Raw genomic sequence first — 57,671 nt, 5'->3', positions numbered from 1 at the left:
GTTTGCGCAATTAGTAGCTCTTTATCAGCAAGGAATTTAGTGAACGCTTCAGTTACTTGAGAAAACTCAATAAATGATACTAGCGCTTCTTTACGACGTTTTAGGTAATCTGTTTCTTCGCCGTTTTCAAATAATGCATTACCTTCGTCTTCACCAACAAGCGCACTTGCTTCGTCAATTACGATACCGTATTGATCTTGATCTGGGTGTTTAACTAAACCAAGTGGGTAACGAGTAGATGCCATAGGTGCAAATGCTGCAGTCCATTTACCATCTTCTACAAAAAGGTTTTCGCCTGGCTCTAAGCCAAACATAGCAACTGCTTGAAAAGTGCCGGTTTCGTTATTTTTAACGAATGACATTGGAAACTCGTTTGCTACACGTGCAAACTCATGTGCAACTACTGGCACTAAGTGTTGAGTTTTCATGAATTCTACATTGATGCCGTTTTGAATTTTAGTGTTGGCATGTTTTTCGTTGTGTAAAGGCTGTACTTGTTGCTCCGCCATGTTACTGCTCCGTTTATTTTAATTTATATGTTTCATTGTTAATGCCTTTAGGCTAATGCTTTTGAGCTAAAAAAGGAAGGGAAACTTTTATGACAACAACCATGAAAAAATAAAATTTAACTAAATCTGAACGTTGCTAAAAAACATACAGCTCAAACTCATAAATTTTGTTCAAAAACAACACACTTCGTGGTTAATTTTAATACAAACCAAAGTTATTCATTAACATTGGTTAACAGTTCAAAGCTATTTTTTTGCAGTGTTTAGGCTTAAATTTAAGCAAATAAAAAAGGCCGCTTATATAAGCGGCCTTTAAAAGTTAAATTGGCATCTAAATTAAGGCGCCCAATATACTTCAATATTTATACTTGGGTGATTAAGCACAGCGCGAAGTGGCATGTCATTAACATCGCCGCCCGCTTTTGCTTGCTTATAAACAGCGAGTTTTTCTTCACCGCTAATTAAAAGCTTAACCACTTTAGATTGCGCAATGGCATTTAAAGTTAATGTCATTCGCTCAGTAATACTACCCGTCACATCACTTTGTATCGCATTAATCGCACATACTGTTTGCTCAGTTGTTAAACCATGCTCTAAACCGTCTGCATTTGGGAATAACGACGCTGTATGGCCATCTGGGCCCATACCTAAAATAGTTACATCATATGGGCTTTTTAGCTCGCTATAAGCCGCTTCACACTCTTGTGCGCCCTGTTGAGCCGTTGCTGCAGCGTTCTTCATAGTAATAAAGTTGGCAGCACTACCATGATTTTGTAATAAAGTACTTTTAATAAATGCTTCATTACTTTTTTCATGGTTTGGATCTACCCAACGCTCATCAACCATAGCAACATCAACATGTTGCCAATCTAAATCAAGCGTTGATAAATGCTTATAAGCGGGCGCAGGAGACGAGCCGCCCGACACCATTAATACAGCACGGCCATCGTTTTTAATGCCATCACGTAATGATTGCTCAAGCGTTGCAGAAAGCTCAGCTGTTAACGCGTCTTTATCGTCAAAAAACTTTTCAACTAATGTTGCCATGCTTATACCTTATCGCCTGTGTTAAACCATACGTGGTTGTTTTCTGCTAATAATTCATCAGCATCATCAGGTCCCCAACTACCAGAACGGTAAAGCGCAGGTTTGCCTTTGCCTTGCCATCTATCAATAATTGGATCAATCCACTTCCACGCTTGGCGCACTTCATCACGGTGAATAAATAACGATGGGTTATTTGCAGCAGCATCAAGCATTAAACGCTTGTACGCATCTGAATGGAAACCATTGCTGTAAGCTTGTGAAAGCTCAATATTCATTGTTACTGGCTCAAGTTGCATTTGAAGATTATCAAGGCGCTTAGACATAAGCGTTAGTTGAATTGTTTCCTCTGGCTGCAAACGAATAACAAGGCGATTCGGCTCGATATTGCCCACGTTATCTTCGTAGATATTGTGAGATACTTTTTTGTATTCAACCACAATTTCTGCACAGCGCTTAGCCATACGTTTACCCGTACGAAGGTAAAATGGAACACCTGCCCAGCGCCAGTTATCAATATGCGCGCGAATAGCTACAAACGTTTCTGTTTTACTAGAACCTTCATTTAGCTCTTCTAAGTAACCCGGTACAATTTTACCGTTTAAGTCACCTGGTACGTATTGACCACGAACAATATTTTCATCAACATCACCATCTACAAGCGGGCGAAGTGCTTCTAATACTTTTAGTTTTTCGTTACGAATGCTGTTAGCGTTTAGCTTATTAGGCGACTCCATTGCAACTAAGCAAAGTAGTTGTAATAAGTGGTTTTGAACCATGTCACGAAGTGCACCGGCTTTATCATAAAAACCAGCGCGGCTTTCAAGACCAACCGTTTCTGACAAGCTAATTTGAATATTATCAATAGATTTAGCATCCCACATATTTTCAAACAATGAGTTTGAAAAACGCAGCGCCATTAAGTTTTGTACTGTTTCTTTACCTAAGTAATGGTCAATACGGAAAATTTGTTCTTCATTAAAAAACTCTGCAATTTTTCCATTAATTGCTTCAGCAGAATCACCGCAATAACCAATTGGCTTTTCAACAACAACGCGTGATGTAGGTGTAATTAAACCTTTAGTCGATAATATTTCACAACATGTGCCGTAAACAGCAGGCGGAAGCGATAAGTAAAACACGCGAGACTTAGTGCTTTCGTGCTCATCTAAAATGCCTTTTAGCACATCCCAGTTGTCGTCTGCTTCTGTAACATTACTTACCACTGGCACTAAAAAAGTAGAAAACGCTTTCCAATCTTTAGCGTTAAACTCACCTTTGCTTAAAAATTCTTGTAATGCTTTATGCGCTGTTTCTATGTATTCAGCACGTTTCGATTCTTCGCGCACTGTTGGTAGGATACGTGAGCCTTCAGGTAAGTTACCTTCTTGATATGCTCTGTACATTGCAGGTAGCAATTTGCGTAACGCAAGATCACCACCGCCCCCAAAAATTATAATATCAAAAGGATTAAGCATAGTTACTCTCTACGTTGTGATACCCAGTACATTTTGTAAATGCGCGGGTATGCCTATTTATTGCTAGATTAGATGGCTTTTATAGCTGTATTTAAATAAAAGCCTGCTGAATTGTTCTGTATCGATGATTTATTATTATTGTTTATCATTGCGCTTATTAAATGAGCCTTAGGGGCCCTGTATCTCCTCTCACAAAAATACAGACCCTAAGCACTCCAGCGCTACCCGTTCAAAGGTACTCGGTTTACTTACTTGCGTAAGCGAATTTTTTACTGCGTACGGTTTTGTTTGTAGTACGCCATTAAGCCGTTTGTAGAACTATCATGAGCGTGTTTCACGCTATCATCAGTGAGTTCACTCTCAATTTTAGATGCTAAACCTTTACCCAGCTCTACACCCCATTGGTCAAACGAGCATATTTCTAAAATAATGCCTTGGCAAAATATCTTATGCTCATACAGTGCAATTAAACGGCCCACTGTTTTAGCATCTACTGTATCTAATAGCATAGACGTTGTAGGACGATTACCTTGATGAATTTTATGATTTAATAACTCATCAATCTCTGCTTGCGATTTACCCTTAGCGGTTAAATCAGCTGTAACTTGCGCTGCATCTACACCACTCATCATCGCTTCTGTTTGTGCAAAGAAGTTCGATAATAAAATATCGTGATGCTTATCAACATTCACTTGTGGCTTAACTGATGCAATAAAATCTGCAGGTACAATTACATTACCTTGGTGTAAACACTGATAAAAGGCATGCTGACCATTAATACCCGTCATGCCCCAAATAATTGGAACTGTAGTATAAGGTACCGTTTCGCCTGCAAAGTTAACGTGTTTACCGTTACTTTCCATTTCGCCTTGCTGTAAATACGCAGGCAACATATGAAGTGCTTGATCGTACGGTAATATAGCTTGCGCTGTATAACCTAAAAAGCTCGTATTCCATACACTAAGCAATGCCATAATTAATGGTATATTTTGCTCAAACGGCGCTGATTTAAAGTGCTCGTCTATTTCAAACGCACCTTCTAAAATTGCTTCAAAGGCGTCGTAGCCTAAATATAAAGCAATTGGTAAGCCTATCGCACTCCAAAGTGAAAAGCGACCACCAACCCAATCCCACATAGTGAATACGTTTTCGTCGCTGATACCAAAGGCTGCCGTTTTTTCTAAATTTGTACTTACTGCAACAAAATGCTTTGCAATTGTACTTTCATCTTTTGTTGTTTGTAAAAACCAGTCAACCGCCGTCTTTGCGTTTGTCATGGTTTCTGACGTAGTAAATGTTTTTGACGAAATAACAAATAATGTTGTTTCAGGGTCAATGGCTTTTAATATAGACGAAATTTGTACACCGTCAGCATTAGATACGTAGTGAACATTTAACGTATCATCAGCAAGTGCTTTTAATGCCTCAGTTGCCATTTGTGGACCAAGGTTAGAGCCACCAACACCAATACTTACAACATCTTTTACCGCTTTGCCGGTATAGCCTAACCATTTACCGCTACGAACTTTTTCTACAAACACTTTAATTTTAGCTAACTCGTTGTCTACGGCTTGTGTCACGTTTTCGCCATCAACAATTAATGGAGTGTGAGCACGATTACGAAGTGCCGTATGCAAAACTGAGCGGTCCTCAGTGATATTTATTTTTTCACCGCTAAACATTTTATCGCGCCACGATGCAATATCGCATTCTTTAGCAAGCGACATTAAGTTAGCAAAAACATCGTTATCAATAAGTTGCTTAGAATAGTCGAATAATACGCCTGGTACTTGAGTAGAAAACTGAGAAAAGCGCGTGTCATCTTGTGCAAATAACGTTTTTAGATGTGTTTGTTTCATCTTAGCTGCACTTTGTTCTAGTGCTTGCCAACTTGCTAGTTGCGTTCGGTTAGACATGGAAATATCCTCTATTTTTTTCAATCAATTGATTTAAAAATGTTTTTTATAAAAGCAAAACTCTTAATACTACTTATTCACACTAAATTAAAGCGCAAATAGTATAACTAAAAATGCAAAAAAAGTGCTGTTTTTATAATTTTATGTGCAGATGATAACGCAATTTTTAGCTTTTGACACCGGTATCATAAAAATTTTATAAATTAATTTACCTGTAATTTTAAAGGCAACGGCATAGCTTAATCAATCAAAATGAAATATTAATGAATTTTTATAAGCGCTGCTAATTACTTTTCATAGTTATTCACTAATTACTGTAATTGTTTGCCTTGCAAACAAATAAACCTTAAAAACAAAAAATCGGCTCTAAAGCCGATTTTGTATAAATTACAATCTTTGCTTAATTACTAAGCGCTAGCCCACCACTTAGGTTATAAACAGTTTTGTACCCTAGCTGCATTAAATTGCTCGCAGCAATCTTTGAGCGGTTACCACTGCGGCATAATAAAATATAGTTGTTATTTTTACTTAACTGCCCTTCAAATACCGCATTTGCCATTCTGCTAAGCGGTATATTTAATGTTTTTTCATCAAGTGTATTAAATAACTGAGCAACATTATTTGCTCCATGTTCATACGGCTCCCGAGTATCTATTAAATACACATCGCTGGTGTTTAACATTGCTTTAGCGTCATCAAAATTTAATTGCTGTGTATCAATCTCAGGCAATGCATTTACATAACCACACAATTGCGTGTTATTTACTTGCTTTGAAGCGTCGTACTGCTGCTTTTGTATTGTAAATTCATCAGCTGAAATACTGCCGCTTACTAACGCATTAAGTAATGGCGTTTGGTTTTGTTGTACAGCCCAGTTCATGGCAAAACATTGTTGGTAGTCGTGCCCTGAGCAAATAATGCTGGTGCTATTAAGTTTCTCGCTTATTGCTAAAATAGAGCGTGCCATTGCTTTTGCATCCCCACCCATAAGCGATGTATTGCCAAGTCCTGCAGGCAAAATTAAATCACCACAAAAACAATAACGCGTTTCGCCATTACTATTTTTTAATAAATAACTTACGCTATCTTTGCTGTGCCCAGGTGTCGCTACTTTTTCAAGTACGTCATTTGCTAAGCTAATACTTTCTGCATTTAGTGGCCAACCTAAAGCATCAACCTCACCTTTTACAACTCTTGATGCCAGAACACTGGTTAATAAATTAGTCGCTGACTCTCGCTCTTGATGCAGATGTGTATTAAGCACCGCTGATATAGTTAAGTTTTGTGTATTAGCTATTTTTTCAAAGCGCGGAATAAGCTCAACAATCGGGTCTATTATAACTGCGTATTTATCATCGCTTACATAAAGCCAACTACATGCTCCTTGGTGCCTAAACTGAGTAAGGCCAAGTGCGCACACTTCTTGTTGTGGTGTAGTGCTATCAGATACAATTAAACAGTTAGCCTGTAGTATTGCTTTAAGAGCGCGAATACGCACACAAGCATCATCAATATCGTGTTGTGTTGCCGCAGGTCCAAACGATAGCCTAATCGCATTTTCACTTTGCCACTTACTTGCACCCATTGCATCTAAAACAAAACTTGTTGATGCGCCCGTACTACAAGCCGAGCCACCACTTACGCGAATGCCCGCAGCATCAAATAAATCAATCACTTCTTTGCTCGTTAAATCGTTTACCGCAAAGTTAAGTGTGGTAGGCACGCTATAAGCAAAATCATGATTGAATGTAATATCGCCAAAGGTGTCTTTTATCGCGCTTTGTAACTGGCTTCGATAAGAGTTTAGTGTGCTAATTGGTTTAAATGTATCGTCTGATTTATCAAGCAACATACTAAATAGTTTGTTTAACCCTGCAATACCGGGTAGATTTTCGGTGCCTGAACGCATTCCACTTTCTTGACCGCCACCCGCTATAAAAGGTGTATACGCACTGCCACTACGAATATATAAAAAGCCAATACCTTTAGGTGCGTAAAGCTTATGCCCCGAAAAAGGAGCGTAATCAATAGTCGTATTACTCAGTGCGAGCGCTTGTTTACCGAGTGCCTGTACGCAATCCACCATCCACGATACATTTTTGTTACGGCTACGGATCACCTGCTCTATAGCGTGTAAATCTTGATATACACCGGTTTCGTTATTAACGGCCATGGTGCAAATCATCAAAGCGTTATTAATATGCTCTGCGATAAAATCTAAATCTAAAATACCGTTACTATCAACCGGAATAGCAAGCACCTCAGCATTAACGTCAAGTACGCTATTCCAATGTTTAAGTGTATTTGGCACCGCTTTATGCTCAGTTGCGCCATATAATAATACAGGGTTTTTAATAGACTGCTTTTTAGCATTAATTAATGTAGAAACCACCGCAGTTTGAATACCCTCCGTTGCACCAGAGGTAAATAGGATATCGCCATTAGTTGCGCCAATAACCGTGCGTGCCTTTTGACGTGTTTGTTCTAATAAATGCTTGGCTTGAATACCTGTGATATGCGGGCTTGAAGGATTACCAAAACATATTTGCATGGTATGAGAAACAACATCAGCAATACAAGGCAACACAGGGGTCGTTGCATTTGCATCAAGGTAAACTTGTTTTACTGGCTCATCGTGCAATAAAAACTCAGACATTAAAAAACGCACCTTATTACTAAAAAATATATCTTATTACCAATAGTACATAAATTTACAGGTAATGAGTAATAATCAATTAGCACTAGAGGTGCGTTTACTATGCTTTTTTAAACTAAAAGTCTGTTTGCTTAACTATTCACTGAGCTCTTTGCTGATCTCTTCGTGCGTTGACGACCAAGCTGTTATTAGCGCTTTTACTAATGAGGCCAACGGGATGGCAAAAAATACACCCCAAAATCCCCATAAGCCACCAAAAAATAATACCGCGACAATTATAAATACCGGATTTAAATCAACTGCCTCAGAAAACAACAGCGGTACAAGTACATTGCCATCAAGCGCTTGAATAATTCCATAAATGATTAAAATGGTCCAAAACTGCGTTTCTAATCCAAACTGAAACAGTGCAACTGCCGCTACCGGAATAGTGACGAGTGCCGCGCCAATAAATGGAATTAATACCGAAAAGCCAACAAGCACACCAAGTAAAGCTGCATAGCGCAAATCTAAAACAGTAAATGCAATGAAAGACACACCACCAACAATTAAAATTTCGAATACTTTACCGCGAATGTAATTCATAATTTGTTGGTTCATTTCGTTCCACACTTGTAAAATCAAGCGTCGTTGCTGCGGGATCAGTTTAGCTATACTCCCTGTCAGCTCCAGCTTATCTTTAAGCATAAAAAACACCAGTAACGGCACAAGTACCAAATATATAAGCCAAGCAACAACATCTTTTAAAGACGTAAGTGAAAACGATAACACCGCTTGACCAAACTCAATAATTTTAGCTTCTACGGTTGCAACAATAGCTTGTACTTGTTCTATATTAATTAAACTTGGGTATTGTTCAGGTAAAGCCATTAAATAAGACTTCCCCTGCTCTAGCATATGCGGTGTTTCTTGCACTAAGTTACTGGTTTGCTTCCAAAGCACTGGGCCAATAACTAAAATAAGAGTGAGCATAATGCTAATAAATATCAACATTACAATAATTGTTGCAGTAAAACGTTTTAAGCCAACACGCTCTAAATGAACAACCGGCCAATCTAGTAAATAAGCGATAACCAGTGCAACAAGCACAGGAACAATTAACGCGCCAAAAAAGTAAAGTAAGGCAACTGATACCAATAATAAAAATAATAAGGTAGACGAATGAGGATCAGAGAACTTCCTTTCGTACCATGTTTTTACGTATTCAAACATGTAATGGCTCCACTAATAACAACCCACGTTGTTTATCAAAATTGTAACTATAAGCATTTTTTTGCAAAAAACGTTCAATGTCGTTCGCACTTTCACCTTTATTAAGACTAAAAGTGATGCATTGTTTTGATGACTGTGCACTTCGAAGCGCAAGCTTGAACTGCACAAATTGCTGAGGACACTTAAACTCTTTTAAATCGCGCTCTACCATAACTACTTTATCCGTATAGTAAATGAATAATAAGTCGCATATTTACGGTCTACGTATTTATATACTCAAACCGTTGTAACTTTTTGTTAAAACAATTCCTGCAATAGTTTATCCTTATAACATAACTAGCAGTAAGGATAAGTTAATGCCTGGCACGCATAATAAAGCGCAACTACCAAGTAATCCAACACTCAAAGAGATTAATTGGTTTAAAAAGCAGATTAATTGGGGCGAACTACCTCCTTTTTATCACCTTGTTGCCTCATCAATAAGCGAATCAGAAGGAATTTTAGATCATGGGTTCGACAATGCAGTTAAACAACTTTTAGATAAACGCAATTGGAACTTAGATTTATTAGAAGGCTATGAAGATAACTTAGGTGAAATACATACCAAACATAAGCCACGTATTGCGCTGCACCAAGTATTTACCGACAGAGGCTTTGAGCTATGGGCACAGCCTTATGCTAAAGATGTTATTGTTGATCAATACATAAAAAACAATCGCTTTATGGAGTTTAGAGTGTGGGACCCACATTCAATGAAAAACTTGATCAGAATAAGTCAGTTACATAAGTTTATTGGCTTTTATTTTGAACGAGGCGACAAAGCAGATAAAGCCATTATTTTACATGCACACAAAGTAGTACATAAAATTATTACTTTTTTGCAGCGAGAATTGAACGTTGTAAAGCTTGATGGAGTCACAATAAAAGAACTGTACCAATTGTGCGAAAAAGACAGCCGTGCAAGCAGTGACGAAATAGACATAGCCAAAATTGCAATTGGCGAACAAATTAACAAGGAATAAAATGCAGCTAAAATCAGCATTTATCACTTTATGCAGTGCTGCGCTTACGTTTAGCTTATTAATAAGCGAACCTTTAAAAGCGCAAACTAACTTTACGCTTCCTGATTTAGGAACATCTGCATTACAAGCACTGCCACTCGAAAAAGAACAAGCCATTGGCGAAGTAATGATGATGCAAATACGAGGCTCATCACCAGTAATAAATGACCCAGTGCTTGATGAATACCTCACAACTATTGGCCGTAAACTCGTTGCTAATGCTAATGACGTGCGCTTTCCGTTTTCGTTTTTTTGGATAAATAACTCAGAAATAAATGCCTTTGCCTTTTATGGCGGCCATGTAGGCGTGCATACAGGGTTAATAGCTCAAGCCGATAACGAGAGCCAGTTTGCCTCAGTGCTTGGCCACGAAATAGCTCACGTAACACAGCGCCACTTAGCGCGAAGAATACAGCAACAACAAGATAACAGCGCGCTGACTATTGCCGGTATGATAGCCGGAATATTAGCAACCGTTGTTGCACCAGATGCGGGTATTGCGATTATATCTGCCAGCCAAACACAATCTGCTTTTAGTCAGTTAACGCATAGTCGCTCAGCCGAGCAAGAAGCTGACCGCATAGGCATGCAAACGCTTAACAATGCAGGCTTTGATGCACGTGCATCGAGCGAATTTTTAACTAAACTTGCCGCGCAAATTCGTTATAAATATAAACCACCTGCGTTTTTACTTACTCACCCATTACCAGAGAGCCGAGTATCAGATGTGCGTTTGCGTGCAGAGCAATTTCCTGTGCGTCATATGAGTGCCAGTCTTGAGTTTAATTTAGCTAAAAGCCGCGTGCTTGCGCGCTACGACAACAAACCAGAAAACGCCGAAGACCTATTTAGAAAACGACTACGCGAAAATAGCTACGATAACACCGCTTTAAAGTACGGTTTAGCTATTAGCTTACTTGATCAAAAAAAGCTTGATGAAGCAGCCCCAATACTAGACGAGCTTTTAAAAAACGATCCTAAAAACCTATTTTATATAGATACCCATACCGATTTACTCATCGCGCAAAAAAAGGCAGATGAAGCCGTAAAATTTTTAGCCGATTTAAATCAGTATCGCCCTAATAATCAGGTAATTACGCTCAACTATGCCAACGCAGCACTTGAAGCTGAGCAATATGAACTAGCCGAAAATATTTTGAAGAGTTTTTTACTCGAAAAGCCAGATCATAACCTAGGCAAGCAACTTCTTGCTGATGCGTATAAAAAACAAGATAAATTAGCCTCATATCACGAAGCGAACGCCGATGTATTGGCTCAATACGGTGCTTATTTAAAAGCCGCAGACGAAGTACAAAAAGCACTTAACTTCGTAGAGCCAACCGAACTTGTAAAGCAACAACGTTTAAAAGCACTACTTACCCAGTATCGACTTTTACAAAAAGAGCTTGCAAGACTTTAAGTCTGCAAGCGCTTACCCTAAAATAGACGCAATTCACACTTTGGAATCATTTTATGTCTGTTACTATTTACCACAACCCACGTTGTTCTAAATCACGCGAAACGCTAGCGCTACTGCAAAGTAAAGCGATAGAGCCAAGTGTTGTAGAGTATTTAAAAACCCCTCTTACTCACGAGCAAATTTCAACGCTTGTAATCCAACTTGGTTTTTCATCCGTACGTGAAATGATGCGCACAAAAGAAGATGACTACAAAGCGCTTAATTTGAAAGATGAAACAAATGAGGACGCACTTATTAACGCTATGGTTAAATACCCAAAATTGATTGAACGCCCTATCGTAGTTAATAACAATAAAGCAGCGATTGGTCGTCCACCAGAAAACGTACTAAGCGTTTTATAATGAGTGCAACCATAGTGGTGCTTTATCACTCAAGCCATGGCTCAGTTGAAGCGATGGCTCACGAGATAGCAGAGTCGATAGAGCAACAAGGTGCTAGTGCACTACTTCGCACCTTTGTGGCTAAAAATGCGCACGATATTGTGATCACCAAAGATGATTTAATAAATTGCGATGGTTTAGCATTTGGTACACCAACTCGATTTGGCATGATGGCCTCTCAAGCAAAAAGCTTTTGGGAAACCACCAGCGACTTGTGGCTAAAAGGCCAATTAATCGATAAGCCAGCGTGTGTATTTTCGTCATCAAGTAGTATGCATGGTGGAAATGAAGCAACCTTACTTAACTTATCTTTGCCACTATTACACCACGGCATGGTGCTTATGGGTGTGCCATACGATGTGCCCGAACTACTTGCAACACAAACTGGCGGAACACCATACGGTGCAACACACGTCGCTGGCAGCGCTAATAGTGCACAGCTAAGCAAAGACGAAATTAAAATATGCCAAAGCGTTGGTAAACGCCTTACTCACATTGCGAGAAAACTTAAATGACTACAGCTGACAGTCCAGCTAAAAAGCCGATTACGGTAAAATTTCAACGTGCAGCACTATTTGGCTATGTTGGTTTACTTATTCTGATTCCTTTGTGGATGTATTTTGTACCCCCTCTAGACGGTAATACTAGTTGGGTGTCATTGTTTTTTCCTATCATTCCTTTACTGCTGCCGCTAAGAGGCATAATTCAAGACAACACATACACCTATGCGTGGGCTAACTTTATTGTAATGCTTTATTTTATCCACGGTCTTACCATGCTGTGGGCAGCACCAGATGAATTAATTTGGGTGTTGTTAGAGCTTGTGTTTGCCTCTTCAATGTTTATTGGTTGTACTTACTACGCAAGACACCGCGGGCAAGAACAAGGTTTAAAAATCCGTAAGCTTAAAGAAGAATTAGCTGAAGAAAAAGCAGCAAATGAGCACGGTAAATAAGGCTTAACCATAAACGCTATATACAAAAAAACGCGCTTAAATTACTTTAAGCGCGTTTTTTATTAATTGTTTAAAACTAGCTAAACTAAATCGCTCAAGGCAGCTAGCACCACAATACTCGCCAACCCTATTTGAGCAATTAAGCTAATAAACGAAAAGCCTCTAAGCACAAACAAACCCCAAGGGTGTTTAATATGTGGATATAGCGCACAGCGTTTTAAAGTGGTCGCAAAGAAAAAACAAATCACTGCAGTCATAGTTAAACCCAGCGTCAGCTCACTTTTAATTGAGAGGGTTTCATCAAAAAAGAAAAACAACTGTAAAGGCAGCAATATAGTCACAATAGCATGTAGCACATGCACTTTTTTAATGCGATCGAACTGCCCTTCTGGCGAAAGTTCTTTAATACCAAAGTCACGCTCTAAACATTTAACTAAGTTATTAGCTTTAATACTCACCGCTAAACGGTAACAGCTTAAACCTTCTTTATTACGTGCCCTAAAATCGTATCCGGCTTTAATAAGCAGCACCATTAACGACTCATTTTTAGCAAACACAGCATAATGAAGTGCAGTATTACCAAAGTTATCTGTCGCTTTTTTGTCTTGCTTTGCAAGTAGTGTTTCGATCACATTTACAAAGCCTTTTTCGGCGGCCCACATAAAGGCTGTTTTATTGTTTTCATCAGCAAGTACACCAGTAGCGCCTTGCTCAATAAAACGCATTGCCATTGTTTGCTTGGCTGTTTTTTTACGTAAATGAGTAAGCAAAGCTTTTTCTAGCAGTACAACAGAGTCAACATCAGGAGAAACCTGCGTAAGCAGCGTAAAATAGTCTTTACCCGCAGCTACTTTTTCGCTGGCAAGTTCACAAAGGGTATCCAAGTCAGCAATAGACTCTGGAATAAACGCACTTAGGCGCTCTCTAAAATCAACTTCCTTCCAAAGCGCTAATGTGTCCTTTGCCGAGAGTTTACTTTTATTATTTAACGCATGCTCAATTAAGGTGAAGTAGCGTTTACTAAAAAATAAATCGACTAAAGACAGTGGCGTATCTATGGTATTTTGTGCAGCCACGCTTGCGTATTTTTCAAGGCGCTGGCACAGCATAAGCACTAAGCTTTCAGAGGTGTATTCATTATCGTAGTAATGGCTTTTAACCGCACTAATATACGCTTGTGCGTCTTCGTCATATTCAGAGATATGTTGAAAGTAACATTCTTCAAATGGCTCCAGCGGGGTTAGCCATGCCAAATAATAAATAGGTGGCAGCACGGTGGTGCATACACCATCGTCTTCATTTGTAGAACGACAAGCAGGCCAAGCTTCCAAAGCATCTAAAATAAAGGCACCGTTTTGTTCTACCAGTCCTTTAATAAGTAATGGGTATTCCTTTGGCCAAATCAGTACATTTTCCATTAAAACAACACAACTCCAGTGTGGCTTGGGGGTGGTAAGTTATATCAGTTTTAAGCTGACACCACGCTTAATCAAAGTGCCGATATTCTAGCACACCTTTGTTTTGCTGCTAGCGCAAAATTACGCAATAACAACAATCCTTTAGGATTATACCAATTCGCTTAATTAAGTGATTTATTTTGAGGTAAAAAACCGTGTGATAGCAAGGCAAAAATTTCGTTATTTAGTTGTTCTAAATGATTAAGTATTACTGTGGATTGGTATTGTCCTTAGCAAAAATATAAAAACGGCCAAGTACATAAGTAATTGGCCGTTTTTGAGGTTGGAGTTGGGCTTAATCAGATCCAGACAAATAGTCTATTTACTTTTTAACTCGCTAATAACTTGCTCTAAACCCACATCAGAAATGCGTTGAATAATCTCTTTTTGTTTAGCACTTAATAGTGAAATGCCTTCAGCAACAATATCGTATACTTTCCACTCATTGTTTTTACCTAAACGAAGCTTAAAGCTTAAGTCGATAGTAGGCGCATTTGGCTCAATAATTTGCGTATTAACTGTTGCGTATTCAGAGTCACTTTTTGCGTTATTACGCTCAAATACTACTTTTTGACCCGTGTACTTCATTAGTGCACCGGCGTAAGTGCCTGTTAAGTAATGCTCTACTGCATCTATAAATTGAACAGCTTGCTCGCGCTCAATACCTTTAATGTGTTTACCTAATAATTTAAACGACACAAACTTAACGTCAATATGTGGCATTAAACGTTTTTCAACAATGGCAGCCATCGCGTCTTTGCTGGCTGTACCTTTTGAGTTTACTTGGCCAATATCTGCAAAAAGCTTGTCGGCTACCGATTCAAGTAACTGATCTGGTGATTGCTGAGCTTGTGCAAATAACGAACTGCTAAAAAAAGCAGTGGCTAAAACGAATAGTTTAAAGAGTTTCATAATTGTATATGTCTGTGTGATTAAGATGGCTGTAATTTACGCGAACCATACGCAATAAAAAAGGCACAAATAAGCAACTTATTAATGCCCAATTAGCACCAATCAAATAAATAAAATAAATTCAAGCAGTTAGAAAACTCCATTAACAGCTCATATACAACCGGCATTTTGTCCTCATTGTAATTGTTAACAGGCCGCCCTTATCATTTAGTTATCAACTTAAATCAAACGAACATTTGGCACCTATGAAAACGTCACTTAAAACACTTATTATCTCTTTTGTATTAGTAGTTTCACTTTTTGGCAAGCTTGCTTTTGCTCAATCGGACCACGGTTATGCCGTTGACTTTCTCAAAGGCGAAGGTAACGTAAACGGCGTTAAGCTTGCGTATCAGTATCATGCACCTGGTATGCAAAACCTTATTGGTGATGCACGCTTTTACTTTGAAACCAGCGTAAACATGTGGGAATACCGCCACGGCGATGAAACACAATCAAACCTAGTACTTGCTATGTCACCTGTACTGCAATTTCCTGCTTTTAGTTTTAACAACACCCCATTTTATGTAGAAGCAGGTATTGGTGTATCACTGATTGATGAAACGCAGTTTGCCGGTAAAAACATAAGTACTCACTACCAGTTTGAAGACCGCATAGGGCTTGTAGCCGATTTTGGCCACACCAATGTTGCCCTTCGCGTTATTCACTATTCAAACGCAGGCTTTAAAGAGCCAAACCCTGGTCTTAACTTTTTAACGCTTTCGGTAGCGAGACGTTTTTAACGTTATTGATTGTATTTTTGAGTAAATCAATTGCTGTTATAGTGCAAAGCGGTCACACTTAAACGTACTAAAGTTTAGGTGATACTGCGATGCAAACTTGGCATATTGTAATTATTGTCGCTGTTGTTCTTGCCATTATCATTGGTAATATTGCGCTGATTAGACTCTCTGCAAAACAGGAGTTTATAAAGCCCAACGCCAATATAAAAAATACAACAGACACAAAAAAGCCCTGATCAATCAGGGCTTTTTCAATAATACCAACTCGCTAAATATATTTTTGCTAATTTAGCCTACTAGCCAATGCGCCATTAGCGCAATAACAGGTAAAGTAATTAGCGTTCGCAAAATAAATATAATAAATAGCTCTAAAATATTTACCGGTATTTTACTGCCAAGTAAAAGTGCACCTACCTCAGACATATAAATAAGCTGAGTTACACTCATTGCGGCAATAATAAAGCGCGTTACATCACTTTCAATAGTCCCTGCTGCTAATATTGACGGAATAAACATATCAGCAAAACCAACCATAATAGTTTGCGACGCAGCGGCTGCTTCGGGTACTTGCAATAGCTCTAAAAATGGCACAAACGGCATACCTAAATACTGAAATATAGGCGTATGCTCAGCAATGATCAGTGCAAATGTGCCTACCGCCATTACTACAGGTAACACACCAAACACCATATCAAGCGCATTATGTACGCCCTCTTTTATAGTGCCTTTAACACCCGTTGAGTTATCTGCTTTAGCTAGTGCAACATCTAACGAATGGCCAAATAAAGTTTTATGACCCGGAATTGTTTCAGCGTCTCTATCTGGCTCAGTGCCATCAATGAGTAAGTCTTTTTTAAAGCGCAGTGGCGGTAATCGCGGCACAATAATAGCGGCAACAATACCGGCTAAACATACCGTTGCGTAAAACGGTGCAAATAGGTATTCAAGTTTAACTTGCCCAAGCACCACTAAACTAAATGTAATTGAAACCGCTGAAAACGTAGTACCAATAATAGCCGCTTCGCGTTGTGTATAATGCTTTTGATCGTACTGCCTTGCAGTCATCAAAATACCCACACTGCCATCACCTAACCACGACGCAGTACAGTCTACCGCGCTTCTGCCTGGTACACCAAATACAGGGCGCATTACTTTGGTCATTAACGTACCAGCAAGCTCTAATAGACCAAAGTTAATTAATAGCGGCAGTAATAAGCCCGCTAAAATAAATACCGAAAACAACACAGGCAATAAGTCATTTAATACCAGCGCGCCAGTATTGGCCGAGGTAATCATCTCGCTGCCTAGGCTTAAGTACGTCATTAAACCAAACGCCATACCAAATAAGCGTACCACCAGCCATGTCCAGCTCACATCAAATAAATGCTTTAACAAAGGTGAGTTACATATAGCGGCGGGTTTAAACACTTTAGTAATTACAGAAATAACCCCTGTAATACAAATAATGAGGGTAATAATTGCTTGAGCAGAGCCAAGCATCATTGCTTGAACCGCTTTTGCCATAACTGCAATAGGAATGGTCATCCCTTGCGAAGTACTAATGGGTGTCATAAATAAAAACACACCAATTAACGAAGGAACCAAAAAAGTAAACCAAGTGCGCCACGTATAGTGTGAACGTTCAGGTAGCTGAGACATATTGTTTAACCTATAAAAACCACAAAAAGAGCATAGCGCTCTTTTTGTGGTAAAACTTATTATTATTTAAATTTTAATGCCGCGCTGAATGAGTGCTGCTTCTAATGCTTGTTGTAAACCATTCATAGTACCTGGCTCAAGCGTTTCGCCTTTATCATCCATCCACGTTAAGCTAGTACCGCCTTCTTTAGTTTTGCTTACTAAAATTTGGTATTGGCCTTCATCAATAGGTAGTTGAGCTACGTCATCACCCCAAATTGAATCCCAAACGCTTGTTTCTGGTTTAGTATAATCTGCAGTAATTAAGCCCGTATCTGGGTTAATTTCAACAATAGAGAACGACAAGCGCTCTAAAAACCCAGAGAAACGGTCAAACACAGCGTCGTAAGATTGCTCAGTTACAAGCGCTGCATTACCTTTATTATCAAAGCCCATTTCAAGAGAAATAATACCTTGGCGTTTACGCATATCAACTTCAAGTTGACGGTAACGGTAATCAAACTCGCTCACTACTTGGTTAAGCGCACGTACTTCTAGCTGCTGCTTGAGTAAGTCTGTTAACGTTTTATCACCTTTAAAATCAATCAGCTCTACACGTAAAGACGCAGTACGTTGATGTGACTTTTCTTCAATAGTGAATCTAAACTTTTCTAAATCATCGTTAACTTCATCGCCCCACCACCAAAAACCTTCTTCGGTTTTAATAATTGAGTACCAATCAGTTTCAATAATACCAAGTAGCTTATCTTCTTTAGTAGTTCCTGCATTATTATCAGCTAGGACAGATTTAATCGTGTCCCAAAGAAATTCATCTAAATCAGCAATGCCATCGTTTTTATCAAAATAAATACGCGCTTGTTTATCTGTCTCTTCTACCCAACTGCCTTTAGCAATTGTTAATACTTGTGCCGGTGGGCGGTAATTTGTAGCTTCAGGATTGTTGTCGTATTGACCTACATCCATTTTATAAACTGGGTCTTGAGCTGGTTGAGATAACGACGCTGGTGCTTTTACAGGCTCATGCGTACGATAGTTACGCTCGTCATGTGCCTTATTAATAAATACACTACACCCTGATAAACTTACCAATACACTTACTGCAAGTGCTTTTGGGATCCAATACTGCACAGATATTTCTCCTTAGCATACCCTTTAATTGTTTTAACAAATATATGAGTGGGTAATACCGATTTGGTTCAGTGTAAAATCAATATTAACTTTACATTTATTATTTGGCTGCCTAAATGCAATAAAGTTCAGCACTTCAACTTAGTAAGCAACTAAGCGCAAATAAGCAAATTTTAGCTATGGTACTTTCCCGTGCCAGTAAAAACAAGAAACACCGCACTTTAAAAGCGCTTAATTAGCGTGTGCTGTAGTTTAGAGCCCTTTTTGTGTTAAACTTCGCCGCCGTGCAACTTCTCGTGTGTATTTTTGGTGTTGCCAACTCGGTTGATATAATCCAAGTAACAAGGTATTTGAACTCATGACTGCATTTTCAAATCATCAAATTGTTTTAACAGCGATTGGCGAAGACAGACCCGGTATAGTAAGTGAACTAACCCAACTGGTTAGCGATTGCCACTGCAACATTATTGACAGCCGTATTGCTATTTTAGGCTGCGAATTTACCTTTATAATGCTACTTAGCGGGGACATGTCGGCAATAAGCCGCATAGAACACGTACTGCCCACTAAAGCCATGGAACTTGGCCTGCTAACCATGATGAAGCGCACAGCAAGTCATACTCCTAGCGAGTTTTGTGCAGGTTACACACTAGAATATACAGGCATAGACACCCCTGGTACATTGAGCAAAGTAACGCGCTTTTTTGCCGACAATAATATTAGTATTTGCTCACTTAAGTCAGACACTTATTCCCAAGAAGACAACATTAAAATGCGTTGTGAACTTGAATTCAACATACCTGTTGATGTAGATATAGATCAATTTAAAATTAGTTTTGAGAGCCTTTCTCACACACTAAACGTAGATTATATTTTTAAACGAATTCGTTAAGGATGCTAAACATGAACACAATTAGTCCATTACAAGCTGGCGATACTGCACCCGCTTTTAGCCTACAAAACCAAAACGACGAAACAGTAACATTAAGCGAGCTGTTAAAAGAGCAACAAGTGCTTGTGTACTTTTACCCTAAAGCGTCAACGCCAGGCTGTACTGTACAAGCCGAAAACCTACGCGATGAGCAAGCACAGCTTGCTAAATTTAACACCCGCGTTGTAGGTATTAGCCCAGATCCAATTAAGCGCCTTAAAAACTTTGAAACTAAAAAAGAGCTTAATTTTGACCTATTAGCCGATGAAGATCACGCCATTGCTGAAGCATTTGGTGTATGGGGCTACAAAAAATTTATGGGTAAAGAGTACGATGGTATTCACCGCCTAACATTTTTAGTAGGACAAGACGGTAAAATTAAACACTTGTTTGATAAGTTTAAAACTAAAGATCACCATCAAGTGGTTTTGGATTACTTAGCGGCGGAATAATCTTGCTGCAGAGTAAGCTAGCGGCTGAGTAAGTTAGCTACCAGCTATTAGACAAATACAGAAAAGCGTTGTTCAAGGGCAACGCTTTTTTTATGCTAGTTATTAAGAATTTTTGTTAAGTGAAAGCATGATCGAGGGAGGGATAAATAGGCAGTCAATAACAGCCATAGGGGTCAAATCTTGACTTCATACATCATAATTAATTAGCTATTTATATTCGCCGAAACTTAAATAAGTTACTGTGTCGGATGTCGCTTCGCTTATCCGACCTACGTTTTCAAATATATAATGCGAGTTATTGGGGGCGTGGGTATCGGAGATTCGTTGGGTTTCGCTACGCTCTACCCAAACTTGTATGTCTTCTTGATGAGTGTTTAACTTAAATTTTTACGCAGACAAAAATGGCGTTGCCTGAGCGCTCTGCCCATGGGGTTATCTTGTCGTAGTCATGTTCAAATATGTGAATTTCGAAGTACGGTTTTAAGGCTTCTTTAAGCTCGGTATAACTAAAAGCAACCATTGGGTGCTCGTCGTGCCATACGAGTGTATTGTCTGCGGTGGTTTTTTCTATGCTGAGTTTTAATAACTGTTTGCTACCGCTGCCACTGTAATGCCAGCCAGAGCGAAATGTGAAGAAGCTATTTTCGCTTATTGCTGTGTGCTCTACAAATGAATCGCTGTCGATTTTGTTTTTATCAACCGTGTTAAAACAAAATATTCCACCTACATTTAATGCATTGTATACGCTAGCAAGGCACTCTTTTAGTTTATTAATGCCGTCGCAGTAATGGATTGAATACAAAAAGCAGGTAATTAAATCCACGTGCTCAGCGACCTTAAATTCACTCATGTTTTGCAATGAAAATTGCGCTTCTGGGCAACGAACTTTTGCTTTATCTAGCATTGGCTGGTTTAAATCAAGCCCACTACTTTTATAGCCGTAATCAATAAAGTGGCGTACATGCGGGCCGGTGCCACATGCTAAATCTAGATGGGTGTTTGCGCCATTACCAAAAATTTGGTGCAGCCTGTGAATAGAATTGCTTTGGGCTTGATAATTAATATCTGCACACATTAAGTCGTAGTAATCAGAAAGGTCGGTGTAAAGCGCGTTTGCGGACATATAAGCCTAGTGGTAAGTAGTAGAATATTTTTAAGTCGCGCATAGTAAACTAATTAGCACAATTAACGAAGAAGATATGAGCTTTAGGGTAGATGTAATCTTAGACTATAAAGTTCAGGCTATAAAATTCAGGCTATAAAGTACAGGGTTGTCGGATGGCGCTTTGCTTATACGGCCTGTGTATTTAAATATTATAGAGCGTTGTTATAAAACGGTGTGAAATTAGAGATTTGTTGGGTTTAGCTTCGCTCTACCCAACATACGCAATATAACTCTTTAACTAATTCCTAAATACTTATGTACTTGTATTGATAGGCGCCAGTTCTTGGCAATACAGGTGTCGATTGCTAATTTTGTTGCTGATACTTTTTGGCTAATTGGCTGCAAATAAACAAGCTTAGGGTTAACGCCTGTTTTGGCAAATAATTCTTCTAACTCTTCTACATGCTTTTGCATGGCAACGGGGTGTTTTATCTCGTTTGCACGCTTCATTGTGCTGGTAAGTACTTCATAACCGCCGCGCATGTTAATTTTTGGCGATACCGTTACCCATGTTTGCTCTGGGGCGAGTATTTCAAACGTGCCGCTGGTTTCTATTTGTGTACTAAAGCCGTGTTCGTGTAATAAGTTACATACTGGATTTAAGTCGAACATACATGGCTCGCCGCCGGTAATTACTACGTGCTTTGCGGTATAACCACGTGATTGAAACAACGCTAAAATTTGCTCTGCACTGGCGTTAGCCCAATGATCTGAGTCGGCTTTTTTTTCTACGGTTTCATCCAGCGATACTTTATATACATTATCAACATCCCACGTTTGCTTAGTGTCGCACCAAGAGCAGCCTACTGGGCAGCCTTGCAGACGTAAAAATATTGAGGGTGTGCCAGTAAAGCTAGCTTCACCTTGAATGGTTTCAAACACTTCATTAATTTTGTACAAAAGAGATCTCACTTACTACCTAGCAGCCAAATTGCTACTATTAAAAAACCAAAAAGCGCTGTGCAAAAATTGTTATTTAAGCTGCGGCCGTGTAGTATATCGCGCCCTGATATAAACCTCTATTAAAACTAAGAGCAAAACAGATATGACGCAAAAAGTAGTTGTTATTTATTCCGGCGGTATGGACTCATTTACCGTATTAAATAAAGCCCTGCAACAAGGCCATGATGTATATGCCCTTTCATTTGACTATGGTCAGCGTCATGTAAAAGAGCTTAAAGTAGCGGCAAGTGTATGTGAAAAATTAAACGTTCCGCATAAAATTGTTGATATTTCGGCGATTAACCAACTTATTGGTGGCTCATCACTTACTGATGATATTGACGTACCTGAAGGCCATTACGAAGAAGAAAGCATGAAAAGTACGATTGTACCTAATCGTAATATGATTTTGCTCTCGCTTGCTGTTGGCTACGCGGTATCACTTAAAGCTAGCCAAGTTTATTACGGCGCTCACTCTGGGGATCATGCTATTTACCCTGATTGCCGTCCTGAATTTGTGCAAAAAATGGATGATGTGTGCCGTATTGCTAATTACGACGCTGTAGAAATTTTTAGCCCATACTTAAACAATACTAAAATTGGTATTTTAACCGACGGTATTGAAATGGGTTTAGATTACAGCCAAACGTGGACTTGTTATAACGGCCGTGAAAAGGCCTGTGGTAAATGTGGCGCGTGCCAAGAACGCCTTGAAGCATTTGCACTAAATAACATTACAGACCCGTTAGAATACGAATAAGCCGCAATTAATTAGTAATACAATTGCTGCAAACAAAAAAAGGCTATCATCGATAGCCTTTTTTGTTTCTCAGGTTTTAAGTCAATGATATTGATTACAGCCAGCGTTTTACGCGCGCTTTGTAAGCGGTAAACTCTTCGCCAAATAATTTAGTGAGCGCACGCTCCTCGGGTATTATTTGAAAAAATGTTAAATACGCAATAAACCCGATAATACATAAAAGCGCCCACAAGGAACTTAACCAAACACCCCACCCTGCTAAAATAAATGCAAAACCCACATACATTGGGTTACGCGAAATTTTATAAATGCCGCTCGTAATAAGTTTTGACGCTTGCTCAGGTTTATTTGGGTTTACTGTGGTGTTTGCTATTTTAAAGCTCGCCACACCTGCAATACAAAAAACACACCCAATAATGACCAAACTTGCTGCTAGGTAGGTAATAAATGCGGTGAAATCAATAACACTGTAATGCGCAATAAGCGCCATTATGCCTGCAAAAAACAGCACAACGATAACCGGTGGAATTTTATTATTTAACATGGCAACTCACTGTATTGGCTAAAGTATGTTTATTTATGCAGCTATTAAACAATATCTAAAGTGTATAAATGATGAACACGCTTAAAGCTGAATTAAATAAAGTATACAAATTAAGTTACAATTGTCAGCTTTATCAAAAGCGCTTAAAGGTTATACTTTAACCATAAACGAATAATAAAATGATAAGGAATGAGGTTATGTCTGGAACTACGATGATTGTACTTATTGTGCTAATTTCGGTTGGCTCAGGAGTAGTTTACGATATGTATAAAAAGCACCTTGAGTTTAAGCATAAAATGCAAAACAACAACAGCGATGCCCATAAACAACTAGCTGAAACAAACGCACAAGTGCTTGCATTAAAAGAGCGTGTACAAACACTTGAGGCTATTGTTACTGATTCAAGCTTTAACGTTAAAGATGAAATTAATAAACTTTAAGTTGTTATAAGTAATTTGGATATAAATGCGCATTTTCTGGCTGCTCAATGCCGTGAGCAGCTAAAAACCCACCAATAGCTTGCCCGCAGCCCTGTGGTGCTCGCCCACTGTCTATCTCAAAGTTTAACTGATTAGCATGTTGCTTACCCATAGAGCAAAGCCCTACGGTACTTGGCGAGCGCATAGCGATACTTAGATTACCTACTTGTTCAACCACTACGTGCTTGCTAAAACGGGCAAAACCTTTGTATTTAAACTGCTCGTTTACGTAGTCATTACTTATGGCCACCAATGCCGCAATTAAGCCGTGTAAAAAACTATTAGCGGATGAGTCTGCTGTTAAAAACGAAATTGTTTTTTTATTAAACTCGCTAAGCTGGCAATCCTCACACAACAGCTCAACAATATATAAATGTTGCTCGGCTACTTGCTGCTGGCTTTTAAGCTCAATACTTTTTCCTGCAAATACAATGCGTTTAAGCACTTCGTCAACGTTACTTGTAACCGTTTCGCTTTTAACAAGTTCAGGGTTTTGCGCCATTACAGGTAAATCGTGGTGATTGTTAAATGGCGTGCTTGTTGCGCCGCTTTGCATTAACTGAAAAAGCTCTCTTACTTCATGTTCACGCGCTACTTTTAACGCTAAAAATGCGCTTTGAATAAGCTCTGAAGTAGGTAAGTTTTCCTCTACAATCCAGCGTCTGCCAAATAATAGTTTTTTAGCTTTGGCTTCATTAGTAGATGCGCTTTTTTGGTAGTTATCAGGGCTCAGCACTGCTACCTGCAGGTAAATTTCTTCACCTTTTTGTGCAGCAAGCACCCTAAAGTGAGCCGAAAACTCAATACTCTCAAGTACTTCGTTTACGCTTTTAAGCGTGTGCTTGTAACGTAAAAAATGCTGTGGCACCACCCAATTACTATTAGCCAATTGCACAAGGGGTGCATAAGAAATAGGTTGCTCGTAACTGTGTTGCCATTTTTGCTCATTGCTGAGCAAATGATTAATGTGACTCTTGTTATCTGACATAAATAAACCAAATAAACTCGCGTAGTGCGATATAAACTATGAACACATTACGTCGTCAATGTCGTAATTAGATCACATGTACGCCCTACTTTTGGGCTTTTTTAACTATCGGTGAGTTCTTGATAGTCTGTTATAACTTTTTGATAGTATGGCTTATCTTTATTGAGCATTTTATTATAATGATTTATGAGTTGCCGTTGGTACATAGCGTGCTCTGTACTAGCAAAGTCCCACATTTTGTTGCCGGTATGGCTAATCTCAATATTGGTACTAAAGCTCACTTCAATCACTTCATAAAAACGTTTGTTGTCGTAAACTATTTGCTCACTTACAAGCCCTAAACCAAGTTGTTTTAAACCCACTCGCAACTTATAAGTGTGATGCACTGGGCATAAAATAAACCGAACATTATTTAAATGCTCCACTGCGTTATTAGCAATAATTTGTTGTACTAAACTTAACAACAGCTCACCGCCAACACCTGCTATTACAACTACTTGGCTTTTACTTTGAGTAATTTCTATTTTGCCTACATCCTGACATAAGACCTGCCACTGCGGATTTTTATCACAGGTTTTTTGTAATTTATTAATAGATGATAATTGCGCTTCTAGGTCGTTCATTAAAGTGGCGACTATATCTACAAAAATAACGTGGTTTGCAGCTGCGCGTTTTAATAGCGCCATGCCTAAATAACCATGGTCGCAGCAACAATCCCAAATAATATCGTGATGCTGCGAAATTAATTTATCAATGGCAGTTAGGCGTTTACTGAGCTTCATTTAAGCAGGTATTTGTGACGTTTTATAGACAAGCGCTTTTAAACTTTTGTCGCTGTCTACTTCAATAAAACGCTCGGTGGGGGCTAGGCGCTCAACAAATTCAATTGCGCCTTGGGTGTTCTCGTTTATTAATGCTTTAAACGCATCTTCGCTAAGCTCTGGGCTATTCGCACACAATAGTAATTGTGTAGTATCGCAAAGTAGCTCTGGCAACCTGCGCAGCACTTTTTGATAGTCTTTAGTTAATATAAAGCTGCCTTTTTGAAAGCTTGGCGGATCAACTATTATTAAATCAAACGGGGCTGCTTTTTTTAGTTTTCCAAACGATTTTAAAATATCGTGAGGTAAAAAACTTACGCCGCGCTCAAAACCATTTAGCTGATGGTTTTGCTTGCCGACTTTTAGCACGCCTTTGCTCATATCCATGTTCATCACATGATCTGCCCCGCCTTGCATGGCGGCAAGCGAAAACCCACATGTATATGAAAACAAATTAAGCACTTTGCCATGCTTGCTATTAGCCATTACAAATTCACGGCCGCTGCGCATATCGGGAAATATTCCGGTATTTTGGCGGCTCTGTAAATCAACCAAAAAGCGAATACCATTTTCGGTTACAACATGTGGGTTAGGTAATTGCCCATAAACCACGGTGTTTTGGCTTTGTACGCCAGCACGTTGCTGGTACACAAGTGACGTAATAAGCTCAGGCTGATTTTCTTGCGCCCACTGCCACACAGCATTGGTGAGCTCGCTTAGTGTTTGCTCGTCAATTTCATCGTACGAAACCAAAAATAAACTGGGCGGGTAAAAGTCTAAATTAATATGGCTTAATGCTTCGACGCTGTGGCCTCGGCCATGAAAAACACGACACAGTTCATTTTTTAAAATTGGCGCGTCTTCAAGCGCAGTAATAAGAGGTGTAAAGTTTGCTGTCATTTTTAATTAATCAACTGTTGTTGTAGTTCATGTATTTCATCGCGAACAGAGCCCGCTTTTTCAAATTCTAGGTCGCTTGCGTATGCATGCATTTTGGTTTCAAGCTGCTTAATTTGCACGGCAATTTCTTTCGCACTAAGAACCTTTTTAGACTCTTTACGAATAAGTTTAAGGTTGTCTTTAGGGGCCGCTTCTTCACCTACATCCATTACATCAAGTATTTTTTTAGCCAGAGCATGAGGCTCTATGCCGTGCTCAACGTTATATGCATGCTGAATTTCGCGCCTGCGTGCTGTTTCGTCCATGGCTTTTGCCATTGATTTTGTAATTCTGTCACCATATAAAATAGCGCGGCCATCTAAGTGACGAGCAGCACGGCCAATGGTTTGTATCAGCGAGCGAGCCGAGCGTAAAAAACCCTCTTTGTCAGCATCAAGTATGGCAACAAGTGCCACTTCTGGCATATCAAGGCCTTCTCGCAGTAAGTTAATACCCACTAACACATCAAACACGCCTGCTCGTAAGTCACGAATTATTTCTACGCGCTCAACGGTATCAATGTCTGAATGTAAGTAACGTACTTTTACATTATGCTCGCTTAGGTAGTCTGTTAAATCCTCAGACATACGTTTAGTAAGTGTAGTTACCAGTACGCGTTCGCCCTTCTCCACACTTTTGTATATTTCTGAGAGTAAATCATCAACCTGATCGCCCACAGGACGTACTTCTATAAGTGGGTCGAGCAGCCCTGTTGGGCGAATTACTTGCTCTGCTATTTCGCCCGCGCAGCGCTCTAACTCAAAGTCGCCAGGCGTTGCCGATACATAAATAGTTTGTGGTGCTATGGCTTCAAATTCTTCAAAACGCAGTGGCCTATTATCCATTGCTGAGGGCATTCTAAAACCATACTCAACAAGGTTTTCTTTACGGCTTCTGTCGCCTTTATACATTGCACCAATTTGCGATACGGTTACATGCGATTCATCAATAATCATTAATGCGTCATCAGGTAGGTAATCAAGCAATGTTGGCGGCGGATCGCCTGGTGTACGACCCGATAAATAACGGCTGTAGTTTTCTATACCCGAGCAATAACCAAGCTCGGTCATCATTTCTATATCGTATTGCGTTCGCTGAGCTACACGTTGCTCTTCTACTAATTTGTTTGCACTGAGTAACTGGGCGCGTCGCTCTTTTAGTTCTTCTTTTATTTTTTCGATAGCGCCAAGTATTTTTTCACGCGGGGTAACATAGTGCGTTTTAGGATAAATAGTAGCGCGCACTATGTGCTTTTCAATTGCACCGGTAAGCGGGTCAAAAATACTTAAGCGTTCTATTTCATCATCAAACATTTCTACACGTACAGCAAAAGTGTCTGATTCTGCTGGGAATATATCAACTACTTCGCCACGTACGCGGTATGTACCTCGGCTAAAATCTATATCATTGCGGGTATATTGTATTTCAGCAAGGCGGCGTAGCATGTCGCGTTGATCTACTTTTTCGCCCACTTTTAAAAGCAGCATCATTTTCATGTACGATTTAGGGTCACCCAAACCATAAATAGCCGATACCGATGCCACAATAATGGTGTCGCGACGCTCAAGTAATGCTTTGGTCGCACTTAAACGCATTTGCTCTATGTGCTCATTTATCGAAGCATCTTTTTCAATAAATGTGTCGCTAGATACAACATAGGCTTCTGGCTGGTAGTAATCGTAATACGATACAAAGTATTCAACCGCGTTTTTAGGAAAAAACTCTTTCATCTCGCCGTATAGCTGCGCAGCCAATGTTTTATTGTGCGCCATTATTATTGTTGGACGGTTTAAATCGCTAATAATATTGGCCATGGTAAAGGTTTTACCTGTACCGGTGGCACCTAATAACGTTTGGTGTACAAGCCCCGCTTCTAACCCTTCGCATAGCTGTTTAATGGCGGTAGGCTGATCGCCTGCTGGTTTGAAATGTGATTTTAACTGAAAATGGTCGCTCAATTATTGCACTCCTGTAACGATTCGCCGCTCAGCGCTTCTAGTTTTTTCATAAACCATTTATATGCCACTATTGCTGTAAATAAATTACCTATGGCAGCGCCTATAAATAACCCTAATAATCCGGCTATTTCGTTGCCGATATAAGCAAATGGTACATAAAATATGAATAAACGAATAACGCTTAGTACCAATGCGTTCATTGGTTTGTGTAAAGCATTAAACGATGAGTTTGATAATATGATCACCCCTTGTAAGCCATAGCTTAGTGGGATGGTATAAATAAAGAGCTTAATTACATCTATTACGGCTTGTTCTTTACCAAATAATTGGCTTATAACACCTGAAAATGCAATTAGTAATACGTAAATGGCAAATTGCCATACCATCACAAATTTTAGTGTGCCGGTATACGCTTCTTTGACACGGCATAATTTGCCAGCCCCAAAGTTTTGACTCACAAATGGCGGTAATGTCATCGATAGCGCAAGCACTAATATACTTGCAATAGATTCTATCCGGCTCCCTACTCCAAATGCGGCCACGGCTTCTGGCCCATGATGCGCTACTAAGGCGGTCATTACAGCCATTGCAACGGGTGTAAGCATGTTTGCACCTGCAGCAGGTAAACCAATTTTTAATATTTTACGAATAGCGCCAGTTACAGTTTGCTTGCCCGCTTTGAGACTCAACAAACGTTTTTTAACCGCTAATATATATAAAATAATAACCACAGCGACCGACCATGCAACAACACTTGCTATGGCAGCGCCTTGAATTCCTAACGCGGGTACCGGCCCAAAGCCAAATATAAGTATTGGGTCAAGTACGGCGTTTATCAGCCCGGCTCCGCCCATTACTATACTTGGCGTTTTGGTATCACCACTGGCACGCAGTACCGAATTACCAATCATTGGGGTTATTAAAAATACGCTACCGATAAACCATACATTCATGTATTCGTGTATTAACGGCAATACTTGCGCGCCCGCTCCTAGCAAAGTAAATATGGGGTCAATCAGTAAATATCCAACAGATGACAACACAATAACCAGAACCACACCAACCATTAAAGAAATACTGGCATCAAAACGTGCTTCATCAATTTTATTACTGCCGAGCGCTTTCGCTATTACTGCTGATGTACCGATCCCCAGCCCTATTGCTAAGCTGATAACGGTAAAAGTAACCGGAAATGTAAAGCTCACGGCAGCTAGTGGTTCGGTGCCAAGTAAGCTTATAAAAAAGGTGTCTACAATATTGAACATCATTAGTGTGATCATGCCGAATATCATCGGTATGGTCATCGTCTTTAATGTAGGCAAGATAGGATCGTTTAGTAAATCTGGGCGAGTCTGAGATTTTGAAATTGCGCGCATGAAATAAATAGGCCTCTTTTACTGAACGAATCATTTTAAAGCATCAAGGCAGTTCAAGCCACGGATTTATCACTACAATTGATGTAATTACGTAAGTAAATATTCTAAAAAATAGTAAAACTTGGTTTTTACATCTTTTTGTTAAAATAGAGCCTAAACACGCCAAAAAACAATTAAAACACATTTTTATAACTTTTATTACAAACACCCTGTGCTATCTGATGCTTTTTTACACAAAGCAACTACTTGGTTTATCGTTACGAAAAAATTCATTCATGGAGTTACATCTATTAGCCACCAAAACATAACCTACTGTTTTACAATGAATAAAAAATAGTGATTTAAAAGCTTGAAATCGTTGTAGCACCCTAAAACATTGGTGCCGATGATGTTCTTAAAGTTTCATAAACAGAGTTATCCACAGAAACCGTGGATAACTCATTCAAAGCCGCATTTATAAAGGCCTTGAGAGACTCGCAATTTTCGCTGAGGTCCAACCAATTGTTGATTTGCTAATTGTGGCATTTTTATAAACTCACACTGAAAACGCAAGCTTGCCGATTTTTCTTCTTAACATACTTATACGTTAGTAAATAAAAAACGTTTAATACAAAGTTAAGTTATTGATTGTTCTATTTTTGAGCGAAGATAATAAATACTCAATTTATAGATCAAAATTGGATCACTATTAAGAGGGAAAATACTTTTATGACTATTCGTGTAGGTATATTTTTAGAAAATTAAAATAAAAAAGTAAATAAATACGAAGAATACCCGAAAGTAAAAAATGAAATTTTATGTTTTTGAGTTGTTTTTTAATTACAAGTGGCTTTAATGGCGTGTTTAATTTAACCAATTTAAAGACTCAACAATAATAAAACTCGCATTAGTATTCTTAAATTCTTAAAAAAACAGCTTTAAATAGAGCTATAAATCACGCAGATCGAACACAAAAACAACGAATAAACCTCTTTTTTCAATTTATGACTTTTATATGTTGACACTTTGCGGCTCGGTCATTAATATTTCGCCCCGTTGAAAGGCAAGACGCTTCCCCCTTAGCTCAGTTGGTTAGAGCGACGGACTGTTAATCCGCAGGTCCCCCGTTCGAGTCGGGGAGGGGGAGCCAAGTTTTTCAACCATAAACGATTCCCCCTTAGCTCAGTTGGTTAGAGCGACGGACTGTTAATCCGCAGGTCCCCCGTTCGAGTCGGGGAGGGGGAGCCAAGTTTATGTTTATGATGTAGTTCCCCCTTAGCTCAGTTGGTTAGAGCGACGGACTGTTAATCCGCAGGTCCCCCGTTCGAGTCGGGGAGGGGGAGCCAAATCATCATAATAATATCAGTACTTTAGTTCCCCCTTAGCTCAGTTGGTTAGAGCGACGGACTGTTAATCCGCAGGTCCCCCGTTCGAGTCGGGGAGGGGGAGCCAATTCTAAGAATTTCATAGACATTCCAAGCTATTTCCACTACTCTTCCTTATATAACTAAAGCATTAGTTTAATTCTTTAATGCGCTGTACTTAGTTTATTAATCAAGGACTTGATTCCTTCCCTTTTGATTATTAAAAGACTGAAAACATGGCTGGATTTAAAAAACTTATTTTTATACAAATTATCTCTTGGTTATTGTGTGTTGCAGCAGGAAGCTACTTCATATCTATAAGCTTTGATACTGCGGTAAGTGATGCACAAAAAAATGCACAAACAACTGTTACTAAGTATATTAATGACCTTTCTTTAGACGATATTTCTGCTCAAAATTTAAAACAATCAATTGCAGATGGTAATACGTTTTCAAGCTTTACCCTAAGAGATTACCAAGGTGCTGAAGTATTTAGCATTAACCCCCCTACTCAATTACCAATGTTTGCTGATTTTGTACTCTCTAACTTTAACTCTGTACGCCCACAGTTTGCTGTAAACGATGCCGCAGATATAAAAGTTGAATTTGTACTTAACATTGAGCATTTAGCGTCGCAGCTACAAACTTCCCTTTTTATTGTTATTTTGATTTCTGCCATTTTAGTTATTATTCCAATAATTCTAATGAAATCTATTTTTTATCATTTAAATAAAAATATAAGTACAACAGTTGCTGACATTATCGATATTTATATCAATCAAAACCATCTTGATAATGATTTAGAAACAGCATTAGATGGCACTCGATTGAAAAAAATGGGAAAAGATTTAGTACCTAGTTTTAATCGGTTATCACATTTTTTAAAAAACAAAAACGAAGACATACAAAGCGCTGCTATGACTATCAAGCATGAAGCGTACAAAGATGTAATTACCTCGCTTGGTAATCGTAATATGTTTGTTGAGTACTACGAAAAAAATATTGAAAACACTGAGCAAAGTACATTTGGCTCTTTAGCTATGGTTCGTTGTAGCGAACTACAAGCTATAAACCAAAGCCGTGGTTATCAAAAAGGTGACGAGTATGTTAAAGGCGTTGCCGATATTATTAAGCACATAAGCGGCACTTACACGGGTAGCCAAGTATTTAGATTAAACAGCTCTGATTTTGCGGTAGTACTCCCCCACATTCCTTTAAAAGAAGCTGAGCGCTTTGGTGAAAACCTGCAATCGCGCTTCACGCAGTACCAACAAAACCAAGAGTTAAGCTCGGTAGCTAATACGGGTATTGTAGGTTACGAAAAAGGTAAACCGTTAGGCGAACTGCTTTCTGTTGTTGATAACGCGATGAGCATGGCGCAGTCAAAGCAAGTTAATGCATGGCACGTACAACGCGAAACCGATTTAGTTAATAACGTAAGTGCGGGGTTTGGTAATCAAAACTGGCGTAAGGTTATTAAGGAAGTTATTGAATCTAAGCGTGTGCATTTAGTGATGCAAAACATTATGCCGCTTGGTAAAAGCATAAAAGCCTACGCTGAAGTACAAGTTCGATTTAAAACAGAAGACAATCAAGTACTGCCTACCGCTTCTTTTTTAGCAATGGCCGAAAAACTTGATATGGCAATAGAAATTGATCGCCTGATCATCGACTCTTCTCTTGAAAAAGTTAAAAGCCGTAATTTATCTGAAAAGTTTTTTGGTTTAAACGTAACAGCCTCAAGTGCACACAACGATCAGTTTGTAATTTGGCTAGAGCGCCGATTATTAAAAGATACGCATATTGCATCTAAACTAGTATTTGAGGTAAGCGAGTTTGGTTTACAGCAAAACATCAAGGCTAGTAAGCGCTTTATCGACATGGTTCACCGTGTTGGCGCACGCGTTACAGTTGAACGTTTTGGTGTTGGCTTAACTTCATTTAAGTTTTTCCGCGATTTAAAACCTGATTTTATTAAAATGGATGCAAGTTATACTCGCGGTCTAGAAGATGATAAAAATAATCAGTACTTTATGCGCTTAATGGTCGATTTAGCCCACCGCATTGGTGTTAGCGTATTTGCTGAAGGCGTTGAGAGCCAAGAAGAGAAACACATTATAGAAACGTTGTGTTTAGATGGCGTTCAAGGTTATTACATAGAAAAACCTAAAGACATTTAATTAGTTTTCAATTAATACAAAAAAGAGCATTCGTTGCTCTTTTTTTGTTTCTGCTATTTGACTAATTCCTTACATCAAAATCACATTAATTTTACAGCCTTGTGATCAATATGTTTGTCCTTGCGTTTATTTAACTGATAACGACTCGCAAATGTTGTTTATCGGGGCAGAAAAAAGGATAATAAGCAGGACTTTAATAGCGTGAGGCACACATGACAGAATATGTCTTGTTATTGATTGGAACCGTTCTGGTTAATAACTTTGTATTAGTACAATTTTTAGGCTTATGTCCGTTTATGGGCGTATCAGGTAAGCTTGATACGGCGATTGGTATGTCTTTGGCAACCACGTTTGTGCTTACCCTTGCCTCTGTAACTAGCTATTTAGTTAATCAATATATTTTAATCCCTCTGGATATCGCCTTTTTACGCACCATGAGCTTTATTTTAGTGATTGCCGTTGTAGTGCAATTTACCGAAATGGTTGTGCGTAAAACCAGCCCTACCCTATATCGTTTATTAGGCATATTTTTACCGCTGATCACCACTAACTGTGCGGTATTAGGTGTGGCTTTATTAAATATCAAAGAAGATCATTCGTTTTTACAATCTGCGGTATATGGTTTTGGTGCTGCGGTTGGTTTTTCTTTAGTGCTTGTATTGTTTGCAGCACTACGAGAGCGTTTAGCAGCTGCTGACGTTCCTACGCCTTTTAAAGGCGCCTCTATTGCAATGATCACTGCAGGCTTAATGTCGATGGCGTTTATGGGTTTTACTGGATTAGTGAAGTTTTAATATGACCTTGTTTTATGCCTTGATAGCGATTGGTTCGCTAGCACTCATTTTTGGACTTATTTTAGGGTTTGCAGCAATTCGCTTTCGCGTTGAAGGTAACCCTATTGTTGAGCAAATAGATACGATTTTACCGCAAACTCAATGCGGACAATGTGGCTACCCGGGCTGCCGCCCTTACGCCGAAGCCATAGCTAATGGCGATGAAATAAATAAATGCCCACCAGGCGGCGAATCTACCATGAAAAAGCTTGCCGGCTTAATGGGGGTTGATGAAAAACCACTTGCCGGTGGCGAGCAAGCAGAACCTATAAAAACAGTGGCTTATATTCGCGAAGATGAATGTATTGGCTGTACCAAATGTATTCAAGCCTGCCCAGTTGACGCTATTTTGGGCGCAACTCGTCAAATGCATACCGTGTTAATTGATGAATGTACTGGCTGTGATTTATGTGTTGAGCCTTGCCCTGTAGATTGCATTGATATGCTACCTGTAGCCGAAACTAAACAAAACTGGAAATGGCAGCTAGACGCTATTCCTGTTACACAAATAGATTAGAGGTTTGAGTGGACAAGTTACTTGAACAAATAAAAAAAGGCACCGTGTGGGCATTTCCTGGCGGCATACACCCACCACAACAAAAATCACTCTCTAATAGTGCGAGTATCACTCGCCTACCCTTGCCCGACAAACTCATTGTTGCGCTTAAGCAGCACATAGGCGCAAATGGTAAGTTACTTGTAGAAAAAGGCCAACACGTATTAAAAGGCCAACCACTAACAGAACCCGCTGCTAACTGGTCGGTACCTGTACATGCGCCAAGCTCTGGTGTAGTTACTGATATTGCACCTATGCCATCAGCACATCCATCGGCCCTGCCTGAACTAAGTGTTATTATTGAACCAGACGGCAAAGACGAATGGGTAGCTTTAAATAAAAATAAAAATCCTGCTGAGCTTAGCCATGATGAGCTTATAAATATTATTCACCAAGCCGGTATTAGCGGTATGGGTGGTGCTGGTTTTCCTACTTATGTAAAAGCAGATACCAAGCAACCTATCGAATTTTTGATTGTAAATGCTGTTGAGTGCGAACCTTATATTACTGCCGATGACGTTTTAATGCGCGAACACGCTAAAGAAGTTATCCAAGGCATTGAAATAATGCAGCAACTTTTAAACCCAACACTGTGCATTGTGGGTATAGAAGATAACAAGCCTGAAGCTATTGCAGCAATGAAGCAAGCAGCTGAGCATAACTCAAAAATTATTATTCAAACGGTGCCAACTATTTATCCATCTGGCGGTGAAAAGCAATTAATTAAATTACTTACTAACCGTGAAGTTCCTAGCATTGGTATTCCAGCCGATATTGGTATTTTAGTGCATAACACGGGTACTTTGTTTGCCGTACAACAAGCCGTTTATGAAGGCAAACCGCTAATTGAGCGTATAGTTACGGTAACAGGTAACACTATTCATAAACCTGGAAATGTATGGGCACTGCTTGGTACTGAAATAAAGCATTTACTAGATTGCCAAGGTTTCTCTCCTGTACCGCAGCAAAGTGTTGTGATGGGCGGCCCAATGATGGGCTTTACGCTACCCACAGTACGTATTGGCATAGTTAAAACCACTAACTGTATTTTAGCGCCTGATCATAAAGAGCTAGCGGAACCCGGCCCTGAAAAAGCCTGTATACGTTGTAGCGCCTGTGCCGATGCCTGCCCTGCTTCTTTATTGCCACAACAATTGCAGTGGTTTGCTAAATCAAAAGAGTACGACAAACTACAAGAGCACAATTTATTTGATTGTATTGAATGTGGTGCTTGTGCATACGTGTGCCCAAGCGAAATCCCTCTTGTACAGTACTACCGTATAGCCAAAGTTGAAATTAAAGAACAACAAGCTGACAAAATTAAAGCCGACAGAGCAAAAGAGCGTTTTGATGCCCGAAAAGAACGTTTAGAGCGTGAGCAAGAAGAACGCCAAAACCGCCATAAACGCAAACCTGCTGCTAAGTCTGCTGACGAAAAACAAAAAGTAGCTGAGGCACTAGCCCGTGTTAAAAATAAATCAGATAACGGCGATGAAAAATCTGCTGTTGCTGCCGCTATTGCACGCGCTAAAGCTAAAAAGCAACAAGGCGAAGAACTAGAGCCAGATAACAGCGAAGTAGCAAAAGAGCGCGCACTACGTAAAGAACAAGCACGTAAATATAAAGAGCAAAAATCGCAAACAGATGAATCGGCCGCTGCTGCGCCCGTTGATGATAAAAAATCAGCAGTCGCTGCAGCCATTGCTCGCGCTAAAGCCAAAAAGGCAGCACAAGCATTAGATAACGCTGAACAAACAACAAGTGAAGAGCCACAAAGCGCGGCACCCGTTGATGATAAAAAAGCAGCAGTAGCTGCAGCCATTGCGCGTGCTAAAGCTAAAAAAGCAGCTAAAGCATTAGATGGCGCTGAGCAACCCGTAAGTGAAGAGTCACCAAGTGATGCCCCTGATGATGACAAAAAAGCAGCGGTAGCGGCAGCTATTGCACGTGCAAAAGCTAAAAAAGCGGCTAAAGCACTTGAAGAAGCTGAGCAAACAGCAATTGAAGAGCCAAAAACTGATGCCCCTGTTGATGATAAAAAAGCAGCCGTAGCGGCGGCCATAGCTCGTGCAAAAGCTAAAAAAGCGGCTAAAGCATTAGAAGAAGCTGAGCAAACCGTGAGTGAAGAGCCACAAAGTGGTGCCCCAGTTGATGATAAAAAAGCAGCGGTAGCGGCGGCCATTGCTCGTGCTAAAGCTAAAAAAGCGGCTAAAGCATTAGAAGAAGCCGAACAAACCACAAGTGAAGAACCACAAACTGATACCCCTGTTGATGACAAAAAAGCAGCGGTAGCGGCGGCTATTGCCCGCGCTAAAGCTAAAAAAGCGGCTAAAGCACTAGAAGATACCGAACAAACTCAGCCCCAAGAGCTACAAGTTGAGAGCGCAGCACCTAAGAGTGCAGAAAGTAACACCGATGACTCATCCAATTCTACTGAAGCAGATAAACCTAAATCAGCCGAAGATAAGAAAAAAGCCGCCGTGGCTGCTGCAATTGCGAGAGCAAAAGCTAAAAAGTTACAAAAAGAAGGAAATAATCAGTCATGAAATTAACCATGGCCAGTTCGCCGCATAATCACAGCCATAAATCGTTAACGCGATTAATGCTTAGCGTTATTGCTGCGTGTATTCCTGGGCTAATTGCTCAAGTTTTCTTTTTTGGTACAGGTGTGCTTATTCAACTGGTACTAGCGCTTTTTGCTGTGAGCGTATTTGAAGCTGCAATAATGCTAATACGAAAGCGCCCTGTTTGGCCTGCATTAAGTGATGGCAGTGCGTGGCTTACTGCCGTGTTATTGGCATTAAGTATCCCTCCACTTGCCCCTTGGTGGATAATCGTGATTGGCTGTTTATTTTCTATTGTTATAGTTAAACAGCTTTATGGCGGCCTTGGGTTTAATTTATTCAATCCAGCAATGGCGGCTTATGTACTGCTTTTAGTTTCGTTTCCGGTACAAATGACTGCATGGTTGCCTGTTACCGATTTAATAAATACGCCAATAGGCTTTGCTGATCAGCTAAGGCTAATATTCACCGATTTTACGGCCTCTGGGTTTAGCCTAGATCAAGTACGTGCAGGGGTTGATGGCCTAACAATGGCAACACCGCTGGATACTGTTAAAACAGATATAGCCCACGGTTTAACCGTTACCGAAAGCATGCAAAAGCCATTATTTAACGAATGGGCTGGCCTTGGTTGGGTGTGGGTTAACTTAGGCTTTTTAGTGGGTGGTTTATACTTATTAAAAGCAAAAATAATTAACTGGCATATTCCTGTCAGTTTTATCGCAAGTTTAGCTGTATGTAGTGCTATTGGTTATATCGCATCACCTGGTACAGAGCCGGGCACCCTATTTCACTTATTAAGTGGTGCCACTATGATGGGGGCCTTTTTTATAGCAACCGATCCGGTATCTGCAGCAACAACTAACAAAGGGCGCTTAATTTATGGCGCGCTAATTGGCTTACTAATTTATTTAATTCGTACCTTTGGCGGTTTTCCTGATGCCATCGCATTTAGCGTATTATTGATTAATATTGCAGTGCCGCTAATAGACTACTACACACAGCCACGTACTTATGGCCATGGAGCAGTAAAATGATCATTTCGTCAATGGCTAAAAATGGTGCTATTTTAACTGCGTTTGCGTTAGCAACAACGGGCTTAGTTGCCTCTATCAACGCGCTTACTGCCGATAAAATTGCAGAGCAAGAACAACTGCAACTTACTGCGCAGCTACAAGAAGTGCTCGACCCAAAATCGTACGACAATCAATTATCACAAGATTGCGTAATTATTACTGACGAAAAACTAGGCCCACACACAAACCAAGTAATTTACCGTGCTCGTAAAAACAATAAACCAGTCGCTGTTGTTATTAGGCATGTTACGCCAAACGGCTACAGTGGCGATATTAACTTATTAACAGCTGTATTGAGCGATGGCACTATTGCTGGCGTTCGTACGACTAAACACGAAGAAACCCCTGGTTTAGGCGACAAAGTAGAAGTTAAAAAATCACTTTGGATCACAACATTTAAAAGCTTAACGGTTGAAGGCGAAGAAGACGCTCGCTGGGCTGTAAAAAAAGATGGCGGCCAGTTTGATCAATTTACAGGCGCGACCATAACGCCACGTGCTGTTGTGGGCTCTGTTAAAAATGCCGTATTGTTCGCACAAACTAATTTTGATGATATTTTTGCAGCACCTAATGCCGAATGTATGGAGGTAGCTAAATGAGTGAGTTAAAAACATTATACAAAGAAGGTGTGTGGGTGAATAACCCTGCCCTTGTACAGCTTTTAGGTTTATGTCCACTGCTTGCCGTTACCTCAACTGTAACAAATGCCTTAGGTTTGGGCTTAGCAACTTTACTCGTACTAATAGGCTCAAATGTTACCGTATCAATTGTGCGTAACTGGGTGCCAAAAGATATCCGTATACCTGTATTTGTAATGATCATCGCGGGCTTTGTAACAATAGTTCAATTACTTATGAACGCTTATACCTTTGGTTTATATCAATCATTGGGAATTTTTATCCCATTGATTGTAACTAACTGCGCCATTATTGGCCGCGCCGAAGCATACGCCTCTAAAAATCCTGTTCATTTATCAGCATTTGACGGCTTAATGATGGGCTTAGGCTTTATGGCTGTATTGTTAGTGTTAGGAGCTATGCGTGAACTCATTGGCCAGGGTACGCTGTTTGACGGAGCCGATTTATTACTTGGCCCATGGGCACAGAGCATGCGCATAGAAGTATTTAACTTTGATAACCAATTTTTACTGGCAATTTTACCACCGGGTGCCTTTTTAGGTCTTGGACTACTTATTGCTGCTAAAAACGTAATTGACGCACAAATAAAATCAAAGCAAATTGCACCGCCAGAGGCTGAAAAAGGCCCTCGAGCACGTGTTACTAGCTTAACTTAAGGGGAAAACGTATTAGAGCTACAATTAGCACTAATACGTTTTAAGTTGCATGAATAAAGAAAAACGTCACCAAATACTGTCGCGCCTACGCGACGATAATCCACATCCAGTTACAGAGCTTGAATATTCAAGCCCATTTGAGTTACTAGTAGCAGTTACTCTTTCAGCACAAGCAACCGATGTAGGCGTTAATAAAGCCACTCGAAAGTTGTTCCCTGTTGCTAATACACCGCAAGCCATTTTAGACTTAGGTCACGATACACTGCGTGATTATATAAAAACCATCGGCTTATTTAATTCTAAAGCTGCCAACGTTTACAAAATGTGCCAAATTTTGGTGGATGAACATAACAGCATCGTGCCAGAAAATCGTGAAGCCCTAGAAGCCCTACCAGGCGTTGGCCGTAAAACCGCTAATGTTGTACTCAATACCGCCTTTGGCTGGCTAAAAGATAATGAAGGTAGATACTTTTTAGCAGTAGATACTCACATCCAACGTCTTGCAAACCGTACTGGTTACGCTAAGGGTAAGACTGTTGAGCAGACTGAACAGGCTATAATTAAAAATACGCCAAATAAGAAAGAATTTATGTTTAACCTCCATCATTGGTTTATTTTACATGGGCGCTATACGTGTACAGCGAGAAAACCAAAATGTGGAAGTTGTATAATTGAGGATTTGTGTGACTATAAAGAGAAAACTGAGTCATAGTTAAGAGTAGTTATTTTTTAATTAGCATAAACCTTTTAACGGTCACATCTTTAGTTTCTATTTAAGAAGCTGGCGATTTGATTCTCATATGAGCCTTTATTCGGCCAGCACCAATTAAATTGAAAATTTGCGTTAACTTCAGAATAGTTTGAATTTAAGCGAGGTGTTGCAAATAGATTATGATTTATTAATTAGAGCCCAGCTAAAACCTAAAATTTAAATACGGAGTTAATTGGAAGCTATTTCCGGTTTGTGCCATAAGCCGACCTTGAGACACATAAAGATTAAGACTGCAAAGATACGAAAGCGGAAGTTAGCTTTGGCCTGTTTAACGACAAATATTCCGACAAAGCAGTCATGACTATTAGTTTATTGTTAAATCTAATCTTTCTTTTCGTTCATCTACTCAATAACCCCACGCTAAACGTGACTTTAGCGTGGGGTTAGAGTTCACAGTCATTTTATCTGGATAGCTCTTTTATTTTTTTCTCTGAAAACCAGCGATATAAAACAGGTAAAACAAATAATGTTAACAGTGTTGCAGTTACCAAGCCGCCAACAATAACACTCGCTAAGGGGCGCTGTATTTCTGCACCAACACCATTAGACATTAACATCGGTATCAAACCTAAAGCTGATGTTATAGCAGTCATAAGTACAGGTCTTAATCTTGAAGTAGCGCCTTCAAAAACGGCTTTAGATGCTTCTAGACCGTCTTTAATACGTTGGTTGATACTTTCTACCATAACGACCCCATTCAATACCGCTACACCAAATAAGGTAATAAAGCCAACGGAGCTTGGTACAGACAAGTATTGTCCAGATAAATATAAGGAGAAAACTCCGCCAATTACAGCAAGCGGCACGTTGACCAATATCAGCATAGCTTGACCAACAGAACCAAAGGCAAAGTAAAGTAGTAGTGCGATTAGTGCTAACGATAAAGGTACAACTATAGCTAACCTATTTTGAGCACGTTTTTGACTTTCGAACTGGCCGCCAATCGAAACAGAATAACCTGAAGGTAAGTCAACCTTTTCAGCAATTACCGTTCTGATATCGGCAACCACGCTTCCCATATCTCGATTTTGTACATTTGCTTGGATAACGACTCTTCGTTGTACATCATCGCGTCTAACTTGTGGTGGGCCTGACTCAAATGAGACTGAGGCTACGTCACCCAGTCGCACCCAAGCACCAGTAGGTGATTGAAGCCGAATATCAGCAATAGCTTCTTTGTTACTTCGGTACTCTTCCTCTATGCGAACGTAAATATCATAACGTTCATTACCATTGATTATTTGTCCGGCTTCAACACCACCAATACCATCACGCACAACCTCCATTATGTCACTCACAGACAATCCAAAGCGCGATAGTTCTTGCCTGTTAGGACTTATCACCAATTGCGCTTCACCAGCAATTTGCTCCAATGCAACATCCCTTGCACCTTCAATGTTTTTAATTGCTGTTTCTATTTCTTGACCTTTAGCCGCCAGTACCTCAAGTTCAGGCCCAAACAACTTTATCGCCAACTGAGCCTTAACACCAGATAGTAGCTCATCGACACGAGTCGCAATAGGTTGAGAAAAGTTGAGTAGCAACCCAGGGAATTCTTCTAAAGATCTCTCCATTTTTCCTTGAAGTTCATATCGATTAGATGCACTGGTCCACTCAGAAACAGGCTTCAACCCTATGTAAATTTCGATGTTATTCACAGGCTCTGGGTCTCCACCTATTTCTGCTCGACCAATTCGGCTTAATGCATAGGTTACTTCAGGGAAAGCCATTAGTTTTTCTTCTAGAATTGGTGCCACAGTGAGCGCGGTATCTAAACTGGAAGAAGGTGCAAGCGTTGCTCTTAAGTTTATCGTCCCTTCTTCTAACTCAGGTACAAATTCAGTACCAATTAATGGAACTAATGCAAAGGCAGAGAAAACTAATATAAGTGCGGCTGAAATGACTAATTTGGTGCGTTTTAGTGCGAATGTAAGCCCTTTTCTGTAGAGTTTGTCTAATGGCCTAAGAACAAAGCTTTCCCTCTCTTTTACACCTGACTTAAATAAATAAGTAGCTAAAGCGGGTACAACAAACAACGCAACCACAATAGCAGATATAACAGCTAAAATGATGCTTATTGCCATAGGTTGAAATAACTTTGCCTCAACACCTTCAAAGCTAAATAAAGGCGTAAATACGACTAAAATAATAGAAGCTGCAAAAAATACGGGACGAGCCACTTCTTTACCCGCATTTTGAAGACGTAACTTAATACCATGCTCATCTTGTTCTACATCATGTGGATCAGTATCAGCACTAGGCACTCTTTCTTTTACAGTTTTTAAATGGGTAGAGTCTGGTCTATTTAAATGCTTAAACATGTTTTCAACCATCACGACTGAACCATCAACTAGCATACCAATGGCTACGGCAATGCCACCCAATGACATAAGGTTTGCAGAAATGCCCCACCAAGCCATGATCATTAACGCGATACCAATTGAAATTGGAATAGATATTAGGACAAGGAAGGTTGCACGTATATTCATTAAAAATAGTGCTAATACAATACAGATGAAAATAAATGCTAGTAATAGTGCATCAACTACTGTATCAACGGCTTTTTCAATCAAATCAGCCTGATCATAAAATGGTTCAAAGCGAACACCTTTAGGCAATGCTTGATTAATTAATGGGATTCTTGCATTGATACCATCAATGGTGGCTTTAGTATTAGACCCCATGCGTTTTAAGACAATGCCAGAGACAACTTCACCTAAATTTTCGACTTTACCGTCTTCGGTTTTGCGCGTCATTGTGACAGCACCTTGACGAATTTCACTGCCCATTTCAACTTTAGCAATATCCGAAACCGTCACAACTGTCCCATCAACTGTTTTGACGGGAACTTGTTTGATATTACTAATACCAGCGTCACCACTTTCAAACCAACCTGCACCTCTAATAACAAGCTGCTCTTGCCCACGGTTCATATACCATCCGCCAACATTGGCATTGTTGTTATCTAGGGCACCAACAACGTCTTCTTGCGTTAGGTTATAAGAAAGAAGCTTAGATGGATCTACATTTACTTGGTACTGCCTAACAATACCTCCAAAGGAGAGTACATCAGTAACACCATCGACAGGCATAACGAGTAATTTTACTACCCAATCATTGAGACTCCTGAGTGCCATAGCATCATAGCCTGCATCTTTATCTGAAATAAGAAGGTACTGAAATACTTGGCCTAGCCCTGAGGTGTTTGGCCCCATTTCGGGTGTGCCGACACCTTCTGGTATCAGTTCTTTTGCGGCTTGAAGACGCTCAAATACAAGTTGTCTTGCAAAGTAAATGTCGGTGCCTTCTTTGAAAACAACCGTGACGCCAGACAAGCCTGTTTTAGAAATTGAGCGCACTTGTTCTACATCAGGTAAGGCATACATGACCGCTTCAATGGGGTACGTAATGAGTTGTTCAACTTCTTCAGCAGCTAGTCCTGGCGCTTCAGTATTTACAGCAACTTGAACATTAGTAACATCAGGAAAGGCATCTAAATTTAGTTTTGGTATAACCATAATTGCGCCGACAATTGTGGCAAACAGCGCAATCAAAATCAGGAGTCTATTATTAACAGACCAATCTATTATTTTATTAAACATAGTCTTGCTCCTTAGTGGTTATGCGGATCAAATCCGCCTTTAGCGATTTCAGAAGCAACAAAAAATGCGCCTTTGGTTACAATTCGCGTCCCACTATCAAGGCCAATGATTTCCCTAAAATCACCTAAGGCTCGGCCTAGTTCTACTTCTACAGCTTTAAATTCTCCAGGGTGGTCTTCGACAAATACGGTCCAATCACCATCTGCGCTGCGGATCAATGCTTCTTCTGGCACAGCCATCACTTTCTGCTTTGTGGCAAACTGAAAGTAAACTTTTACAAACATACCTGAATGAAGGTTATCATCAGCATTCTGTACCCCCAATCTAATAATTCTTGTACGAGTTACGGGATCAATTGTATGGGCTTCTTGGATAACTTTGGCATTGTAACTCTGGCCTTCTAATTTAAGTACCGCAGGAGAATCAATTGATAAATTTAGCTTTTTATTTGGAGAAACTTTTGCTTCAACCCATAGTTGTTTTTCATCAGCTAACAACATGACTGAATCCCCAGCATCAACACGTTGCCCTTGGATAAAGTCGTCTTGAAGCACGACACCTTCACGGTGCGCCGTTAATGCATATTGCCCAAATGCTTTAATGTCTTTGTTAGAAATACCATTTATTGCTTTTTCAGTTAACCCTAAAGCAATGAGCTTGCCATAGCTCGCATTGTATGTTGTTTCAGCTTGTAATAATCGACTTTCACTCACCGTCTTATTACCCAGCTTTTTTACACGTTGCCATTCGGTTGAAGCGATTAAATAGTCAGCTTGTGCTTGTGCCATTGCTTCACTAAATAATGTAACTAACTTCTGACCTATTTCTACATACTCGCCAAGCGCTGCATGGCGACTGATAATGACTGACTCTGTACGTGGTGATACCACATAACTTTTATAGCCATTAGCTTTTATTTCGCCAGGTGCATATACGGAGCTAAATTGATATTCAGGCTTAACACTTTCCACTTTAATTTTAGCAAGCGACATCTTCTTTGGATCAATAGTGATACCTTCTTCATGTTCTTCTTCTCCCTCTTTATTACCACCTTCATGGCCGTGCTCGTCATGGTCACCTTTATCTTCTTCATGTCCCTTTTCGTGTTCATGCTCATCTTGATGTTCTTTTTCTTCTTGTTTCGAAACGTTTGTGACAGAACCAGTTCCATCTGACGACTGTGCAAAAGCATCATGATTTGTAGTAAACCCAACTAACAGGCTGCTAATTACTACGGCTAAAAATTTTTTACTAATTACTGTATTCATTTTTGTAACCTATATTTTTAATAAATTTAAGATTTCGTTTTTCGCTACTGAAAAAACAAAGCGCTCAAATCTCAAATTTGGATAACTGACCCATACTTAAAATGAAGGATATTTCTGCAAGCTTGAATTGATTTTCCAAACGTATTCCTGCATGAAGCCCTTCCGCACGTTGATTTAATGCAAGTAAGTAGTCAGAAGTATTAATATCACCAGCTTGCCAGCGCTTATTTAATAAGTTTTCGCTGCTATCTAATCTGCCTTTTGTCAGTTTTTGCCATTGCTCATAATATTTTCTACTGACATTAAGCGATTCATAATTAGCTTTTGCTTCAAAAGACTGCTTTCGATATACCGACTGAAAATTCGCCTCGGCTGCAATGGCTTCTGAATAAGCGGCTTTAACATTATCTGTATAGTTATTTCTGATGTTTAAAGGCATTGAAAAAGTCACACCAACCAAGTCTTCATCTCCACTTTTCCCTGCGCTAACGCCAATGGTTGGATTAGCTTTAGATTCCATAGTGGTTAGTTGAGCTTTAGATTGTTGTCCCTTCCATTTCGCTCTAGCAAGTTTAACTTTTGGATGTTCCTCAACCCACTGGGAGTTAAATGAGTAGCTTGTTGCTCCAAAAGTAAATGAAAACAAATTGGTAGTATTAGGCGTCCAATCAGGCAATAACTCCTGAACCTTTACCTCTGCATTTTTCAAAGCAATTTGAGACTCAGATATTTCACTAAAAATTTGCGACAAGTTTAAATAGACTAGCTCAGCGTCAAGTGGCTCTAGAAGTCCAGCTTTTCGTTTGTCTTCAACAATTCCAACGAGCGTTTGCAATTGCTCTTCTCTTTCTGAAAGTAACTGAGCAGCTTTTTTTGCTGCTTGCCAATTAACTAATGCAGTTAAGGCATTAGCCTTTTTAGAATCGAGTAGAGATAACAATTGTTGCTGGTTTGCATAAACATCAATTTCACCAATGGTTTTATTTGTTGATTGCTTATCCCAAAAATCTATCGTTTGACTGATACCAATAGAGTAATTATCAAAATCACCTTCTTTTTCATAGCTTGCTTCAAGCTCTGGGTTATATACGGCTTGAGTTAAGCTTTTGGCTCTATGATTACTTGCATTAAGTAACTCTTTAGCCGCAACAACTTCGGGATCTTTATTTATTTGACTATCTAGCCATGAAATACTTTTCTGTTTGCCATAAGTGGCAACTGAAAAACTCACAGCCATGCATAAAGACAGGGTTAAACCTGTATTTTTTAAAAATATATACATAAAACTTCTTAATTTTTTAATTTATAAACACGAACCCTTTATCCTTCTCATGGACAAATAGGTCATTAAAAATCAATCTAATTAAGAAATGGGTGGGCGAAGTATCGCTTCAAGGTAAGTATTTGTTTGATCAATTTGATAAGGCGTTTTATTGATAATGTTTAGTTTGCCCGTGGTATTTGAATTACTGACTAAAATCCAAGATAAGTGGCTGCCACTGCAATGACCGCAGTGATGACAATCTTTTTCATTATGCTGCTCATCACCTACATTATCATTTGAGACATTTCGATCATCTGCATGATCATGTTGAGTTTGAAGGTGCTCTATATCTATTTGGTGATTCTCAGATGTTGAGGATGCTACAGCAGTTAACGATTGTAAAACAATCGAAATAACCAAGAGCATTTTTAGTACAACATTAAGGTTCAAAGTTATCACCAGTTAAATATAGTATTTAAAATACTAGCAGAAACTATTTTCTTAAACTAGCTTTTCAATTCAGTTTCCACGCTTTTACATTAAATAATTTTTTATTTGACTCTATAGCCACTATAGATTTTATACTTATTTTAATATTATTACGGAGTGTTAAATATGTCAGAAAAATGTAGTGGTCAGTGTCAATCATCTTCTACCAATGAAGATGTAAAAATTGATACACAATTAGATAACTATAGTGGCGCGTTTGTCAGTACATTTAAAGTACCTCAAATGGACTGTCCTTCAGAAGAGAGATTGATTAGGTTAGCACTTGACTCAATTGAGCCTTCAGTTGGGTTGCAATTTGATATTCCTAGCCGTTTAGTCAAGGTTTTTCATGATGAAAATTTAGATGAGATAACAAAAAAATTACAACAACTCAATCTCGGTGCAGAGTTGGCATCAACTAAAGAAAGTTGCAGCACCGAAGCTGCAAAAGCAAAAGATCTAGCCCAAAAAAATGAGATGAAAGAAGCATCAACGCTAAAATGGTTGTTAGCCATTAATGGAGTCATGTTTTTTATAGAAGTAATTGCTGGGATTATTGCGCAATCTGCTGGCCTTATTGCCGACTCATTAGATATGTTTGCTGATGCTGCTGTTTATGGTTTAGCTATATATGCTGTCGGTAAAAGCATAAGCATGAAACTTAGAGCGGCACATATATCTGGTGTACTTCAAATTATTCTAGCGCTAGGTGCTTTGAGTGAAGTCGTAAGACGCTTTATTTACGGTAGTGAACCTATCTCTTCTTTAATGATGATATTTGGTGGAATAGCACTAATCGCTAACATTGCTTGTCTGTTTTTAATATTTGGCAACAAAGAAGACGGCGCTCATATGAAAGCGAGTTGGATTTTTTCCGCAAATGACGTAATCGCAAACGTAGGTGTAATCTTAGCTGGCTTATTAGTTACAGTAACTAGCAGCCGTTATCCAGATTTAGTGATTGGTTTGATTATTGCTGTTGTCGTTTTAAACGGTGCTCGCCGCATCTTACAGCTAAAGTCTTAAGTAGAAAGTAGTTAAAAGAATGCACCCGTCATATTTTAAACCATATATATCATACGTGATAATGATTTTAATCGCGGTGCAGTCTGTGTTTTTTTCGCAAGAAGAGATTGAAGGAAACTTAATTGAAAGTTCTTTTAATATATCACTAACTGAGTCTATTACCCCGCTAAAAGCTCCTGAAAGCTCTAATTTATTTGAGGAGGGTAATAGCCAAACTTTAATTGATAATTGTAATTTTTGTTGCTGCTGTCAGTTATTTTTAAATACAGATTCTTCTTGTAATATTTTACAAGCAATAGAATATTTCCCTACCTACGCCTTAGTTTCCCCTGAGCTAAAAGGCTATATCTCGGTGCCATTCCGCCCACCTAAATACGCCTAAATTTTATAGAAAATTAAGAAAGGTCAAATGTTAATGACCTAAATATCACATATAAATTTATAGGAAAGTATACATGGCACTTAATACCTGTGTGCATCGCAAGATAGCAATTTTAAGGTGTGTAACACCTCGGCTTAAATATATCGCGTTTCTCGCTTTGTCACTTTTTACATTTAATGTTTATGCCTTTGAGAAGCAGTTAAACCTTCAAGAGGCAATTCAGTGGACGCTTAAACAAAATCCAGAACTTAAAATATTTGATTTCAAGCAAACGGCATTAATTGGACGAGAACAAATCGCAAGTTTAAATCCTGCTTATGAACTAGAGCTTGAAGCTGAGAACTTTGCAGGCTCAGGTGAATTTAATACATTCGACAGTGCTGAATTAACAGTCGCTCTATCTTCGGTTATCGAAATGGGAGATAAACGCTCAGCGCGGATTGGAATTGTTTCAAAATCAAGAACACTACTCACTGCTGAAAAAGAAGTCTCTGCGCTTAATTTAATGGCTCAAGTCACTGAGAAGTACGTGGAAGTACTTGCAGCCCAACAAAGAGTTATATTGGCAGAAAATGCTTTGAGCTTAGCACAAGAAACCTTAGAGATTGTATCTCAGCGTAACCGCGCAGGTGCTACTCCTGAGGCTGAAGTGAAACGCTCAAAAGCAGTTATTGCTCAGGCTAACCTCACCCTTCAATCTGAACAAAAGCGCTTGGAATATCTAAAGCTTTCTTTATCAGCTTACTGGGGAGAAACATCAGTGTCATTCTCTAGAGTAACTGGAGATCTGTTTCAGTTTGGCAATGATAGTGATTTTAGTAGTCTCTTTGCGAAATTAGAGAAAAACCCTGCTATTCAAGTTTATGCAAGTGAGCAGCGACTAAAAGAGGCCGAGTTACAGTTGGCTAAAACAGAGTCAACGGCCAATATCAAATGGTCTGTTGGTGTTAGGCGCTCTCAAGAAGCCAATGATACGGCACTGGTCGCTGGCTTTAGCTTACCTTTGTTTGCTGAAAAGCGAAATTCTGGCGCAATCGCTAGTGCGCTAGCAGAGCGTGACCAAGTTGCCATAGAGAAAGAGGCGACTAAGTTAAGATTTAGAAATCACTTACTACGAGCATACTCCAATAGAAAACAAGCCATATTAACAGCTAATTCATTAAAGCAGTCGGTTATCCCAATGCTTGAAGATGCACTGGAAGATACTCAAGACGCCTATCAAAAAGGTCGATATGGATATCTTGATTATGTATCGGCTAGACAAGAGCTGTTAAATGCTCGGCGAACCCTTATTGACGCGGCATCTGCTGCCCTAATTTATGGCGCAGAGATAGAAAAACTAACAAACGAAGCGCTGTCACTCTAAATAAACATCACTTTAAGTTTAATAACAATTTATTGATTCAGTGATTAACTGAATCGTTTAGGAATTCAAAATGAAAAACTATTTACTCGCACTATTGATTTTTATTGGGTATCTATCACCCATTCAAAGTGTTTTCGCTAGTGAAGATGAACATGAAGGCGAAGAAGGCATAAGCAAAATCGACAATAACATGGCAAAAAAGGTTGGTGTTGAAACAGCCTATTTAGCTTCAAAAACGTTGAACCAAACTATCCCTGTATACGGCTCTACGACGATAGGCGCTGAACAATTATTTCAAGTTAGCGCTAGATATAACGGCGTTATAAAGACAATAAACTTCACTGTTGGTGATACGGTAAAAAAAGGCGATCTATTAGCCGTTATTGAATCTAATGAGAGCTTAAATACTTATAAAATAACATCGCCTGTTTCTGGGACTGTTTTACAGCGAAATGGAAATATTGGCGGTATCACGCAAAACACTAGCTTGTTTGAAATCGTCAAATTTGACACCTTGTGGGCTGAATTTAAGGTGTTTACCAGCCAATATAATCAAATCAAAGTCGGTCAGCATGTTGATATTGAGCAAGGTGAACACGCATTCAGTTCAGTCATCACTAATATTATTCCAGCTAAAGATCAGCCTTATGTTTTAGCACGGGTACGATTAAACAACACTGAGTTAAAGCTAACGTCAGGTCAATTATTAAAAGGCAACGTAAAGATAAACCAATTTGAGGTGGATTTAGCGGTCGAGAAAGTTGCCATACAAGAGCTAGGTGGACAATTAGGTGTCTTTGTAAAAGAAAATGAAGAGTACGAGTTTGCACCACTTGTCCTTGGTCGTTCAGACAAAAACTATATCGAGGTCATTGATGGCCTCAGTAAAGACGCTGAATATGTAAACAAAAACAGTTATCTGATTAAAGCAGATATCTTGAAATCTGAAGTAGAAGACGACGATTAGGAGACGCAATATGATTGAATCAATTTTGCGTCTTGCAATAAATAGGCGCTATTTAGTATTAAGCTTGCTGATGGTAATCATCGGCGTTGGTATGTGGAGTTATCAAAAACTTCCCATTGATGCTGTTCCAGATATAACAAACGTACAGGTACAAATAAATACCTCTGCCCCCGGTTATTCACCTTTAGAAGCGGAGCAAAGGGTAACTTTTCCAGTAGAAAACGCATTAGCTGGACTACCAAAGCTGTCTCACACCCGCTCTCTTTCAAGATATGGTTTATCCCAGGTGACCGTTATCTTTGAAGAGGGAACCGATATTTATTTCGCACGCAACTTAATCAATGCAAGATTAGCTGCGATAAAAGGCGTTATTCCCTCTGGCTTAGAGCCAGAGATGGGTCCTATTTCCACAGGGCTTGGTGAAATATTTATGTATACCGTACAAGCTTCTCCTGACGCTAAAATGCCTAATGGAGAGCCTTATACCGCTATTGCCTTAAGAGAAATACAAGACTGGATCATTAAACCGCAATTGGCTCAAGTTAAAGGCGTCATTGAGGTCAACAGCATCGGCGGCTATAACAAGCAGTATCATATAACGCCGAAACCCGAAAAATTACTTTTTCATCAGGTAAGCTTTGAAGACGTTTCTGATGCATTACGTAAAAATAATGATAACCGTGGCGCGGGTTATATTGAGCAAAACGGACAACAAGTGTTAGTGCGCTCCATCGGGCAACTTGCGACAATGGATGAAATCCTCAATGTCATCATCAAAAAGAACGATGGTATTCCTGTAAAAATAAGTGATGTTGCCAATGTTGCTATAGGCAAAGAACTTAGAACAGGGGCTGCTACTCGTAATGGCATTGAGACAGTGCTTGGTACAACCATGATGCTGATTGGTGAGAATTCTCGCACCGTTGCTTTAGAAGTGGAACATAAGCTCAGCGAAATACAAAAATCTCTGCCAAAGGGCATTACCGCAGAGCCTGTTTACGACAGAACAACGTTAGTAGATAAAGCGATTGCAACCGTTACCAAAAACCTCGTTGAAGGTGCGCTTTTAGTTATTGTTGTGTTATTTATTCTACTTGGAAATTTACGTGCAGCTCTCATTACCGCTGCTGTTATCCCTATTTCCATGTTAATGACAATCACAGGTATGGTGCAAGCAGGAGTATCTGCCAATTTAATGAGTCTCGGCGCATTGGACTTTGGCTTGATAGTGGACGGGGCTGTAATCATCGTTGAAAACTCTGTCCGTAGGTTAGCACAGGCCCAACACAACGGTCATAGGCAAGACTTAAGAGAACGCCTAAATACCGTTTTTGAAGCCACTTCAGAAGTGATACGTCCAAGCTTGTTTGGTGTGGCAATTATCACTGTTGTTTACATCCCCATTTTCACGCTAACTGGCGTTGAAGGGAAAATGTTCCACCCTATGGCGGCAACTGTCGTTATGGCGTTAATTTCCGCAATGATCCTTTCAGTTACACTGGTTCCTGCTGCTGTAGCTGTGTTTATGAAAGGTAAAATCAGCGAAAAAGAAAGTGTAGTTATTCGTTCAACCAAGTCTATTTATGAACCATTGTTAAAAATGGCGATGAAATTTCGTTGGATTATTGTTTCATTCTCAACGCTGTTAATGGGGTATAGCCTTTGGTTAGCAACTACGCTTGGGACAGAATTTGTTCCTCAATTAAATGAAGGTGATATTGCACTACAGGCATTAAGAATTCCATCGACTGGCCTAGAGCAATCAGTAGAAATGCAAGAAGTACTTGAGCAACGTATTAAAGCGTTTCCTGAAGTTGATAAAGTATTCTCGCGCATTGGCACACCAGAAGTAGCAACCGACCCAATGCCACCGAGTATTGCTGATATCTTTGTTATTTTAAAACCACGTAAAGAATGGGCCGAACCTTCAAAACCAAAAAGTGAATTAGTTGAAGAAATGGAAAAAGTACTGAAAAACATTCCAGGCAACAACTATGAATTCACTCAGCCTATTCAAATGCGTTTCAATGAATTGATTTCTGGCGTTAGAGCTGATGTCGGCATCAAAATATTTGGTGATGATTTGGATCGGTTATTACTTACCGCAAAAGATATTCTAAATATTGTGAAAACCGTGGATGGTGCCGCTGATGCTCGAATAGAACAGGTCACAGGTGTTCCATCTTTATCAGTAATTCCTAAACGAGAAGCGCTTGGTAGGTATGGATTGAACGTTACCGAATTGCAAGACTGGGTTGCCACTGCGATTGGCGGTGAATCTGCGGGGATCATTTATGAAGGTGACAGACGGTTTGAGTTAGTTGTTCGCCTACCAGAGCAAATAAGAACGGATATCGATAGCTTGAAGCATCTGCCGCTTCCACTTGAGAATGGTAACTATGTGCCAATTGAAGAAGTTGCAGAGCTTAAATCAGAGTCTTTACCCGCGCAGATTAGCCGAGAGAACGGAAAAAGAAGAGTTGTGGTTACCGTCAATGTTCGTGGTAGAGATTTAGGCGGTTTTGTAAAAGAAGTTAAAGCTAAAATTAATCAGGAAGGAGAAATTCCAGCAGGATACTGGCTTGATTATGGTGGAACGTTTGAACAACTAGAATCAGCAAGTAAGCGATTAAGCCTAGTTGTACCGATAACATTGGTTGTTATCCTAGGTATTTTGATTATAGCATTTGGTTCATTAAAAGATGCATTAATCATTTTCAGTGGCGTGCCTTTAGCATTAACAGGGGGCGTATTTTCACTTTATTTAAGAGACATGCCCTTATCAATTTCGGCAGGTGTCGGCTTCATTGCATTGTCAGGTGTCGCAGTATTAAATGGCTTGGTTATGTTGGCTTTTATTCGAGATCTTTGGCATGAAAAAGGCGACCTATACGTAGCGATCATTGAAGGTGCCATCATTCGTTTAAGACCTATTTTAATGACGGCACTGGTCGCAAGTTTAGGTTTTATTCCAATGGCGTTAAACACTGGAATTGGTGCAGAAGTACAACGACCACTAGCAACAGTTGTTATCGGCGGTATTGTATCTTCTACCATTTTAACTTTGTTTGTATTGCCTATTTTATATCAATGGGCGCATGGCGCTGAGAGTAACAAACAGCAATCCGACGAAATCTAAAAGCAAAAAAGCAGCTTAATTACTAAGTTATGCCTAATTAAGCTGCTTTTTATATTGTATGCTCCAAAATTTTATTGATAAAACTTACTCTGCTTCATCCCTACAATTTTCATTTAAAAACTCAAACTCTATCGTCGTATGCGATAAATGATAGGAAGATAATTTAGCTGCAACCTCTTGTTTAAGCTTAATTAATTCTTTAACGTCAAAGTTGTCACTCAGCTCAAGGTGCGCTGTTAAAACGTGACTTTCACCATCCAGTGACCAAAAATGCATATGGTGTATACCATTTACTTCAGGAAATTCAATTAATGACTGCTTAATACGCTCTTGGGTCTCTTTATCGGGTGCAGCTTGAAGAAAAAGCACCAATGTTGATTTAAGATTTTTGAAAACGTTAAATAAGATAAACAGCGTAAACCCTATTGATAATAGAGGATCTAATATCGGCAGTTCAACGAACAACAATACAATAGAGACTATAAGAACGGCAACCCAACCGAGTACATCTTCAAGTAGGTGCCATGTCAGCACTTTTTCATTTAGTGTTTCACCCGCTTTTAATTTGAATACCGCATAACCATTTACGGCAACACCGAGTATGGCTAGCCCTAACATCCCCTCAACTACAGGCATTTCAGGATTGGACAGCTTAGGTATTGCTTCAAATAAAACCCAAATAGAGCCGATAATCAAAACAATACTATTTACCAATGCACCAAAAAGTGTAAGTCGGCGATAACCATAGCTGAATTTGTCTGATGCTTCTTTATCTGAAAAACGACTTAAAATCCACGCAAAACCTATTGAAAGACTATCACCAAGATCGTGAACGGCATCCGCCATTATCGCCGTACTGTTTGTGAGCCAACCACCTATAAATTCGATAATGGTAAATATCACATTAAGGAAAAATGCCCAACCAATCCGGTCGTCTTTACCATGCTGATGACTGTGACTATGGTTGTGCATTTTGTACCTCCAGTACTTTTTTATTTCTTATTTTTGATACATTCATATTAATCAAATGTCGGATCACTCGTTGATACAACCAACGTTTTACACCTGATAGATTAGTACCTTTTTCGAGATAGAACTTATCTGGTGAATCATAAAGCCCAAAGTCGTCATGAATACCTTCTTTTTGAATATAGGTATCCTCTCCACGCCAATCCGTACCGGGTGAAGATAAGCACTTTGTTGCAACACCATAACCACAAAACTCATCTTTTGCTTGGCTAAATTTCTGCTGTAGTGAGCTTAAGTATTGCTCATCCAATATAAAGCCCTCTAAGTTTATCCAACGCCCTTCAAAGTAAACTTCTACCCAACTATGAATGATGTATTTAGGTGCTAACCAAAATACAAGCTTAGGATAGCACCTTTTTATAGTTGCTGATCAATGGTAAAACCTTGGAAACGACACTGGATACCTAGTCCACGCAATAGTGCCATTAACAGATTACCCTTAGTATTACATTGTCCATAACCATCTGCTAGCACATCGCTTGCTGAAATATCATCACTCTTGTTATAGCCAAACATTATTTCATCTTTTACAAACTGATAAGCGGCACCAATTTTGTTGAAATTATCCAAATTTTTCCACCCTCGTTGATCGATCAGGGATTGGATATCTTTGTGTTCAAAATTAACGATATTCGTATTGTTTAAATATTTCTCAGTCATTTTTATATATCCCTTTCGTTGCATACCTATACTATAGATCCTATAGTAACTATAGAGTCAAATGTCTGGGGGAAATTGATGAAAATAGGCGAATTGTCAAAAAAATCGGGCTGTTCAATACAAACGATTAGATATTATGAAAGAGAAGGATTACTGTTAAATCCAAACCGTTCAGAAGGTAATTTCAGGCTGTATGATAGTAAAGCACTTAAACAATTGGAATTCGTAAAGCATTGTCGCAGCCTAGATATATCACTCAATGATATTAAACGTCTTATCGAATTAAAAAATAAGCCAGAAGAAAGCTGCTCTAGCGTTAATGCATTAATTGATCAGCAACTTGCACTAGTGAATAAACGTATGAAAGAATTAAGGGCGCTTAAAGCTGAATTACAACAGATGGCAAGTGCTTGTGGTTCAGACAATACAATTGAAGCGTGCGGCATCATCAAATCATTGGATAGCTAAACTAAATATAACTTTAGATTAGTAGTATTCACAAAGGCAATAATGTAAACCATTGGCAAATTAGCACAATCATTAAATTTAAATGTAGAAACCATTCGTTTTTATGAACGAGAAGGGCTGATTACACAACCTGAAAAACCAATATCTGGTTATAGACAATATGACGAAACAATAGCAGGACAACTTAGGTTTATCACAAAAGCCAAAGCGCTCGGCTTTACGTTAAGAGAAATAAAATCGCTAATGTCTATGGACAGCAACTGCACTCAAGTTGAGCTATTAAGCCGACAAAAGTTAGCAATCATTCGAGACAAAATTAATGACCTTCAACGTTTAGAGAAAGTAATTGTGGATATGACAAATACCTGTATGCAAAACGAAGATCCAACACATTGCCCCATAATTGATTCATTAAAATGATTGACTCCGTACTTATATACGGAGTTTAGAATGATGGTAATATCAACCAATAGACTTTCAAATGATAAATAAAATATTAGACAGAGTAGGCTCTAGTGGCGTTTGGCTAGCGGCACGGCCTGCTTCCCTGCATTAAGGTCACTTGCATCGGCATTAGGACTAGGCTTCTTCTCTCACTTCGAAGGAATAGCTGTAAATACGCTTTTACCTATTTTTGCATCTTTGGAACTATTGGTAAACTTATACAACTGGCACAAAAATAAAAACCATACCAGAGCTGTCTTCAGCATTCTAGGGCCTGTAGCAGTGCTATTAACGCTTTATCCTCTTTGGCTATATGATTGAAGCACATACCTATTTTACTTTGGTATTTGCTTAATGGTCGTTATGTCGGTTTTGGATATCGTAAAACCAGTAAGGGAGCAAACATGCAACGTATGGCTAATTGCCGTCGTTGAAACGATTAACGGTCAATGTCTGCTTTTCGCTCTAAGCGGACTAGAAAAATTTCACAAAATTTATTAATTAAATTTATAAATTCTTAAACACTAGGATGATTAAAAATTTATTGCCAAAAGAATTCTGGAATCAAATTTAGATTAGATCTATTTAATAAAATTAGAGGGCTAGTGCTTTTTTAAATCATGCAATTGATAAAAAACTTTAGTCTCGTTGTAACTTCAAGATACCTTAGAGAAGCCAGAGCAAATTGATGGCATTTTAAGTTCAGGCAGAACCAGACTCAACTACTGAATCTGGTTCGTGCTATAAATAAGCTCGTCATCATATTTTTAAATTAAAGCTGTTATTTACCTAACAAACATCCAAATACCGGCAGCTATCATAAATAAGTTTTCTGTTAGAGAGATAAACCCTAGTGGTACGTTACTGTCACCGCCTACACACGCACATTTTAACTCTCGTTTATCTATATAGACTGCTTTTATCACTGAAACAGCACCAACCCCACCTATGAATAATGAAATAGG

General features: G+C 39.3%; 51 protein-coding genes, 4 tRNA genes and 2 pseudogenes (1 of these 57 running past the window's edge). 31 read left to right on the top strand and 26 right to left on the bottom strand.

Annotated features, from left to right (window positions below; translation table 11 throughout):
- The 7 genes from H5126_RS18535 to H5126_RS21570 all read right to left on the bottom strand — a co-directional run.
- A protein-coding gene (locus H5126_RS18535; RefSeq protein ID WP_024597622.1) for a SapC family protein crosses the window boundary here: on the bottom strand, positions 1-509 show its 5' portion. It extends 196 nt beyond the left edge of the window; the window shows 509 of its 705 coding nt (coding positions 1-509); its start codon is at positions 507-509; the stop codon falls past the left edge of the window.
- A gap of 336 nt (positions 510-845) precedes the next feature.
- Complete coding sequence (pgl, locus tag H5126_RS18530) at positions 846-1,556, bottom strand: 6-phosphogluconolactonase (protein WP_182693523.1); 711 nt, start codon at positions 1,554-1,556, stop codon at positions 846-848.
- Between the two features lie 2 nt (positions 1,557-1,558).
- Positions 1,559-3,031: a glucose-6-phosphate dehydrogenase gene (zwf, locus tag H5126_RS18525; protein WP_182696114.1), complete on the bottom strand. Its 1,473-nt coding sequence runs from the start codon at positions 3,029-3,031 to the stop codon at positions 1,559-1,561.
- 269 nt (positions 3,032-3,300) lie between these two features.
- The gene (pgi, locus tag H5126_RS18520) at positions 3,301-4,947 is read right to left on the bottom strand and encodes a glucose-6-phosphate isomerase (RefSeq protein WP_039487336.1); all 1,647 of its coding nucleotides are present in this window, start codon (positions 4,945-4,947) and stop codon (positions 3,301-3,303) included.
- 400 nt (positions 4,948-5,347) lie between these two features.
- On the bottom strand, positions 5,348-7,603 hold the full coding sequence (locus H5126_RS18515; protein WP_182720951.1) for an aminotransferase class V-fold PLP-dependent enzyme: 2,256 nt from the start codon (positions 7,601-7,603) through the stop codon (positions 5,348-5,350).
- 135 nt (positions 7,604-7,738) lie between these two features.
- Positions 7,739-8,815 (bottom strand): AI-2E family transporter, encoded by a 1,077-nt coding sequence (locus H5126_RS18510; RefSeq protein ID WP_024606584.1) that lies wholly within the window; start codon positions 8,813-8,815, stop codon positions 7,739-7,741.
- Positions 8,808-9,026, bottom strand: coding sequence for a hypothetical protein (locus tag H5126_RS21570; protein ID WP_024597627.1), 219 nt, complete (start codon positions 9,024-9,026; stop codon positions 8,808-8,810). Before H5126_RS21570 ends, H5126_RS18510 begins: the two co-directional genes overlap by 8 nt.
- 145 nt (positions 9,027-9,171) lie before the next feature.
- Here H5126_RS21570 and H5126_RS18505 point away from each other — a divergent pair, with 145 nt between their 5' ends.
- The 5 genes from H5126_RS18505 to H5126_RS18485 are packed head-to-tail and all read left to right on the top strand — an operon-like array spanning position 9,172 to position 12,691.
- Positions 9,172-9,837 (top strand): hypothetical protein, encoded by a 666-nt coding sequence (locus tag H5126_RS18505; RefSeq protein ID WP_024597628.1) that lies wholly within the window; start codon positions 9,172-9,174, stop codon positions 9,835-9,837.
- 1 nt (position 9,838) lies between these two features.
- Positions 9,839-11,296, top strand: coding sequence for a M48 family metalloprotease (locus H5126_RS18500; protein ID WP_039487326.1), 1,458 nt, complete (start codon positions 9,839-9,841; stop codon positions 11,294-11,296).
- A gap of 53 nt (positions 11,297-11,349) precedes the next feature.
- On the top strand, positions 11,350-11,697 hold the full coding sequence (gene arsC / locus H5126_RS18495; protein WP_024595681.1) for an arsenate reductase (glutaredoxin): 348 nt from the start codon (positions 11,350-11,352) through the stop codon (positions 11,695-11,697).
- Complete coding sequence (gene wrbA, locus H5126_RS18490; protein ID WP_024595680.1) at positions 11,697-12,251, top strand: NAD(P)H:quinone oxidoreductase; 555 nt, start codon at positions 11,697-11,699, stop codon at positions 12,249-12,251. Before arsC ends, wrbA begins: the two co-directional genes overlap by 1 nt.
- Positions 12,248-12,691, top strand: coding sequence for a DUF2069 domain-containing protein (locus H5126_RS18485; RefSeq protein ID WP_024595679.1), 444 nt, complete (start codon positions 12,248-12,250; stop codon positions 12,689-12,691). The genes wrbA and H5126_RS18485 overlap by 4 nt, the downstream gene beginning before the upstream one ends.
- A gap of 80 nt (positions 12,692-12,771) precedes the next feature.
- Here H5126_RS18485 and H5126_RS18480 read toward each other — a convergent pair whose 3' ends face one another.
- Positions 12,772-14,109: an ankyrin repeat domain-containing protein gene (locus H5126_RS18480; protein ID WP_182720950.1), complete on the bottom strand. Its 1,338-nt coding sequence runs from the start codon at positions 14,107-14,109 to the stop codon at positions 12,772-12,774.
- A gap of 357 nt (positions 14,110-14,466) precedes the next feature.
- Positions 14,467-15,060, bottom strand: coding sequence for a phospholipid-binding protein MlaC (locus tag H5126_RS18475; protein WP_024595677.1), 594 nt, complete (start codon positions 15,058-15,060; stop codon positions 14,467-14,469).
- Between the two features lie 245 nt (positions 15,061-15,305).
- Between H5126_RS18475 and H5126_RS18470 the strand changes: the two genes are divergently transcribed.
- Together H5126_RS18470 and H5126_RS18465 are read left to right on the top strand one after the other, a co-directional pair.
- Positions 15,306-15,842: an acyloxyacyl hydrolase gene (locus H5126_RS18470; protein ID WP_182672816.1), complete on the top strand. Its 537-nt coding sequence runs from the start codon at positions 15,306-15,308 to the stop codon at positions 15,840-15,842.
- An 89-nt stretch (positions 15,843-15,931) separates the two neighbouring features.
- Positions 15,932-16,078, top strand: a complete 147-nt coding sequence (locus H5126_RS18465; protein ID WP_138489348.1) for a DUF2897 family protein — start codon at positions 15,932-15,934, stop codon at positions 16,076-16,078.
- Positions 16,079-16,130: 52 nt separating this feature from the next.
- On the opposite strand, the gene H5126_RS18460 is transcribed toward H5126_RS18465, so the two are convergent.
- Together H5126_RS18460 and bamC are read right to left on the bottom strand one after the other, a co-directional pair.
- On the bottom strand, positions 16,131-17,501 hold the full coding sequence (locus tag H5126_RS18460; protein WP_138489349.1) for a YjiH family protein: 1,371 nt from the start codon (positions 17,499-17,501) through the stop codon (positions 16,131-16,133).
- Positions 17,502-17,567: 66 nt separating this feature from the next.
- A complete protein-coding gene (gene bamC / locus H5126_RS18455; RefSeq protein ID WP_039487313.1) occupies positions 17,568-18,629 on the bottom strand; it encodes an outer membrane protein assembly factor BamC in 1,062 nt (353 codons plus the stop codon).
- 358 nt (positions 18,630-18,987) lie between these two features.
- Here bamC and H5126_RS18450 point away from each other — a divergent pair, with 358 nt between their 5' ends.
- Positions 18,988-19,521, top strand: coding sequence for a glycine cleavage system protein R (locus tag H5126_RS18450; protein ID WP_007583906.1), 534 nt, complete (start codon positions 18,988-18,990; stop codon positions 19,519-19,521).
- A gap of 11 nt (positions 19,522-19,532) precedes the next feature.
- Entirely contained in the window at positions 19,533-20,012 is a 480-nt protein-coding gene (gene bcp / locus H5126_RS18445; RefSeq protein ID WP_002963124.1) for a thioredoxin-dependent thiol peroxidase, read from the top strand.
- Between the two features lie 379 nt (positions 20,013-20,391).
- Here the strand turns inward: bcp and H5126_RS18440 are convergent, their stop codons facing one another.
- Positions 20,392-21,135, bottom strand: coding sequence for a class I SAM-dependent methyltransferase (locus H5126_RS18440; RefSeq protein WP_182720949.1), 744 nt, complete (start codon positions 21,133-21,135; stop codon positions 20,392-20,394).
- A 276-nt stretch (positions 21,136-21,411) separates the two neighbouring features.
- Positions 21,412-22,077: a 7-carboxy-7-deazaguanine synthase QueE gene (gene queE, locus H5126_RS18435; protein ID WP_002960417.1), complete on the bottom strand. Its 666-nt coding sequence runs from the start codon at positions 22,075-22,077 to the stop codon at positions 21,412-21,414.
- Between the two features lie 145 nt (positions 22,078-22,222).
- Here queE and queC point away from each other — a divergent pair, with 145 nt between their 5' ends.
- The gene (queC, locus tag H5126_RS18430; protein WP_002960416.1) at positions 22,223-22,879 is read left to right on the top strand and encodes a 7-cyano-7-deazaguanine synthase QueC; all 657 of its coding nucleotides are present in this window, start codon (positions 22,223-22,225) and stop codon (positions 22,877-22,879) included.
- Positions 22,880-22,973: 94 nt separating this feature from the next.
- On the opposite strand, the gene H5126_RS18425 is transcribed toward queC, so the two are convergent.
- Positions 22,974-23,423, bottom strand: coding sequence for an isoprenylcysteine carboxylmethyltransferase family protein (locus H5126_RS18425; protein WP_007378935.1), 450 nt, complete (start codon positions 23,421-23,423; stop codon positions 22,974-22,976).
- Positions 23,424-23,620: 197 nt separating this feature from the next.
- On the opposite strand from H5126_RS18425, the gene H5126_RS18420 reads away from it, so the two are divergent.
- Positions 23,621-23,863, top strand: coding sequence for a hypothetical protein (locus tag H5126_RS18420; protein WP_010553668.1), 243 nt, complete (start codon positions 23,621-23,623; stop codon positions 23,861-23,863).
- Positions 23,864-23,867: 4 nt separating this feature from the next.
- Here the strand turns inward: H5126_RS18420 and H5126_RS18415 are convergent, their stop codons facing one another.
- The 5 genes from H5126_RS18415 to H5126_RS18395 form a co-directional block, all read right to left on the bottom strand.
- Entirely contained in the window at positions 23,868-24,890 is a 1,023-nt protein-coding gene (locus tag H5126_RS18415; RefSeq protein ID WP_182720948.1) for a hypothetical protein, read from the bottom strand.
- Between the two features lie 101 nt (positions 24,891-24,991).
- A complete protein-coding gene (locus tag H5126_RS18410) occupies positions 24,992-25,672 on the bottom strand; it encodes a tRNA (adenine(22)-N(1))-methyltransferase TrmK (RefSeq protein WP_182720947.1) in 681 nt (226 codons plus the stop codon).
- Positions 25,673-26,611, bottom strand: a complete 939-nt coding sequence (locus H5126_RS18405; RefSeq protein WP_182693850.1) for a class I SAM-dependent methyltransferase — start codon at positions 26,609-26,611, stop codon at positions 25,673-25,675. It abuts the gene before it with no gap.
- A gap of 2 nt (positions 26,612-26,613) precedes the next feature.
- The gene (gene uvrB, locus H5126_RS18400; RefSeq protein WP_182720946.1) at positions 26,614-28,608 is read right to left on the bottom strand and encodes an excinuclease ABC subunit UvrB; all 1,995 of its coding nucleotides are present in this window, start codon (positions 28,606-28,608) and stop codon (positions 26,614-26,616) included.
- The gene (locus H5126_RS18395; protein WP_138489356.1) at positions 28,605-29,984 is read right to left on the bottom strand and encodes an MATE family efflux transporter; all 1,380 of its coding nucleotides are present in this window, start codon (positions 29,982-29,984) and stop codon (positions 28,605-28,607) included. The genes uvrB and H5126_RS18395 overlap by 4 nt, the downstream gene beginning before the upstream one ends.
- Positions 29,985-31,036: 1,052 nt before the next feature.
- On the opposite strand from H5126_RS18395, the gene H5126_RS18390 reads away from it, so the two are divergent.
- The 12 genes from H5126_RS18390 (at position 31,037) to nth (ending at position 40,542) form a co-directional block, all read left to right on the top strand.
- Positions 31,037-31,113: transfer RNA gene (locus H5126_RS18390), tRNA-Asn, on the top strand.
- 21 nt (positions 31,114-31,134) lie between these two features.
- Positions 31,135-31,211 (top strand) — tRNA-Asn (locus H5126_RS18385).
- Between the two features lie 21 nt (positions 31,212-31,232).
- Positions 31,233-31,309 (top strand) — tRNA-Asn (locus H5126_RS18380).
- 29 nt (positions 31,310-31,338) lie between these two features.
- A tRNA-Asn gene (locus H5126_RS18375) sits at positions 31,339-31,415 on the top strand.
- Between the two features lie 148 nt (positions 31,416-31,563).
- Positions 31,564-33,507: an EAL domain-containing protein gene (locus H5126_RS18370; RefSeq protein WP_182721254.1), complete on the top strand. Its 1,944-nt coding sequence runs from the start codon at positions 31,564-31,566 to the stop codon at positions 33,505-33,507.
- A gap of 212 nt (positions 33,508-33,719) precedes the next feature.
- The gene (rsxA, locus tag H5126_RS18365) at positions 33,720-34,301 is read left to right on the top strand and encodes an electron transport complex subunit RsxA (protein WP_008172491.1); all 582 of its coding nucleotides are present in this window, start codon (positions 33,720-33,722) and stop codon (positions 34,299-34,301) included.
- 1 nt (position 34,302) lies between these two features.
- Entirely contained in the window at positions 34,303-34,857 is a 555-nt protein-coding gene (rsxB, locus tag H5126_RS18360; protein ID WP_007585357.1) for an electron transport complex subunit RsxB, read from the top strand.
- A gap of 8 nt (positions 34,858-34,865) precedes the next feature.
- Positions 34,866-37,442: an electron transport complex subunit RsxC gene (gene rsxC / locus H5126_RS18355; RefSeq protein WP_182721255.1), complete on the top strand. Its 2,577-nt coding sequence runs from the start codon at positions 34,866-34,868 to the stop codon at positions 37,440-37,442.
- Positions 37,439-38,497 (top strand): electron transport complex subunit RsxD, encoded by a 1,059-nt coding sequence (rsxD, locus tag H5126_RS18350; RefSeq protein WP_182721256.1) that lies wholly within the window; start codon positions 37,439-37,441, stop codon positions 38,495-38,497. Before rsxC ends, rsxD begins: the two co-directional genes overlap by 4 nt.
- Positions 38,494-39,135, top strand: coding sequence for an electron transport complex subunit RsxG (gene rsxG / locus H5126_RS18345; protein ID WP_182721257.1), 642 nt, complete (start codon positions 38,494-38,496; stop codon positions 39,133-39,135). The genes rsxD and rsxG overlap by 4 nt, the downstream gene beginning before the upstream one ends.
- On the top strand, positions 39,132-39,830 hold the full coding sequence (locus H5126_RS18340) for an electron transport complex subunit E (RefSeq protein ID WP_182721258.1): 699 nt from the start codon (positions 39,132-39,134) through the stop codon (positions 39,828-39,830). Before rsxG ends, H5126_RS18340 begins: the two co-directional genes overlap by 4 nt.
- A 49-nt stretch (positions 39,831-39,879) precedes the next feature.
- On the top strand, positions 39,880-40,542 hold the full coding sequence (gene nth, locus H5126_RS18335; protein WP_182721259.1) for an endonuclease III: 663 nt from the start codon (positions 39,880-39,882) through the stop codon (positions 40,540-40,542).
- Between the two features lie 461 nt (positions 40,543-41,003).
- Here the strand turns inward: nth and H5126_RS18330 are convergent, their stop codons facing one another.
- The 4 genes from H5126_RS18330 to H5126_RS18315 form a co-directional block, all read right to left on the bottom strand.
- Positions 41,004-44,204: an efflux RND transporter permease subunit gene (locus tag H5126_RS18330; protein WP_004588883.1), complete on the bottom strand. Its 3,201-nt coding sequence runs from the start codon at positions 44,202-44,204 to the stop codon at positions 41,004-41,006.
- Positions 44,205-44,215: 11 nt separating this feature from the next.
- The gene (locus H5126_RS18325; RefSeq protein WP_010388432.1) at positions 44,216-45,472 is read right to left on the bottom strand and encodes an efflux RND transporter periplasmic adaptor subunit; all 1,257 of its coding nucleotides are present in this window, start codon (positions 45,470-45,472) and stop codon (positions 44,216-44,218) included.
- A 64-nt stretch (positions 45,473-45,536) separates the two neighbouring features.
- Entirely contained in the window at positions 45,537-46,754 is a 1,218-nt protein-coding gene (locus tag H5126_RS18320; RefSeq protein ID WP_010388430.1) for a TolC family protein, read from the bottom strand.
- Between the two features lie 81 nt (positions 46,755-46,835).
- Positions 46,836-47,195 (bottom strand): hypothetical protein, encoded by a 360-nt coding sequence (locus tag H5126_RS18315; RefSeq protein ID WP_227006932.1) that lies wholly within the window; start codon positions 47,193-47,195, stop codon positions 46,836-46,838.
- A gap of 156 nt (positions 47,196-47,351) precedes the next feature.
- Between H5126_RS18315 and H5126_RS18310 the strand changes: the two genes are divergently transcribed.
- The 5 genes from H5126_RS18310 (at position 47,352) to H5126_RS18290 (ending at position 54,105) form a co-directional block, all read left to right on the top strand.
- Entirely contained in the window at positions 47,352-48,251 is a 900-nt protein-coding gene (locus H5126_RS18310) for a cation transporter (protein ID WP_002962256.1), read from the top strand.
- An 85-nt stretch (positions 48,252-48,336) separates the two neighbouring features.
- Entirely contained in the window at positions 48,337-48,633 is a 297-nt protein-coding gene (locus H5126_RS18305; RefSeq protein WP_232007049.1) for a hypothetical protein, read from the top strand.
- Between the two features lie 73 nt (positions 48,634-48,706).
- A complete protein-coding gene (locus H5126_RS18300) occupies positions 48,707-49,999 on the top strand; it encodes a TolC family protein (RefSeq protein ID WP_002962255.1) in 1,293 nt (430 codons plus the stop codon).
- 70 nt (positions 50,000-50,069) lie between these two features.
- On the top strand, positions 50,070-50,966 hold the full coding sequence (locus H5126_RS18295; protein WP_002962254.1) for an efflux RND transporter periplasmic adaptor subunit: 897 nt from the start codon (positions 50,070-50,072) through the stop codon (positions 50,964-50,966).
- A gap of 10 nt (positions 50,967-50,976) precedes the next feature.
- On the top strand, positions 50,977-54,105 hold the full coding sequence (locus tag H5126_RS18290) for an efflux RND transporter permease subunit (protein ID WP_002962253.1): 3,129 nt from the start codon (positions 50,977-50,979) through the stop codon (positions 54,103-54,105).
- Between the two features lie 84 nt (positions 54,106-54,189).
- Here H5126_RS18290 and H5126_RS18285 read toward each other — a convergent pair whose 3' ends face one another.
- A complete protein-coding gene (locus tag H5126_RS18285; RefSeq protein ID WP_002962252.1) occupies positions 54,190-55,077 on the bottom strand; it encodes a cation diffusion facilitator family transporter in 888 nt (295 codons plus the stop codon).
- A pseudogene (locus H5126_RS18280) lies at positions 55,064-55,794 on the bottom strand (transglutaminase family protein). Before H5126_RS18280 ends, H5126_RS18285 begins: the two are co-directional and overlap by 14 nt.
- Positions 55,795-55,872: 78 nt before the next feature.
- On the opposite strand from H5126_RS18280, the gene cadR reads away from it, so the two are divergent.
- From cadR to H5126_RS21740, 3 genes are all read left to right on the top strand, one after another.
- Positions 55,873-56,262, top strand: coding sequence for a Cd(II)/Pb(II)-responsive transcriptional regulator (cadR, locus tag H5126_RS18275; RefSeq protein WP_002962247.1), 390 nt, complete (start codon positions 55,873-55,875; stop codon positions 56,260-56,262).
- Between the two features lie 51 nt (positions 56,263-56,313).
- The gene (locus tag H5126_RS18270) at positions 56,314-56,682 is read left to right on the top strand and encodes a MerR family transcriptional regulator (protein WP_028834999.1); all 369 of its coding nucleotides are present in this window, start codon (positions 56,314-56,316) and stop codon (positions 56,680-56,682) included.
- 102 nt (positions 56,683-56,784) lie between these two features.
- A complete protein-coding gene (locus H5126_RS21740) occupies positions 56,785-57,027 on the top strand; it encodes a MerC family mercury resistance protein (protein WP_327077832.1) in 243 nt (80 codons plus the stop codon).
- Between the two features lie 464 nt (positions 57,028-57,491).
- Here the strand turns inward: H5126_RS21740 and H5126_RS18265 are convergent.
- A pseudogene (locus H5126_RS18265) lies at positions 57,492-57,671 on the bottom strand (glutaredoxin family protein); the annotation flags it as partial.

It is taken from the genome of Pseudoalteromonas sp. SG45-3 (genome assembly GCF_014164075.1).
In the GTDB taxonomy this organism is placed as follows: Bacteria; Pseudomonadota; Gammaproteobacteria; order Enterobacterales; family Alteromonadaceae; genus Pseudoalteromonas; species Pseudoalteromonas distincta.
Note: the sequence above shows the minus strand (reverse complement) of the source record. Positions and strands in the feature narration are given on the sequence as shown.

Bases quoted from the DNA above. Each gene is read 5' to 3' on its own strand.
- pgl (WP_182693523.1), bottom strand. From the start codon at position 1,556: ATGGCAACATTAGTTGAAAAGTTTTTTGACGATAAAGACGCGTTAACA.
- zwf (WP_182696114.1), bottom strand. From the start codon at position 3,031: ATGCTTAATCCTTTTGATATTATAATTTTTGGGGGCGGTGGTGATCTT.
- pgi (WP_039487336.1), bottom strand. From the start codon at position 4,947: ATGTCTAACCGAACGCAACTAGCAAGTTGGCAAGCACTAGAACAAAGT.
- H5126_RS18515 (WP_182720951.1), bottom strand. From the start codon at position 7,603: ATGTCTGAGTTTTTATTGCACGATGAGCCAGTAAAACAAGTTTACCTT.
- H5126_RS18510 (WP_024606584.1), bottom strand. From the start codon at position 8,815: ATGTTTGAATACGTAAAAACATGGTACGAAAGGAAGTTCTCTGATCCT.
- H5126_RS21570 (WP_024597627.1), bottom strand. From the start codon at position 9,026: ATGGTAGAGCGCGATTTAAAAGAGTTTAAGTGTCCTCAGCAATTTGTG.
- H5126_RS18505 (WP_024597628.1), top strand. From the start codon at position 9,172: ATGCCTGGCACGCATAATAAAGCGCAACTACCAAGTAATCCAACACTC.
- H5126_RS18500 (WP_039487326.1), top strand. From the start codon at position 9,839: ATGCAGCTAAAATCAGCATTTATCACTTTATGCAGTGCTGCGCTTACG.
- arsC (WP_024595681.1), top strand. From the start codon at position 11,350: ATGTCTGTTACTATTTACCACAACCCACGTTGTTCTAAATCACGCGAA.
- wrbA (WP_024595680.1), top strand. From the start codon at position 11,697: ATGAGTGCAACCATAGTGGTGCTTTATCACTCAAGCCATGGCTCAGTT.
- H5126_RS18485 (WP_024595679.1), top strand. From the start codon at position 12,248: ATGACTACAGCTGACAGTCCAGCTAAAAAGCCGATTACGGTAAAATTT.
- H5126_RS18480 (WP_182720950.1), bottom strand. From the start codon at position 14,109: ATGGAAAATGTACTGATTTGGCCAAAGGAATACCCATTACTTATTAAA.
- H5126_RS18475 (WP_024595677.1), bottom strand. From the start codon at position 15,060: ATGAAACTCTTTAAACTATTCGTTTTAGCCACTGCTTTTTTTAGCAGT.
- H5126_RS18470 (WP_182672816.1), top strand. From the start codon at position 15,306: ATGAAAACGTCACTTAAAACACTTATTATCTCTTTTGTATTAGTAGTT.
- H5126_RS18465 (WP_138489348.1), top strand. From the start codon at position 15,932: ATGCAAACTTGGCATATTGTAATTATTGTCGCTGTTGTTCTTGCCATT.
- H5126_RS18460 (WP_138489349.1), bottom strand. From the start codon at position 17,501: ATGTCTCAGCTACCTGAACGTTCACACTATACGTGGCGCACTTGGTTT.
- H5126_RS18450 (WP_007583906.1), top strand. From the start codon at position 18,988: ATGACTGCATTTTCAAATCATCAAATTGTTTTAACAGCGATTGGCGAA.
- bcp (WP_002963124.1), top strand. From the start codon at position 19,533: ATGAACACAATTAGTCCATTACAAGCTGGCGATACTGCACCCGCTTTT.
- H5126_RS18440 (WP_182720949.1), bottom strand. From the start codon at position 21,135: ATGTCCGCAAACGCGCTTTACACCGACCTTTCTGATTACTACGACTTA.
- queC (WP_002960416.1), top strand. From the start codon at position 22,223: ATGACGCAAAAAGTAGTTGTTATTTATTCCGGCGGTATGGACTCATTT.
- H5126_RS18425 (WP_007378935.1), bottom strand. From the start codon at position 23,423: ATGTTAAATAATAAAATTCCACCGGTTATCGTTGTGCTGTTTTTTGCA.
- H5126_RS18420 (WP_010553668.1), top strand. From the start codon at position 23,621: ATGTCTGGAACTACGATGATTGTACTTATTGTGCTAATTTCGGTTGGC.
- H5126_RS18415 (WP_182720948.1), bottom strand. From the start codon at position 24,890: ATGTCAGATAACAAGAGTCACATTAATCATTTGCTCAGCAATGAGCAA.
- H5126_RS18410 (WP_182720947.1), bottom strand. From the start codon at position 25,672: ATGAAGCTCAGTAAACGCCTAACTGCCATTGATAAATTAATTTCGCAG.
- H5126_RS18405 (WP_182693850.1), bottom strand. From the start codon at position 26,611: ATGACAGCAAACTTTACACCTCTTATTACTGCGCTTGAAGACGCGCCA.
- H5126_RS18395 (WP_138489356.1), bottom strand. From the start codon at position 29,984: ATGCGCGCAATTTCAAAATCTCAGACTCGCCCAGATTTACTAAACGAT.
- H5126_RS18370 (WP_182721254.1), top strand. From the start codon at position 31,564: ATGGCTGGATTTAAAAAACTTATTTTTATACAAATTATCTCTTGGTTA.
- rsxA (WP_008172491.1), top strand. From the start codon at position 33,720: ATGACAGAATATGTCTTGTTATTGATTGGAACCGTTCTGGTTAATAAC.
- rsxB (WP_007585357.1), top strand. From the start codon at position 34,303: ATGACCTTGTTTTATGCCTTGATAGCGATTGGTTCGCTAGCACTCATT.
- rsxD (WP_182721256.1), top strand. From the start codon at position 37,439: ATGAAATTAACCATGGCCAGTTCGCCGCATAATCACAGCCATAAATCG.
- rsxG (WP_182721257.1), top strand. From the start codon at position 38,494: ATGATCATTTCGTCAATGGCTAAAAATGGTGCTATTTTAACTGCGTTT.
- H5126_RS18340 (WP_182721258.1), top strand. From the start codon at position 39,132: ATGAGTGAGTTAAAAACATTATACAAAGAAGGTGTGTGGGTGAATAAC.
- nth (WP_182721259.1), top strand. From the start codon at position 39,880: ATGAATAAAGAAAAACGTCACCAAATACTGTCGCGCCTACGCGACGAT.
- H5126_RS18330 (WP_004588883.1), bottom strand. From the start codon at position 44,204: ATGTTTAATAAAATAATAGATTGGTCTGTTAATAATAGACTCCTGATT.
- H5126_RS18325 (WP_010388432.1), bottom strand. From the start codon at position 45,472: ATGAATACAGTAATTAGTAAAAAATTTTTAGCCGTAGTAATTAGCAGC.
- H5126_RS18320 (WP_010388430.1), bottom strand. From the start codon at position 46,754: ATGTATATATTTTTAAAAAATACAGGTTTAACCCTGTCTTTATGCATG.
- H5126_RS18310 (WP_002962256.1), top strand. From the start codon at position 47,352: ATGTCAGAAAAATGTAGTGGTCAGTGTCAATCATCTTCTACCAATGAA.
- H5126_RS18300 (WP_002962255.1), top strand. From the start codon at position 48,707: ATGGCACTTAATACCTGTGTGCATCGCAAGATAGCAATTTTAAGGTGT.
- H5126_RS18295 (WP_002962254.1), top strand. From the start codon at position 50,070: ATGAAAAACTATTTACTCGCACTATTGATTTTTATTGGGTATCTATCA.
- H5126_RS18290 (WP_002962253.1), top strand. From the start codon at position 50,977: ATGATTGAATCAATTTTGCGTCTTGCAATAAATAGGCGCTATTTAGTA.
- H5126_RS18285 (WP_002962252.1), bottom strand. From the start codon at position 55,077: ATGCACAACCATAGTCACAGTCATCAGCATGGTAAAGACGACCGGATT.
- cadR (WP_002962247.1), top strand. From the start codon at position 55,873: ATGAAAATAGGCGAATTGTCAAAAAAATCGGGCTGTTCAATACAAACG.